48 protein-coding genes and 3 pseudogenes (2 of these 51 cut by a window edge) are annotated in these 57,671 nt (G+C 41.5%); 29 read left to right on the top strand and 22 right to left on the bottom strand.

Annotated features, from left to right (window positions below):
- The 8 genes and pseudogenes from NLP_RS03580 to NLP_RS03545 all read left to right on the top strand — a co-directional run.
- Positions 1–415, top strand: the 3' portion of a protein-coding gene (locus NLP_RS03580) for a DUF72 domain-containing protein (protein ID WP_104905185.1). The gene continues 440 nt to the left of window position 1, outside the view; 415 of the gene's 855 nt are visible here — the last part of the coding sequence; its start codon lies off the left edge, out of view; the stop codon is at positions 413–415.
- A gap of 83 nt (positions 416–498) precedes the next feature.
- The gene (locus NLP_RS03575; protein ID WP_104905184.1) at positions 499–939 is read left to right on the top strand and encodes a hypothetical protein; all 441 of its coding nucleotides are present in this window, start codon (positions 499–501) and stop codon (positions 937–939) included.
- Positions 940–1,011: 72 nt separating this feature from the next.
- A pseudogene (locus NLP_RS03570) lies at positions 1,012–1,186 on the top strand (IS630 family transposase); the annotation flags it as partial.
- 462 nt (positions 1,187–1,648) lie between these two features.
- The gene (locus NLP_RS03565; protein ID WP_158680269.1) at positions 1,649–3,142 is read left to right on the top strand and encodes a sensor histidine kinase; all 1,494 of its coding nucleotides are present in this window, start codon (positions 1,649–1,651) and stop codon (positions 3,140–3,142) included.
- A gap of 15 nt (positions 3,143–3,157) precedes the next feature.
- Positions 3,158–3,586, top strand: coding sequence for a response regulator (locus tag NLP_RS03560; RefSeq protein ID WP_104905183.1), 429 nt, complete (start codon positions 3,158–3,160; stop codon positions 3,584–3,586).
- A gap of 243 nt (positions 3,587–3,829) precedes the next feature.
- A complete protein-coding gene (locus NLP_RS03555; RefSeq protein WP_104905182.1) occupies positions 3,830–4,864 on the top strand; it encodes a sensor histidine kinase in 1,035 nt (344 codons plus the stop codon).
- A gap of 21 nt (positions 4,865–4,885) precedes the next feature.
- Positions 4,886–7,357: a GGDEF domain-containing response regulator gene (locus NLP_RS03550; RefSeq protein ID WP_104905181.1), complete on the top strand. Its 2,472-nt coding sequence runs from the start codon at positions 4,886–4,888 to the stop codon at positions 7,355–7,357.
- Between the two features lie 156 nt (positions 7,358–7,513).
- On the top strand, positions 7,514–8,131 hold the full coding sequence (locus tag NLP_RS03545; RefSeq protein ID WP_104905180.1) for a class I SAM-dependent methyltransferase: 618 nt from the start codon (positions 7,514–7,516) through the stop codon (positions 8,129–8,131).
- Positions 8,132–8,192: 61 nt separating this feature from the next.
- Here the strand turns inward: NLP_RS03545 and NLP_RS03540 are convergent, their stop codons facing one another.
- A complete protein-coding gene (locus tag NLP_RS03540) occupies positions 8,193–8,690 on the bottom strand; it encodes a GNAT family N-acetyltransferase (protein ID WP_104905179.1) in 498 nt (165 codons plus the stop codon).
- A 331-nt stretch (positions 8,691–9,021) separates the two neighbouring features.
- On the opposite strand from NLP_RS03540, the gene NLP_RS03535 reads away from it, so the two are divergent.
- Together NLP_RS03535 and NLP_RS03530 are read left to right on the top strand one after the other, a co-directional pair.
- Positions 9,022–9,222: a hypothetical protein gene (locus tag NLP_RS03535; RefSeq protein ID WP_104905178.1), complete on the top strand. Its 201-nt coding sequence runs from the start codon at positions 9,022–9,024 to the stop codon at positions 9,220–9,222.
- A 370-nt stretch (positions 9,223–9,592) separates the two neighbouring features.
- Positions 9,593–9,769 (top strand): annotated as a pseudogene (locus NLP_RS03530) (sensor histidine kinase); the annotation flags it as partial.
- A 151-nt stretch (positions 9,770–9,920) separates the two neighbouring features.
- Here the strand turns inward: NLP_RS03530 and NLP_RS03525 are convergent.
- From NLP_RS03525 to NLP_RS03505, 4 genes are all read right to left on the bottom strand, one after another.
- On the bottom strand, positions 9,921–10,640 hold the full coding sequence (locus tag NLP_RS03525) for a DUF4079 domain-containing protein (RefSeq protein ID WP_104905176.1): 720 nt from the start codon (positions 10,638–10,640) through the stop codon (positions 9,921–9,923).
- 508 nt (positions 10,641–11,148) lie between these two features.
- Positions 11,149–12,768: a glycosyltransferase family 39 protein gene (locus NLP_RS03520; RefSeq protein ID WP_104905175.1), complete on the bottom strand. Its 1,620-nt coding sequence runs from the start codon at positions 12,766–12,768 to the stop codon at positions 11,149–11,151.
- Between the two features lie 300 nt (positions 12,769–13,068).
- Positions 13,069–14,721 (bottom strand): glycosyltransferase family 39 protein, encoded by a 1,653-nt coding sequence (locus NLP_RS03515; RefSeq protein WP_104905174.1) that lies wholly within the window; start codon positions 14,719–14,721, stop codon positions 13,069–13,071.
- Positions 14,722–15,212: 491 nt separating this feature from the next.
- Positions 15,213–16,040, bottom strand: coding sequence for a GNAT family N-acetyltransferase (locus tag NLP_RS03505; RefSeq protein WP_104905172.1), 828 nt, complete (start codon positions 16,038–16,040; stop codon positions 15,213–15,215).
- A gap of 677 nt (positions 16,041–16,717) precedes the next feature.
- Between NLP_RS03505 and NLP_RS03500 the strand changes: the two genes are divergently transcribed.
- From NLP_RS03500 to NLP_RS03490, 3 genes are all read left to right on the top strand, one after another.
- Positions 16,718–17,788, top strand: coding sequence for an LOG family protein (locus NLP_RS03500; protein ID WP_104905171.1), 1,071 nt, complete (start codon positions 16,718–16,720; stop codon positions 17,786–17,788).
- 580 nt (positions 17,789–18,368) lie between these two features.
- Complete coding sequence (locus tag NLP_RS03495; protein ID WP_104905170.1) at positions 18,369–19,691, top strand: D-alanyl-D-alanine carboxypeptidase; 1,323 nt, start codon at positions 18,369–18,371, stop codon at positions 19,689–19,691.
- Positions 19,692–19,955: 264 nt separating this feature from the next.
- The gene (locus tag NLP_RS03490) at positions 19,956–21,173 is read left to right on the top strand and encodes an HhoA/HhoB/HtrA family serine endopeptidase (RefSeq protein ID WP_104905169.1); all 1,218 of its coding nucleotides are present in this window, start codon (positions 19,956–19,958) and stop codon (positions 21,171–21,173) included.
- A gap of 165 nt (positions 21,174–21,338) precedes the next feature.
- Here NLP_RS03490 and NLP_RS03485 read toward each other — a convergent pair whose 3' ends face one another.
- From NLP_RS03485 to NLP_RS03460, 6 genes are all read right to left on the bottom strand, one after another.
- A complete protein-coding gene (locus NLP_RS03485; protein ID WP_104905168.1) occupies positions 21,339–22,241 on the bottom strand; it encodes an MBL fold metallo-hydrolase in 903 nt (300 codons plus the stop codon).
- 11 nt (positions 22,242–22,252) lie between these two features.
- The gene (gene panD, locus NLP_RS03480; RefSeq protein ID WP_104905167.1) at positions 22,253–22,636 is read right to left on the bottom strand and encodes an aspartate 1-decarboxylase; all 384 of its coding nucleotides are present in this window, start codon (positions 22,634–22,636) and stop codon (positions 22,253–22,255) included.
- A gap of 113 nt (positions 22,637–22,749) precedes the next feature.
- Positions 22,750–23,262 carry an inorganic diphosphatase gene (locus NLP_RS03475; protein WP_104905166.1) on the bottom strand — a complete coding sequence of 171 codons (513 nt, stop codon included), beginning with the start codon at positions 23,260–23,262 and terminating at the stop codon, positions 22,750–22,752.
- A gap of 418 nt (positions 23,263–23,680) precedes the next feature.
- Positions 23,681–23,866, bottom strand: a complete 186-nt coding sequence (locus tag NLP_RS03470) for a hypothetical protein (RefSeq protein WP_104905165.1) — start codon at positions 23,864–23,866, stop codon at positions 23,681–23,683.
- A gap of 1,072 nt (positions 23,867–24,938) precedes the next feature.
- Positions 24,939–25,910 carry a DUF362 domain-containing protein gene (locus NLP_RS03465; RefSeq protein WP_104905164.1) on the bottom strand — a complete coding sequence of 324 codons (972 nt, stop codon included), beginning with the start codon at positions 25,908–25,910 and terminating at the stop codon, positions 24,939–24,941.
- A 107-nt stretch (positions 25,911–26,017) separates the two neighbouring features.
- Positions 26,018–27,439, bottom strand: coding sequence for an aspartate ammonia-lyase (locus NLP_RS03460; RefSeq protein WP_104905163.1), 1,422 nt, complete (start codon positions 27,437–27,439; stop codon positions 26,018–26,020).
- Between the two features lie 130 nt (positions 27,440–27,569).
- Here NLP_RS03460 and pgsA point away from each other — a divergent pair, with 130 nt between their 5' ends.
- Entirely contained in the window at positions 27,570–28,097 is a 528-nt protein-coding gene (pgsA, locus tag NLP_RS03455) for a CDP-diacylglycerol--glycerol-3-phosphate 3-phosphatidyltransferase (RefSeq protein ID WP_104905162.1), read from the top strand.
- A gap of 94 nt (positions 28,098–28,191) precedes the next feature.
- The gene (locus tag NLP_RS03450; protein ID WP_104905161.1) at positions 28,192–28,443 is read left to right on the top strand and encodes a hypothetical protein; all 252 of its coding nucleotides are present in this window, start codon (positions 28,192–28,194) and stop codon (positions 28,441–28,443) included.
- Between the two features lie 78 nt (positions 28,444–28,521).
- Here NLP_RS03450 and NLP_RS03445 read toward each other — a convergent pair whose 3' ends face one another.
- Positions 28,522–29,406, bottom strand: a complete 885-nt coding sequence (locus NLP_RS03445; protein ID WP_104905160.1) for an SMP-30/gluconolactonase/LRE family protein — start codon at positions 29,404–29,406, stop codon at positions 28,522–28,524.
- A gap of 272 nt (positions 29,407–29,678) precedes the next feature.
- Between NLP_RS03445 and NLP_RS03440 the strand changes: the two are divergent.
- Positions 29,679–29,987, top strand: a pseudogene (locus NLP_RS03440) (hypothetical protein); the annotation flags it as partial.
- 54 nt (positions 29,988–30,041) lie between these two features.
- Here the strand turns inward: NLP_RS03440 and NLP_RS03435 are convergent.
- Complete coding sequence (locus NLP_RS03435) at positions 30,042–30,980, bottom strand: NAD-dependent epimerase/dehydratase family protein (RefSeq protein WP_104905159.1); 939 nt, start codon at positions 30,978–30,980, stop codon at positions 30,042–30,044.
- A gap of 294 nt (positions 30,981–31,274) precedes the next feature.
- Here NLP_RS03435 and NLP_RS03430 point away from each other — a divergent pair, with 294 nt between their 5' ends.
- The 6 genes from NLP_RS03430 (at position 31,275) to NLP_RS03405 (ending at position 37,483) form a co-directional block, all read left to right on the top strand.
- Positions 31,275–32,417 (top strand): glycosyltransferase, encoded by a 1,143-nt coding sequence (locus tag NLP_RS03430; RefSeq protein ID WP_104905158.1) that lies wholly within the window; start codon positions 31,275–31,277, stop codon positions 32,415–32,417.
- Positions 32,418–32,528: 111 nt separating this feature from the next.
- Complete coding sequence (locus tag NLP_RS03425; protein ID WP_104905157.1) at positions 32,529–33,284, top strand: sugar transferase; 756 nt, start codon at positions 32,529–32,531, stop codon at positions 33,282–33,284.
- A gap of 486 nt (positions 33,285–33,770) precedes the next feature.
- On the top strand, positions 33,771–34,850 hold the full coding sequence (gmd, locus tag NLP_RS03420) for a GDP-mannose 4,6-dehydratase (RefSeq protein WP_104905156.1): 1,080 nt from the start codon (positions 33,771–33,773) through the stop codon (positions 34,848–34,850).
- 23 nt (positions 34,851–34,873) lie between these two features.
- Positions 34,874–35,818, top strand: a complete 945-nt coding sequence (locus NLP_RS03415) for a GDP-L-fucose synthase family protein (protein ID WP_104905155.1) — start codon at positions 34,874–34,876, stop codon at positions 35,816–35,818.
- Between the two features lie 67 nt (positions 35,819–35,885).
- On the top strand, positions 35,886–36,461 hold the full coding sequence (locus NLP_RS03410; protein ID WP_104905154.1) for a 5-formyltetrahydrofolate cyclo-ligase: 576 nt from the start codon (positions 35,886–35,888) through the stop codon (positions 36,459–36,461).
- Positions 36,462–36,646: 185 nt separating this feature from the next.
- A complete protein-coding gene (locus NLP_RS03405; RefSeq protein WP_104905153.1) occupies positions 36,647–37,483 on the top strand; it encodes a carbohydrate ABC transporter permease in 837 nt (278 codons plus the stop codon).
- Between the two features lie 78 nt (positions 37,484–37,561).
- Here NLP_RS03405 and NLP_RS03400 read toward each other — a convergent pair whose 3' ends face one another.
- Positions 37,562–38,215, bottom strand: coding sequence for a sugar transferase (locus tag NLP_RS03400; protein WP_104905152.1), 654 nt, complete (start codon positions 38,213–38,215; stop codon positions 37,562–37,564).
- 361 nt (positions 38,216–38,576) lie between these two features.
- The gene (locus NLP_RS03395) at positions 38,577–42,677 is read right to left on the bottom strand and encodes a hypothetical protein (protein ID WP_104905151.1); all 4,101 of its coding nucleotides are present in this window, start codon (positions 42,675–42,677) and stop codon (positions 38,577–38,579) included.
- A gap of 630 nt (positions 42,678–43,307) precedes the next feature.
- Here NLP_RS03395 and NLP_RS03385 point away from each other — a divergent pair.
- The 4 genes from NLP_RS03385 (at position 43,308) to NLP_RS03370 (ending at position 46,894) form a co-directional block, all read left to right on the top strand.
- Positions 43,308–44,009: a Crp/Fnr family transcriptional regulator gene (locus NLP_RS03385; RefSeq protein WP_104905149.1), complete on the top strand. Its 702-nt coding sequence runs from the start codon at positions 43,308–43,310 to the stop codon at positions 44,007–44,009.
- A 13-nt stretch (positions 44,010–44,022) separates the two neighbouring features.
- Positions 44,023–44,763, top strand: coding sequence for a DUF2232 domain-containing protein (locus NLP_RS03380; RefSeq protein WP_104905148.1), 741 nt, complete (start codon positions 44,023–44,025; stop codon positions 44,761–44,763).
- A 70-nt stretch (positions 44,764–44,833) separates the two neighbouring features.
- Positions 44,834–46,030: a nicotinate mononucleotide-dependent phosphoribosyltransferase CobT gene (gene cobT / locus NLP_RS03375; RefSeq protein WP_104905147.1), complete on the top strand. Its 1,197-nt coding sequence runs from the start codon at positions 44,834–44,836 to the stop codon at positions 46,028–46,030.
- Positions 46,031–46,291: 261 nt separating this feature from the next.
- Positions 46,292–46,894: a PEP-CTERM sorting domain-containing protein gene (locus NLP_RS03370; protein WP_104905146.1), complete on the top strand. Its 603-nt coding sequence runs from the start codon at positions 46,292–46,294 to the stop codon at positions 46,892–46,894.
- A 223-nt stretch (positions 46,895–47,117) separates the two neighbouring features.
- Here NLP_RS03370 and NLP_RS03365 read toward each other — a convergent pair whose 3' ends face one another.
- Both NLP_RS03365 and NLP_RS03360 read right to left on the bottom strand, forming a co-directional pair.
- Positions 47,118–49,085 carry a di-heme oxidoredictase family protein gene (locus NLP_RS03365; protein ID WP_199784752.1) on the bottom strand — a complete coding sequence of 656 codons (1,968 nt, stop codon included), beginning with the start codon at positions 49,083–49,085 and terminating at the stop codon, positions 47,118–47,120.
- 341 nt (positions 49,086–49,426) lie between these two features.
- Positions 49,427–49,798: a hypothetical protein gene (locus NLP_RS03360; RefSeq protein ID WP_104905144.1), complete on the bottom strand. Its 372-nt coding sequence runs from the start codon at positions 49,796–49,798 to the stop codon at positions 49,427–49,429.
- Between the two features lie 356 nt (positions 49,799–50,154).
- Between NLP_RS03360 and NLP_RS03355 the strand changes: the two genes are divergently transcribed.
- Positions 50,155–51,315, top strand: a complete 1,161-nt coding sequence (locus NLP_RS03355; protein ID WP_104905143.1) for an extracellular solute-binding protein — start codon at positions 50,155–50,157, stop codon at positions 51,313–51,315.
- Between the two features lie 111 nt (positions 51,316–51,426).
- Here the strand turns inward: NLP_RS03355 and NLP_RS03350 are convergent, their stop codons facing one another.
- The 3 genes from NLP_RS03350 to dnaG all read right to left on the bottom strand — a co-directional run bounded on the left by NLP_RS03350 (position 51,427) and on the right by dnaG (position 54,967).
- Complete coding sequence (locus NLP_RS03350) at positions 51,427–51,978, bottom strand: hypothetical protein (protein ID WP_104905142.1); 552 nt, start codon at positions 51,976–51,978, stop codon at positions 51,427–51,429.
- Between the two features lie 61 nt (positions 51,979–52,039).
- Entirely contained in the window at positions 52,040–52,816 is a 777-nt protein-coding gene (locus NLP_RS03345; protein WP_104905141.1) for a class I SAM-dependent methyltransferase, read from the bottom strand.
- Positions 52,817–53,011: 195 nt separating this feature from the next.
- Positions 53,012–54,967, bottom strand: a complete 1,956-nt coding sequence (dnaG, locus tag NLP_RS03340; protein ID WP_104909760.1) for a DNA primase — start codon at positions 54,965–54,967, stop codon at positions 53,012–53,014.
- Positions 54,968–55,187: 220 nt separating this feature from the next.
- On the opposite strand from dnaG, the gene tftA reads away from it, so the two are divergent.
- Positions 55,188–56,540, top strand: coding sequence for a hormogonium tapered terminus morphoprotein TftA (gene tftA / locus NLP_RS03335; RefSeq protein ID WP_104905140.1), 1,353 nt, complete (start codon positions 55,188–55,190; stop codon positions 56,538–56,540).
- Between the two features lie 88 nt (positions 56,541–56,628).
- Positions 56,629–56,871, top strand: coding sequence for an MFS transporter (locus NLP_RS03330; RefSeq protein ID WP_199784751.1), 243 nt, complete (start codon positions 56,629–56,631; stop codon positions 56,869–56,871).
- Here NLP_RS03330 and NLP_RS03325 read toward each other — a convergent pair.
- Together NLP_RS03325 and NLP_RS03320 are read right to left on the bottom strand one after the other, a co-directional pair.
- Entirely contained in the window at positions 56,868–57,164 is a 297-nt protein-coding gene (locus NLP_RS03325; RefSeq protein WP_234017190.1) for an LLM class flavin-dependent oxidoreductase, read from the bottom strand. The genes NLP_RS03330 and NLP_RS03325 overlap by 4 nt on opposite strands.
- Positions 57,165–57,311: 147 nt before the next feature.
- Positions 57,312–57,671, bottom strand: partial view of a tetratricopeptide repeat protein gene (locus NLP_RS03320; RefSeq protein WP_104905139.1) — the final stretch only. Its footprint extends 1,485 nt past the window's final position; 360 of the gene's 1,845 nt are visible here — the last part of the coding sequence; its start codon lies off the right edge, out of view — the gene reads right to left on this strand; the stop codon is at positions 57,312–57,314.

Raw genomic sequence — 57,671 nt, 5'->3', positions numbered from 1 at the left:
GGAACCCCATGCTAGTAATTTGACGGCGCTTTTAGAAAAGTTAGGTGTCGGACGAGTACTGTTAGACTCGCGCCCCATTTACACTGGAGATGATGACCCCCAATTACAATCGGAACGGCGCAAACCAAAGTTACCGTTGCAATTGAGTGTGACAGTACCTTTTACTCTGATTCGGTTTATTTCTCATCCGAATTTATCAGTGAATCAGCCATTTATGGAAGAGTGGGTAAGACAGATTCAGGAATGGTTACAGATGGGAGTGCGAATTTATTTCTTTGTCCATTGTCCAATAGAAGCGCGATCGCCCAATACAGCCCGTCACTTCCAACAGCTATTGGAACAAAGTGGTACACTAATTCCACCCCTACCTTGGAATAACCTTGAGCATCCCCCCAATCAACTCAGTTTATGGTAAGCGTATTTAGTAGATAATTAGTATTGTCATACTTTTCTGTTAAAGCAAATTTTTTCAGAGCAGTTCCACCAAAGGAGGTTGAGATGAGTCGTCTTCTTTATGAAAATTCAGTCTCATACAAAGGATATCTCATCATTCCATTTATTTTTGGGAAAGCGGATAATTACGAGATTTATTCGTATAAATTGTTATCTGAGATTGGACACAAAAGCCAATTTCATAAAGCAGAAAATCCAGCAGGAATCTATGGAAGTGGCATTAGTAACATCATTGATATTGCTAAAGAGCATATCGATCAAAATTCCGAGTTTGTTCATCGCGGAGATAGTTTTAAGTCTCGCTACATTTATCGGAACAATTTGATTATCATCTTCCAAGAAGGAGACAAATACTTTTATGACCATTACCCACCAGAGTTATTGAATAATATTGCAGCTCCAAAGTTATTCAAATCTGAATATGAATGTCTGAATTGGATTAAGCAAGGGTTTGATGGGCGACATCTGCGGCAAAGAGCTATTTGAAGAAGGTAAGAGTATTTGCATTTGTGTATTACAGCTATCGTAATCATATTTGATTTCTGAAAAAGACTATCACAAAATCCAATTGAGGATATTTAGTTACAAGCTAAAACCTGAGTGTGGCGTTTCTGTGCTTTAATTCCTTCGTTCTCTCATCTCAAATGGCTGTTCGAGTGGTTTATCCGACACACAAACGAGTGATTTTACCACTCTTCAAATGTACGGAGATTTTTCAGAAATCAAATATTAGTCCTATATCTAATCTGCTCTGCGTATTGATTGATCAATTTAATATCAAGCTAATATAATTGAAGGTTTTTAAGTGCAATTACTGGTTAAAATAGCATATTAATGTAATTAATGCAAGCGAAAAGCTAGTGAAAATGGCTACGGAAATATACTGAATAATTTAACAAAATTTATTATTTGCCTTCTTATGTCTCAGAAAATATACGCTCACAATCATTAACCAATATAGATATCCTTTATTAGAGCTAATTCGCTCTCAAAGTTAAGAAACTTGGTATCAGTTACTAAAACTATGACGATCCTAGCGGCGCTAACGCAGCGATCGCGGAGCGTCTGTTTGACGTAGCCTCTCGTAGAAAAAAGAAGATAGCCAGTAAAGAGCAACTGTTACCGATCTACAGCGCTGGCTCACCGTTTTTACCACTTTAGTCAGCAGCTACTTTTTCAACTAGGAAGGTAAAAAATGGAATGGGCTATTTATAAAAAGAATACAGGCAGTTTTGTAATAGCAGTCGCAATTATGACTGGTGTTGGCGTAATCTCATATCTTAGTTTGCTTCAGTATAAAGAAAACGCTCAATGGGTAACACATACACGCGAGGTGCTTGAAAAGACGAAAGATGTAATGTCACAGATCAAAGATGCAGAGACTGGACAACGGGGCTATCTTCTTACCGGCAAAGAACGGTATCTGGAACCGTATCGCAGTGCAACTGGCGAGATTGCTCAGAAACTTAATACTCTGCGCCAATTGACTGCGGATAATCCCAATCAACAGCGGCGGCTCGATCGCCTTGAACCATTAATTGCTAAAAAACTGGTTTTGATTGAACAGACGATTAACGCTAGGAGCAAAAATTTAGAATCCGCGCTGCAAATAGTTCAGACAGATCGGGGTCAGCAGATCATGGAGGACATCCGAATGCTGACTACAGCTATGGAGAAAGAAGAAAATGAGTTGTTGAAACAGCGATTGATGAAGGCGAACGCCAGCGCTCATCAAACAACTTTGCTAACTATTTTTGGCAGCATTATCGCTTCTGTTATCGTCGGTTTCGCAGCCACAATCACCAATCAGGAACTCATCAAACGCAAACGGATGGAAAATTCTCTGCAAAAGGCTCGTGATCAGTTAGAGATAGAGGTTAACAAACGGACTGCTGAACTGAGAAACACTAACGAAGAATTGCAAACTGAAATTAATGAGCGCAAAAAGGCGGAGTCAGAGATTCTGCGCCTGAACGTCCAGCTTGAGCAGCGAGTTGCAGAACGCACAGCACAACTCGAAGCCACTAACAAAGAGATGGAAGCATTTAGTTATTCTGTGTCTCACGATCTGCGGGCCCCCTTGCGCAGTATCGACGGCTTTAGTCAAGCACTACTAGAAGATTATGCTGACAAGCTAGACGGGCTAGGTCAAAATTACCTCCAACGAGTGCGTGCAGCCACCCAGCGAATGGCACAACTGATCGACGATTTACTAAATCTGTCACGATTGACGCGTAGTGAGATGCGTTACGAAAAGGTCGATTTTAGCGCATTGGTGGAGGCGATCGCTACAGAGTTGCACAAAACACAACCAGAACGCCAAGTGGAGTTTGTCATTACACCGGGATTGGTTGCTAATGGTGATGCTCATCTGTTAAGGATTGTGCTAGAAAACCTACTGGGTAATGCCTGGAAGTTTACAGGAAAACATCCAAAAGCACGGATAGAATTTGGGCTTTTGCAGCAAGATGACAGCCACGTGTATTTTGTTCGTGATGATGGCACAGGCTTTGATATGGCCTATATTGACAAACTCTTCGGTGCTTTTCAACGCCTTCACGCCATGACTGAGTTTGAAGGTACTGGCATTGGACTAGCTACTGTGCAGCGCATTGTTCACCGTCATGGTGGCCATGTCTGGGCAGAAAGCGTAGTGGAGCAAGGCGCAACATTTTACTTCACCCTTTAAATAGAGGAATACAACATGATTTTACTTGTAGAAGATAATCCTGACGATGAAGCGCTAACCTTGCGCGCACTCAAGAAAAACAATATTCTGAACGAGGTAGTAGTGGCACGCGATGGGGTAGAAGCCCTAGATTATCTCTTTGGTAAAGGTGTGTACGCCGCTCGCGACATGAGCGTTATGCCGAATCTCATCCTTCTAGATTTGAAGTTGCCTAAAATGGATGGTCTGGAAGTTTTACGACACCTGCGAACCGACGACAGGACAAAAATTCTTCCCGTTGTCATTCTCACCTCCTCCAAGGAGGAGCAAGACTTAATCAATGGTTACAGCTCGGGAGCCAACAGCTATGTTCGCAAACCAGTAGACTTTTCCCAATTTAGTGAAGCAGTGCGACAACTAGGATTGTACTGGTTTGTCTTAAACGAATCACCGCCGAGGATATAAACTGCGTCCACGTTGAAAACCGTAGTTCTGTATGAATAGAATAAACCCTCATCCCCCAGCCCCTTCTCCCAATATTGGGAGAAGGGGAGCCGGAAAGAAGTCCCTCTCCCAAGTAGGGAGAGGGATTTAGGGTGAGGGCAAAAACTACGGTTCTCAACATAGATGAGGTTTAGCTTATACCAATCCTCCAAAATCAGGTTATAAACGCAAGGCTGACTTTCTTAATTACGAATTACGAATTACATGGGTATACCACTGCGCGTATTACTTGTTGAGGATTCAGAAGACGACGCTTTGTTGCTGCTGCGTGAACTACAACGCGGTGACTATGAAGTAACCTTTGAACGGATTGATACACCCACAGCCATGAAAGCTGCGATCGCAGAGCAAATATGGGATATCGTTATCTGCGATTATTCTATGCCCACCTTTAGCGCCCCTGCTGCATTGAAGCAGGTTAAGGAAAGTGGACTTGACCTGCCATTCATTATCGTCTCAGGAACTATTGGTGAAGATACCGCAGTCGCCGCCATGAAAGCTGGTGCCCATGACTACATTATCAAAGGCAATTTAGCGCGACTAACCCCTGCTGTTGCCCGCGAGTTGCGCGAGGCACTAGTGAGGCGGGAGCGTAAACAAGCAGAGGAGCAGATTAAAGCATCACTTCAAGAAAAAGAGGTGCTATTGAAAGAAATTCATCACCGGGTAAAAAATAATTTGCAGATTATTTCTAGTCTGCTCAACCTGCAAGCAGAGTATCTCAAGGACAATCAAGCCCTTGAGGTATTCAAAGATAGCCAGAACCGGATTGAATCAATGGCTCTGATCCACGAGAAACTTTATCAGTCTCAAGACTTGGCAAGAATTAATTTTGCCGACTATATTCAAGATTTAGTAACTAATTTATTTTATTCATACAACGTTAATTCCAGCGCTATTACCTTGAAAATGAATGTTGAGGAGGTTTTTCTAGTCATTGATGCAGCTATTCCTTGCGGCTTAATTATCAATGAACTTATTTCAAATTCCCTAAAATATGCCTTTACCCAAACAGAGGGGGGAGAAATTTGTATTGACTTTTACCCAAACAAAGTAAACTTATATACACTTACTATCAGTGATAATGGTGTCGGTTTTGCCCAAGATTTTGACTTTCACAATACAGAATCATTAGGTCTGCGACTAGTAAAAGGTCTAACACATCAGCTAAAAGGCAATATCGATTTTAGCAGCAATAACGGAGTGAAGTATAAAATTATATTTTCGACTAAACTATAAATTTATAATTTCAATAAAAACATGAACCCAGTAAATATATTAGTTGTTGAAGATGAATTCATCGTGGCAATGGATATACAAAATCGGCTAAGGAAATTTGGATACACTGTTCTGGGGCTTGCTGATTCTGGAGAAGAAGCAATTAAGAAAGCAGCAGATAATTCTCTAGATTTAGTTTTAATGGATATTCACCTCAAAGGAAATATGGACGGTGTGGAGGCCGCTCAGATAATTCATAATATTTTTAATATTCCAGTCATATATCTGACTGCTAATGCAGATGAATCAACATTGAATCGAGCAAAGGGAACAGAGCCGTTTGGCTACATTCTCAAGCCCTTCAAAGAAAAAGAATTAAAGTTCACGATTGAAATTACTCTTTCTAAACATCGGATGGAAAAAAAATTAAAACAGAATGAACAATGGCTGACTACTGTACTTAAAAGTATTGGAGATGCTGTGATTACTAGCGACCAATCTGGAACTGTGACTTTTATGAATCCAATTGCGGAGGTACTGACGGGTTGGAATTATTCAGATGCGTTTGGTAAAGAAGCAGCAGAAGTATTCAATATTGCTCATGAAACAACTCGTATAATAATTGAAAGTCCTGTAAAGCAAGTCCTTCAGTCGGGCATTACTGTTGGTTTACCAGAACAGACGATACTTATTGCTAAAAACGGTACAGAAATACCAATTGATGATAGTGTTGCACCGATTAAAGATGACAAAGGTAACATCACAGGTGCAGTTTTGGTCTTTCAGGATATCACCGAGCGCAACCAAATTCTGGAGGCATTAGCGCGTCGCCAGCAAGAATTCAAAGCACTAGTTGAAAATGCACCTGATATTATTTCCAGATTTAACCCTCAATTGCACTACGTTTACGTTAATCCAGCTATTGAAAAAGTTACAGGAATATCAGCCGAAACATTTATCGGCAAAACAAACGCAGAGTTAAACCTGCCGGAAGAATTTTGCCGGATATGCGATCGCAAGCTCCAGCAAGTTTTCCAAACGAAAGAAGAAACGGAGTTTGAATGCAGTTTAGCGATCGCCCAGCAAACAAGACATTACCATACCCGTCTAGTGCCTGAATTAGCTAGCGATGGCGAAGTATATTTTATTTTAAGTATTGCTCGCAACATTACTGCTCTCAAACTTGCAGAGGCGCAATTAATTCATGATGCCTTTCACGATGTACTAACTGGTCTGCCAAACCGCGCCTTATTTATGGAACGGCTAGAGCGTGCGCTCATGCTGACAAAACGACGTACAGACTATATATTCGCTGTTCTCTTTCTAGACCTAGATCGCTTCCAAGTTATCAACGACAGTCTCGGTCATACAATTGGCGATCAACTACTAACTGCCCTTGCTCGGAGATTGGAGAATTGCCTGCGTGCTGGAGACACAGTTGCTCGTCTCGGGGGAGATGAGTTTACAATTTTGCTTGACGATCTCAAAAACATCAATGACGTAACAAGCGTAGCCGAGCGGATACACGAAGCTCTGACATCTGCGTTCCAACTCAGTGGGTACGAGGTATTTACCACCGTCAGCATTGGTATCGCCCTGAGCAGGGGTAGTTACAACCGAGCGGAGGAACTCTTGCGCGACGCTGACATTGCAATGTATCGCGCTAAAGCATTGGGTAAGGCACGCCATGAAATATTTGACTCAACCATGTACACCCAAGTAACGCAGCTATTAGAGTTAGAGATGGATCTACGACGGGCAGTTGAACGCCAGGAGTTTCAGGTTTACTACCAGCCAATTGTTTTATTAGAAACTTACAAAATTATTGGCTTCGAGGCTCTCGTTCGCTGGCAGCACCCGCAATACGGATTAGTATCTCCAGACAACTTTATTCCCCTGGCAGAAGAAACTGGGCTGATTATCCCTATTGGTTATTGGGTACTATGCGAGGCTTGTCGGCAGATGCGTGCTTGGCAAGTACAATTTCCTATTGACCCACCCTTGACAATCAGTGTAAATCTTTCCACTAAGCAGTTTTCACAACCCGGTCTGATTGAGCAAATTAACCAAATTATCCAAGAGACTGGTTTGGAAGGTGGCAGTTTAAAGCTGGAGATTACCGAAAGCGTACTTATGGAGAACATTCAATTAGCAACTTTTATGCTCTTGCAACTACAACAGATGAATATCCAATTACACTTAGATGATTTTGGCATCGGCTATTCATCCTTGAGTTACCTGCACCGCTTTCCCAGTAATGCCTTGAAGATCGATCGTTCCTTTATTGCTAAGATTGGTGCTAATGGAGAAAACTTAGAGATTGTTCAAGCGATCGTCGCTCTAGCACAGAATCTAAACATAGATGTAATAGCAGAGGGCGTAGAAACCCTGGAGCAACTCGCACAACTTAGACTTATGAAATGCAAATATGCACAGGGATATTTTTTCTCCCAACCCCTTGATAGCAAGTCGGTAGAAACATTAATTGTATCTGGCATTGAACCTAGATATTAACCAGTCTTTAGCTTCGTGTAACTAACCCAACAAAAGCCCGATATTACAGACAATTCAGAACCGCTATAGTTTATTTGTGTTGTTAACCAAATTCTTGGAGGCGCAGCTAAACTTACCCTCAAAAAGCATCCAGGTTTGAGGAAACTGCGAAAACTAATGACTGATGACTTTTTTAATCACAAAAAGCTACTTTTTGACCTATGGGCATCAAGTTACGATTGGTTCTTTCCTTCAGTGTTTTATCGAGCCGTTCACCAACGGTTACTGGAGTACGTCGATTTACCAGAGCTAGCAAATGTACTTGATATCGGCTGTGGTACTGGACGCTTGCTTGAGCGCCTTGTTACTCAGTTTCCCGATCTACGAGCTACCGGATTGGATTTATCTGCTAATATGTTGCGGGTAGCAAGACAGAGCAACCGCCACCGTCCACGCTTAATTTATATTGAGGGCAAAGCTGAGTCTCTTCCCTTTGCTGATGGTCAATTTGATGCCGTTTTCAGTACTATCAGCTTCTTGCACTATTTGGAACCTAAACAGGTGGTTAGTGAGATAGCACGGGTACTTTCTCCTGGTGGACGCTTTTATTTGGTTGACATTACTTCCAAAATAGAGACAGAACCTCAATTATTGCCAGTTACTCCCCGTGGAATTAGACTCTACAGCCCTAATCAACGTCAACTTCTTGGCTCCTCTGCTGGGGTATTGTGTTTGAATCACCATTATTTACTAGGGCCTGTCTTACTAACAATTTTTGCTAAACCTCCGATTTGAAAATGGAGGCAATAAAAGGTTGGAAACGTTTTGTATCAAGCCTTGTTCTGCATATCTTAAATTACGAATTAGTCTGACCTTGATATTCCATAAACACCACAGGAACTTTGAGCAGCCTTTTCGCTAACTGCGAGAATCTAAATTTCTCCTTGAGCGTAGATAAGCCTATTGTCTTGGGAAATTGTGGCAAGTCTTCAAAAGATATTGGCACAAAGTCAAAGCGACTGTAAAACTGCACCAGTCGTTGACCTAAGCATTCCAGATAAAGTGCTTGCGTTGCTGTATTAATCAAATGCTGCGTTAGCAAACTACCCAAACCGCGACCTCTCCAAGCTGATGCAACGACCAAGCTACCAAGTTCTTGTGCCCCTGAAAAATTACGCAGTTGTCCACAAGCTATAAGATTCTCATTGTATTCAATTACCCAAAATTGCTGCCAATTTAATTGGGTTGGGTCGAGTTTGGCTGAAAATACCAGCAATCGAATCGACCACTGATCCGCAGAGGTTGCCTTGCGAAGGACACATCCAGATGGTAACGATAGATTGCTCTGGTTCATTAATTACACTTTCATAGCTTGTATCATAATCATCACACCATACTATTCATTCAGATCCAGTCAGATATTTGCGGTTTCGTGTCAACTATCTATAAAGCAATTTTAAAAGCATCTTGGACATAAAGCCCATTCCAAGTTCTCCCTTAACAACAGTAAGGGTTCTAAGGTTAACAAATTCTATATTTATGGATTTTTATCAGCATATATGAGTAGTACTAAACAATACTTACGATAGAGGGACGAATCAGCCATAACTATATTCTAGATAGATACACTCACACCCCTAATTTTTTTAAGATAATCCCAAGAATAAATGATTAGGAATGTAGTCATGGCTGAAGATCCAAAAGAAAAATCTAATAATCAAGAAGCTACGCCTAGCGCTTCTGGTGGCTATCAAACCCCTATTGAAGAAGGTATCCGCAAAACCGGTGATGCCGAAAAGACTGATGGTAAAGCAACTGCTACTCCAGAAGCACCAGAAAATGATTCTGTAGCAGGTAGCCCTAATCAAGGAACTGAGTCACGTTAATTGGTTTGAACTTTCTCAAGTTTTAATCATCTTGTCAGGTTTTTGTAATCACCCTAATAGAGTAAGTATCGAGTGGATATATGGTCTAACAGCTACAATTATCCACTTATTTTTTGTGTGATGAGCTACATTATCTCTACGTGTCTTAAATTGCTTACCGCAGATATCGTAGTCAAAAACCCCGATGCATCTAGCATAAAGCGTTACAAAACAGTAGGATGAATATATGATTGATAAAACAAAGTAGATGCAGCAGTTGATTCAAGACTTGCTAGTGTTATTCTCGTATGGAGACTCGCAGTCAAGAATTTGTGGTCGTTGACTGTAATATAGCACTGAGTCTAGCTCTAAGTAATTTACATATAGCAGCGATCAAACTCATCTATTTCAAACCTTCTATCGCGCCAGTAATGTGGGTGTAATTCAAGGAACAGGACTAGGACTTACCATCGTTAAAAAATGTGTAGAGTTATATGGTGGTCATATTCAATTAGAAAGTGAGCAAGGTGTTGGTACAACAGTAATTGTCACTCTGCCACTACAATGATTAGGCAAATAAATTATAATAATTGGGCATTGGGCAGAACAGTTACGTTAGGGGTAGAGGGACATTTAGCCCGTTCCGAGTTCTGAGTAAATAAATGAGATTCCCCACTCAGCACTCCTGAAGGGTATTGTTATGAGTTATTCTCTCTTGCTTATTTTGGTGCTTGGGGATTTGGCGTTGGACAAGTTTTATTAACAAAATCACACTGATAAATATAGGGTTCTTGCCAACTCAGGGGAATTTCTAACAAGTCTCGTGCTCCTGTCATGCCTTGTCCAATAAATAACAACAAAGCAATGCAGTTTAAAATCGTATGGACGATACGCCAGCGATTGGACTTGTCTTGATAAATATCTTGAACAATTGCTAATGAAAAAATCATTAGCAGTGCTGCGGTAATTCCAATATAATAATGTGACCAATACCACTCATTGGTGAGGCGATAGACTCCATCTTGACAGCCTAGAATTACTAAACCTGCACCAGTTAAAGTTGCAAAAACTGCCCGCCACACCCGTTGTTTTGCCCGATAAAGAAATACTAATGAGGCGATGGTGGCAGCAAATATTAGCAGTATAAAAATCACTTGAAAAGGTGTTTGATTCCACAATTGATTTTTGATAATATTTTTGCCAATAGGGTAGCTTAATCCGATTAAAGTTAATCCAACAACTGCACTTGTGAGCCTTTCACCTAACTGCTTATGTTCTGCACCCACCACTGGAGGAATTTTACTCTTACTCCCTGCTAAAATTTGCAATCTACGTTGGCGTGTTTGCCAAGCAAAATTAACTACTGTACCGATGAGTGGAAACACGAATATAATTGCGATCGCTGGATGTAAAAGACCAAGAAAATCTGTTATTTGCATACAACACCTTTCAATGAATCATTGAATTCATCACAAAGGATAATTTAAAGCATCGTACCATTACTTAAATTAATTTCAGATGAGAATTTGTTTAATATTTATTTTTGTTGTTTTTAGTTGATTTTAATCAAAAAGTATTTGAATATCTTATAAAAAATGATGACTCTAAGAAATATTTCCATATATTAAAAGATAAACCTCATCTATGTTGAGAACCGTAGTTTTTGCCCTCACCCTAAATCCCTCTCCCAAGTAGGGAGAGGGACTTCTTTCCGGCTCCCCTTCTCCCAATATTGGGAGAAGGGGCTGGGGGATGAGGGTTTTTCTATTCATACAGAACTACGGTTTTCAACGTGGACGCAGTTTATATGGAAATATTTTTTAATATAAAGTTACGCAAATAGGTAGTCGAAAAGAATGATTTCCAGGTAGGGGCAATAAAGCCTCTTTTTTAGGAAACGCGAATTCGTCTACATGAATTGTCCATACTTGTAGCGTGTAGTTTTGGCTAAGTCCTAATTTTTTCAAAAAATACATTGCTACGTGGATTTTCTATTTTCCAGAGCAAGTAATTATTGTCACCATACACAACAAATGTTTTATAATTATAATTTGTTTCTATTTGCTTGCGCCAGCTATTTGAAGGATTTAATAAAAAAATCTCAGTGAACCCATCAGGAATATTGGGGATAGAACGATCTTTTACTAATTGAAACTGCACTTTTGGCTGTACAAGATAGCTGAGAGAAAAGACATTACCATAATTAATACCAGAATCATTGCTAATCAAAAGTGGATGAGTAGCCTGATTGAGAATTTTTGCAACTTGTGGATTACCAGAGCTAATAACCTTACTCCACCAAGTTTCAGCCTGAGAACTCACTCCATAAGAAACTAGCCCACAAATAATCACAATTCCCATGATTATTTGCCAGATTCTCCGGCGTGCAAAACTTTTATTGTGTAGCTGCGTAGCTAGTAGGTAAGTAACAGCTAGTTGAATTCCTAAATAAGAAATCAATAAATAACGTTCGGCAAGTGAGCGTATACCCCCAAAAAGTAAATCTGGTAGCATTAAAGGTAATGCAGGAATCATAATCAGTGTGACGATAAACAACCAAATTTTATAGTTAGTTGTTCGACAAATAAAATAAATAGAATATCCAATAAGAACTAAAAAAATAGGCGTAATTACATAACTAAACGGATTTTCAAAGCCAAAGTTTAAATCAAGAAAAATCCGATTTAACTGTAAAAGCCAAGATTTAATTAAAATGTCTAGAGGTAAATGCCTCTTTGTCCATGCTGTTGAACTCTTTACTTGCAATAAGTTAACTATTAAAACCATTATCCAAGGTGTAAAAGCTAAAATCCCTGCTAAAGATGCTAATAGATAAGCTTTTACTGTTTTAGTAAATCTAAATTTTGCAATGGCAATTACATAAATACCATGAGCAACTACGACAAATCCACTGAACAAAAATGTATATAGACTAAGCACCAAAGTGACTGCATACATTCCCCAATTTAATATGCGTAGCACTCGCTCTTTTGATTCTAACCGTAATGCTCGTAGTAATGAAGCGCTGCATAGTAATACAGTCACTATCCAGAGAATATATTCTCGTGCTTCTTGGGCGTATACTAAGTGAATAGGGGAGATTGCCATGAGTGCGATCGCAACCTCCGATACCCATGCCGATGCTTTAAATAATTCTCGACACAGCCAATAAATACTGGGAAAAATCAACAAGCTGATGCATGCTGATAAACTTCTGATTACTGTTACAGAATTACCAAATATTTCCACCCAAAACCGAGCGAGTATATAATACAGTGGTGGATGCTGTGGATCGTCTACTTCCAAAGATATAATTGTGTCATTTAAGCCTTTCTCCATATTGGGACTTTGGAATTTGGCAAAACTTTCCTTATTAATTATGCGACCATTGAATATTTGCTGCCTGACTTGATTTACTGTATAACCAGAAATCCGCAATGAAGTGAAAGTCTCATCGTGCCAATAAACTTTGCGGTCAAGGTTAAAAAAACGAAAAAATATACCCACCATTAACAAAACTACAATAAGAAACCGCAACCTATTTGGAGCAAGTTGGAGATGTCGCATAACTAAATTTCACAATAACTTGTACAACAATTATCTACTTTAACGAAACAACTTTATGACTCTCAAAACTATTGCAATTGTAGATAGTGAGTTAGTCAATTAGCGGAGGTAGCAATTTGCCAGACAAGACTGTATATTTAGCTACAAAATTAACTATTTAGTAAAGTGGGAAAAGTGGGTTTAGTATGATGTTTTTGTAGGAATCCTTGATTATCCTGTTGATAAGCTGTAACTTAGTGTCTAGTACATACCCTCTATAAAATATTTTCTCATTAACAAATAAAAATTGGGATGTACCCGTTAATTATTTCTTAAAAGATGACTAATTTGTATATTACGTCGGCGCAAATTACGAATTTTAGCCAATTTCCAGATTGAATAATAGTTATCATTATAAACAATATCTGTCTTGAATTTATATTTTTTTTCTATTATTTTGCTCCAAGTATCTGAAGGATTGAGTAAAAATATATCAGTAAATCCATCAGGAATTTTAGGAATTTTTTGATTGTTCACCAACAGAAATCGCACTTTTGGTTCCAAAAGATAGCTTAAAGAAAAGATATCACCATAATTATTGCCCAAAGCATCACTAATTAAAAGTGGACGATTACTCTGATTAATGATTTGGGCAACTTGTGGATTACCCGAATTCATACCCTTATTCCACCAAGTGTCTGCCTGGGAACTCACCTTAAAAGAAATCAAACCACAAATAATCACTAATGCCATGATTATTTGCCAAAAGCTCCGGTGTGATACGCTGCCATTGTATAGTTGCGTAGTTAGTAGATAAGCAACAGCTACTTGGATTCCTAAATAAGATGGGATTAAATATCCTTCGATAGACGATCGTATACTCCCAGCAATTAAATCTGGCAGTATTAGGGGTAATGCTGGTATTACAATTAATGTGATGATAAAAGACCAAATTTTATAGTTAGTTGTTCGACAAATAAAATAAATTGAATATCCTACCAAAGTTAAAAAAGCTAGTGCAATTAAATAGCTTAGAGGATTTTCTAAACTAAGGTTTATATCAAAAAAAATCCGGCTTAACTGCATTAACAAAAAAGGAAAGGCAGCTATCAAATCTAACTGACTTGTTGTTTTATCTGCTGAAATTAAAAATTGAAAAAAGTCACCAATCACAATTGTTATCCAAGGCATGAAAGCTAAAAAACTTACTAGTGATGCTAGCAGATAAGTTCTCACAGTTTCAGTAAACTTAAATTTGGCTGTTATCATCACATAAATTCCGTGAGCAACTGCTACAAATGCACTCCAAAAAAATGTATAAAGACTAATGGCTAAAGTGACTGCATAAATGCTCCAGATAGCGAACAAATCTGGTTTTTGTCGTTGTTTTGCTAGCTCATCTTCTAGGCGTATGGCTCGCAGTAGAGACGCACTGGATAGTAAGATGGTGACTAACCAAAGAATATATTCTTGTGCTTCTTGGGCATATACTAGGTGAATTGGAGAGATAGCCATGAGTGCGATCGCAACACCAGAAACCGATAATGGCACATTAAATAATTCTCGGCATAGCCAATAAACACAAGGAAAAACCAACAAGCTAATGCAGGCTGATAAACTTCTAATCGCCGTCACCGAATTACCAAAGATTTCCATCCATAATCTGGCTATTATGTAATATAACGGTGGATGTTGAGAATCTTGTTTTGCTAAAGACATAATTGTGTCATTTAGGCTTTTTTCTGGATTTACACCTTGAAACTGAGCAAAACTTTCTTTGCCAATCACACGATTATTAAAAAGTTGCTGTTTAGCTTCATTAATTGTGTAACCAGAAATTCGCAATGAAGCATAAGTTTCATCGTGCCAAAAAACTTTACCATCAAGATTAGAAAAGCGAAACAATATACCCATCGTCAATAAGAAGATAGTTAAAAATCGCAACCAACTCGGAGCAAATTTGAGATGGCGCATAAGTGCGTTTCCTAAAAAGTTTTTTCAAATCATCTAATTAAGTGGGCTGGATGAGGTCGCCCATCGTAGATATAACCAAGACTTCAAGCAAAGCCTATTTGTTAAACATCGCCAACGGACTTTAATTTGATTGGGAAGATGGCAATCAACACCTCTCCTTTATTAACTACAAAAAGAAATGGGCAAGGTTGTATCAAATCCCGCAAAACTGGATTTAGTTTTGAAACCGCGATATCAATGGAGTGTAAAATACACCAGGTATAGCCGTATCTGTGGTCAGGCGACTCCATAGCTACCGTGCATTGAGCGATCGCTTTGCAGGTTATAGTTCTCAATTTTCTAACGGCGAATAAAGGATTGTTTTTTGCCTCCGGCATAGTACAGGGTATAGTATCAAATGCAGTTATTCAAGCCCTTAAAGCCGATCGCTTTTGCAAGTACACAAGGAGAAATTCATTTGGTCGCTCGCCTTAACGATGATTCATTAGTCATTAATCGTGAAAAATCCTCAGTGGTAAAGGTTTTTTGAGAGGATTTGGATAACGCCATCTAGCAAAGTCTGCAATATTAGATATAGTTAAAAAATCAATAGTTTTAAACTGCCGATCAATAGCAGGAAGGCTGCATATTTTAGCTCCAATATTTAAGTATGCCTGCAAAATTTTCGGAATCTCAACATTAGATGAATCTGGACAATTTTGAGTCAGTTCTAGACAAAATTGTGAATTTGGATAAACCAAAATACTTGGATGCATCAAGTTATTCTGCCGAAAATAATCATAAGCGCAACTAGCTTGCCCAGGACATTGTGTGAGTAATGATGCACAGCCAAAGAAATATTGGTTTTTACTCCAGATGAGATAATTTGCCAGCCCTTCCCAGAGTAATAAAAGTGTCTGACTATTGCGATATTCTTTAGCTATACATACACGCCCAACTTCTACTGATACCTGAAGTACAGAATTGGGAATTCCATTAAGATTAAATATATCGGTAGCATCAAAGCCTAGTCTTTGAGAAGCCATTATATAGGTCTGCATCCGATAAGTTCCAATCGTTTTACCTGTTTGTTTGGAGATTAGGATTAAATGATGGCAAACCGCATCAAACTTATCTATATCCATCTGGGTAAAGTTTGAAGCAGGAAATCCCAAGCCTAGTTCAAGATTAAAAACCTCAAAACGCAACCGAAAAATTGATTCTAATTCTTCTTCAGTTGAAGCTAGCCGTAGGGTATATTTTTCAGTTTGAAGGACGGGAAAATCTTCAACAGCGGGAGGAGGATTCAGTGGGTAATTGATGCGTCCAGAAACTTCCATCTATCTTCCTACTTAGATTTGCGAAAATATTCTACTAGGATTTAGGCACTAACAAATAGCTCACATTATGCATTAATGTGTCGAAGTGTAATTGAGAGGGTTTTCGAGAAAAGATCCTTTAGAGCAATACGCTTTAGTTAAGGATTTTTTGGTACTGATTTTTGAATTGTAAAGACGCGTTAGCGCAACGGGACATTAGCATAGCGGGGCGTTCGCGCAGCGTCTCCAAGAGTTGCCCAGTCCAATTTCGCGTCTCTACCAAGGATTTTAAGTTTAACTGAACGGTATTGTGGTCTAGAGAGTTTTTTTACTTTCCTAGATTAGGGATAGAGTGCTTTTATTATGGGCATTAATTCCCAAAAAATCTGGCAATAAGATACAAAATTTTCCTTTGATATACGCTATAGATGTAAGTCATACCATTTTAGACAAACCCTGATATATATTGTGGCGACAAGTAACGTCAGTGAGGGAGTTCTATCAATTGCTCGACCGAGATAACTTGCTATGGTGTGAAAAAGTTGAATTATCGCAACAAGCCCGATCAAAAAATTTTTAGAATTTCCGGCTTCAAAATCAGTTCTAAATTTGCTAATTGCACATTCGAGGGCTATATCCCGCTTGCTAGAGTGTAAGTAGTTCACGTAAAATATAGTGCCATTGTTGCGGCAGTTCTCATGACCTCATCTGCGTCGTTTGACACATTAGAGTCTTTACAGGCGGATATCGCTGACTTGCTCGTTCGTTTACCGACATTAAAAAATCGGCAATTTATTCTGCAAGCACTTACTACTATTATTCGTCTAGCTGATACCGAAATTGAGCGTCTCGATTGGAAAATATTATCGTCTGCATTAGCAGATATGGAGCGCGGTTTCCAGCTTTTTTATGATTACCGACACGTTCGCAAAGTCACCATCTTTGGTTCTGCTCGTCTAGCTCCAGATAGGCCAGAATACTTAATGGCCCTTGAGTTTGCTCGTGCTATTTCTCAATTAGGATTTATGGTGATGACTGGTGGTGGTGGTGGAATCATGCAAGCGGGTCATGAAGGTGCTGGGCGAGAAAATTCCTTTGGATTAAACATTAAGTTACCCTTTGAACAGCAAGCAAACCCTTTTATAGAGGGCGATCCCAAGCTAATTAACTTCAAATATTTCTTTACCCGCAAGCTGTTTCTCCTCAAAGAAAGTGATGCTGTAGCCTTGTTTCCGGGAGGCTTTGGCACTCAAGATGAAGCTTTTGAATGTATGACATTAAGCCAAACTGGTAAATTTGGGCCAGTACCTTTAGTTTTAATCGATCGCCCTGGTGGTGATTACTGGCGCTCTTGGAGCGAATATATTGATAAGCAATTAGTGCAAAATGGTCTTGTCAATCCTGAAGACCCCAGCCTTTACACGGTGACAGATAACCTGGATGTGGCTTGTGACGCTATCACCCGTTTTTACCAGGTTTATCATTCCTGCCGCTATGTAAGCGATAAGTTGGTCATCCGCCTGAAGACGGATATATCAGACGCTCTTTTAGAACAACTCAATGCTGATTTTAGCGACATTATTATTCAAGGAAGAATTGAAAAAAGTCAGGCATTACCTCAAGAAGCACAAGATGAAACTGTTGGACTACCTCGCCTCATTTTGTACTTCAATCAACGTGACTTAGGGCGCTTGTATCAGATGATTGCCACAATTAACCAGATGGGTACTCCCTCACCAGAGGATGCAGCACATCCAGAAAGAAAGTAGGTAAGCTAAAATACATCCAATTTGCATATTAAAATTTTCTCAATATTTTGTGGGGTGGACATCTTATCTGCCCTAGATTATCCAACTTGAATGCTGATTAGCTTATTAAGGGAAAAAAGGGAGAGAATCTTTAATTACTTTCCCTATCCTTGTTTCAAGGTTATAGAATTACGTCACCGATCGCGCAGCGTAAAGCCTTTTCTTCTCAGGCTGTCTGCGATACGCTGCGCGTAGCTGGCTTCTTGGCAGGAGTAAACGAACGCTTAGAGCGAGTCTTCTCTTGTTGGAGACGCTACCGCATAGCTTGCTTAAGAGTAAGGGTACAAGCGTTAAAGTCTGTCGTTGACATCGCCAACGGCGTAGCATCTGTACAAAGCAAAAATATTTTTATTTTTATGCGGCTATCTTCATGAGCAATGGGTATTTTGGCATTGTCAAAGCAAGCCACGAAAACAATATAATTCACCCTACTTACAGATGAGAAAAACACCAGTTATTATGGCTCAATACTGATTCTCGTAAAAAAACTTGTATATTAGCACAGTAAACAACGTTTCAAATCCTGACAGAGGAATAAAAAATGCTGGAATTATTGGGTTCAGGTTTAGTGTCGCTTTGGCTGGAAATGGCTGGGGTACAAATTAAGCCTCTAGATGCCTTAGATGCACTAACTTGGCAAAGTAGCCCTGGCTTGGTTCTTGCCCCCGATCCAAATCCATCTGGGGCGACTACGGTGCAGGAATATTTGAAAAAGCTGATCACATCAAAAGTGGTGGCGCAAAATCTGGCTGAGAGTCAGGGTATTTGGATGCAGTCGGGGCCGATGCTGATGGCAAATCACCAAGGTACGACTCCTCTGCCGGCTGCTTCTTTAACTAAAATCGCCACTTCACTAGTTGCTTTGAAAACTTGGGGGCCAGATTACCAATTTGATACTTTGGTGAGTGTCACTGGCCCAGTGGTAAATGGAGTTGTGCAGGGCGATTTGGTGATTACAGGCCGTGGCGATCCTTTGTTTGTTTGGGAAGAAGCGATCGCTCTTGGTAATACTCTCAATCAAATGGGCATCAAGCAAGTAAAGGGGAATTTGATTATTACTGGCAGTTTTGCCATGAATTTTCAACGTCAGCCGATGCTAGCAGGTCTGATGCTCAAGCAAACACTAAATCGTGCAACTTGGGGTCGCCCTGCGATTTATACACACTCAATCATGCCCAAGGGAACGCCTAAACCTCAAGTTATAATTGCGGGTGCGGTGAAAGTTGAGGCGCAACCAAACCCTCAACAAACTTTGTTACTGCGTCATCGCTCATTGCCCTTGAAGCAACTTCTCAAGGAAATGAATGTTTATAGTAACAACGATATGGCAGAGATGCTGGCAGACTCAGTGGGGGGAGCAACTGTAGTCCAATCAACTGCTGCTAACCTTGCTAGGGTGCCACAAGTAGAAATTCAGTTAATCAATGGTTCTGGACTGGGCCCGGAAAATCGCATTTCCCCCAGAGCTGTTTGTGCCATGTTTATGGCTATTCAAGCGGAGGCATCTCTACATCAACTGAATTTAGCTGACTTGTTCCCCATGTCTGGATTCGACCACCGGGGGACACTACACACTAGACACATTCCCCTCGCGACTGTGATCAAAACTGGCACTCTCCGGGATGTGAGCGCTTTAGCGGGAGTCATGCCTACACGCGATCGCGGTTTGGTTTGGTTTGCTATTATCAACCGTGGGACAAATGTCTGGGGTTTGCGGACTGGACAAGACCAACTTTTGCAGAGTGTTGTCAAACAATTACAACTACCTGCAACTGTTCCTGTTGCCCTGACTCCACATTCAGCCATCAACTCCTTACCCCAACTAGGTGCAGCTAGTCGGAATGAAATTTTATACAGAAGTTAGTTCATCCATAGTCTAGAGTTAGAACAGAGATCTGACTAATCTTATTGGCAATCCAAAAGTTTTATTGATGGGTAAAAACCGAACTTGTAAAGGGTAAATGTCCATAATAGCTTTTGGGTGAAATTTTCTATTAAGTTGATTACAGGTAGTTCGCAAAATGCCCTAACCCCAGTAGTGGAAACAGGCGAAACCTGAAATAAAAATAACTGTAAATAGATTTGTCACGACTAAGCAACAATTAGGCTTATAAATTAGGTTGTGATTATGCGATTTCCCAAATTATCTCGGTCTTTACGTCAATTCACTACTCATGTTTTAGCGATCGCGCTAGGAGTTGTGCTAGCGGTTAGCACATTGCAGGTGTTACCTTCCCAAGCCGAACCAGCACCCACAATAACTGCTGGAGATACTTCAGAACTGATTGCTCAACGGCAATCACCAGCTAGTGCTGCGATCGGTAGCACTAGCTTTGTCACAGCAGCAGTGAATCGTGTTGGTTCAGCAGTTGTCCGCATTGATACTGAGCGGACAATTACTCGCCGCGTCGATCCATTTATGGAAGACCCCTTTTTCCGTCGGTTTTTTGGTGACGGTTTCTCCCAACAGATGCCTTCTGAGCAGCAGTTACGCGGTTTAGGCTCAGGTTTCATTCTTGACAAGAGCGGGTTAGTTTTGACTAATGCTCATGTGGTCGATAAGGCTGATAAAGTAACAGTCCGACTCAAAGATGGCCGCACCTTTGAAGGGAAGGTTCAGGGTATTGATGAAGTCACAGATTTGGCAGTAGTCAAGATTAACGCTGGTAACGATTTACCAGTCGCCCCCTTGGGTTCTTCCACTAATGTCCAAGTAGGAGACTGGGCGATCGCAGTCGGTAATCCTTTGGGATTTGATAACACCGTTACCTTGGGAATTGTCAGTACCCTCAAACGTTCCAGCGCCCAAGTCGGCATTAGTGACAAACGCTTGGATTTCATTCAGACAGACGCCGCCATTAACCCTGGTAACTCTGGGGGGCCACTATTAAATGGTCAAGGTGAAGTAATTGGTATTAACACAGCCATTCGCCCTGATGCAATGGGTATTGGGTTTGCAATTCCTATTGATAAAGCCAAAGCGATCGCCACGCAACTGCAACGAGATGGCAAAGTTGCTCACCCCTATTTGGGCGTGCAAATGCTAACTTTGACACCCGATCTTGCCAAGGAAAATAACACTGATCCCAACTCTCCTATTCAGATACCAGAAATCAATGGTGTTTTTGTCATGCGAGTTGTTCCCAATTCTCCAGCGGCATCTGCGGGTATCCGGCGCGGGGATGTAATTCTTCAAGTTGATGGTAAAGCTATTACCAGTGCTGAACAATTGCAGAATGTTGTGGAAGACAGTCGCCTTGGTCAAATATTACAGGTGAAATTGCAGCGAGGTAATAAGACAGAGCAGCTTTCAGTACGCACAGCTGAGTTGCAAAATGCTTCTTAAGGGCGATAGCCAATTTTAATTGTGTGCAATAGTAGGGGCACAGCAATGCTGTGCCCAAAGCGCGTGTAGTGATATCACCGGATAGTTAATAAACTTGATCATGCGTTCCGATGTCGAGCAGAACAATAGCTTTAGTATTATTTAAAAGTGCTAAGGAGTCTTAAATCACTTACCAACAGCTAATACTAGACCTTCATGGGCTAGTATGGCGTGAGGAAAAGCAGATTTAATATCGACTTGAACCTGGTCAAGAAAATCATCATGGTCATCTGGGTGATGATGAGAAATAGCTAGCCGTTGAACGCCAGCACTCAGAGCAGCATTCATCGCAGCTTGCCAGAGTAAATCAGCAGAATCATGGTTGTGAGACGTAGGCGGAGTGTAAGTGGCATTGGCAATCAGCAAGTCAACGCCTTGAATGAACTCTAAAATCCGCTCTCGCTCCACTTGATCGGCATTCTGGTGCAAATCTGTGATGTAAGCAACACTATATTCTTGCCAAGTAACTCGGTAGCCAACTGACCGCTGAGTTTGATTAATTAATGCAGTTGTAATGGTGACATCATCTAACTTCACGTCACTTTCTGAAGTCAGATTGTAAAACTGCAATCCTGACTGCATTACCTGTAAAGGGTAAGGAAAGTGTGGCTGGAGCATCTGATCGTACAGACATTGTTTGATTGAGGCTCCATTTGAGGCAGCTGTCCCGTAAATATGGAAGCAATTTTCCCCAATAAATGCGGGAGCAAAAAAGGGAAACCCTTGAATACGATTTGATTGGCAGTTGGTAAAAAATAAATGGGCTTCTAGTGGCTGTTGCAGTTCTTGCCAAGTTTTACCCAGTATACGTAAGCCAGTACCGCCATCAAAAATCAAGCGTTTCCCAGCTACATGCATTTCTACACAAGCAGTATTACCACCATAACGATTGGTGTTTTTACTGGGAGTGGGAATCAAACCTCTGACACCCCAGAATTGCACGATAAATTCACCTGCTGGGCTACTGGGCAGGGTAGATGACTTTTCTGTTATGTAACTCTGGGAATCCGACAACTCAAAATTTGACATTTTCCTTGAAATTAGACCTTACTGAGCAGGTCATCGTAGCGCCGCACTTCCAACAGCCTGTTTTTTTCGTCCACAATGACTACCGTAGGAGAGTAACTTTTTAACTCTTCTGGAGTGAGCTGCCCGTAAGTCATTATAATCAAGCGATCGCCAATAATGCCTAGACGTGCCGCACCCCCATTTAGCTCAATTATTCCTGAATGAGCTGGAGCGGGGATCGCATAGGTAATAAAGCGCTGACCATTGGCATTATTAACTACTTGCACCTGCTCATAAGGTAAGATACCAGCTTTTTCCAAAAGGATTTCATCAATGCTGATACTACCCACGTAGTTGATATTTGCCCCTGTGAGGGTGCAGTTATGAATTTTTGCCAAAAGGAGAGTACGCTGCATTCTAGTTTGGGTTTGGTGGCAGTTTTTACGATCCGTAACAAGCGAAAGTGATTAAAGTGAGGAGTTAGGAATAAAAATTCATAACTCTTAACTCCTAACTCCTAACTCCTCTATTATCCTCTATAAGCTTTGACGGATTTTTCTACTAATGCTGCAACCTTGTCCACATCTTGCCAACCGAGAATTTCAGTCACCTTTTTTTCCAAATTTTTATAACTACGGAAAAATTCAGCAATTTCATCTAAGCGGTGTGGCGCTAGGTCTTTCAGGGATTTTACCTGAGTGTAGCGCGGATCTTTGTCAGGAACACAAAGGATTTTTTCATCGCGATCGCCACCGTCAATCATCTCCAAGAAGCCAATTGGTCGCGCAGCAATAACGCAGCCGGGAAAGGTCGGCTCATCAATTATGACCATACCATCGAGGGGATCGCCATCATCAGCCAAAGTATTGGGTACAAAGCCGTAGTCATAAGGATATTGCACCGAGGAATAAAGTACTCGGTCTAGAGCAAAAGCTTCTAGTTCCTTGTCGTATTCGTATTTATTTTTACTTCCGCCAGCAATTTCAATCAGAACGTTGATTAGACCCGGTTTTGGTTGGGCAGGAATACGAGATAAGTCCACAAAAAACTCCTCTGATAACGGTGAATCATGGGGGCACTCAGTCAGCTTCGCTCCCCGTGTAGAATTTTAGGGCAATATGGATCTCTTCCCAAGGTATTTGTTCTACGACATAGGGGACTGGGAAGAAACTTTCAGCTGTAACCTATTCCCTTGAATTAGCAAAAAAATAGAAAAAGCGTTACGAGCAAACTTCGCAACGCTTTTTCCACGAGGGTATTATGGATATCCTCCGCCCTTAATTGCTGTTAGAGGAATTTTTTGTCTTAACAAAGTTAGGACAACTGAAATCTGGAGTTACACAATCCAGATTTAGCTTCTGCTTAACGAACTACACCGACATCTACAGAGATTGTCTACAAAATCAATGTTCTGCTTTTTTGTGAGTCTCCCCATGAAAAAATGCGACTGGGAAGCTCGATCAATCTTGATTTCTTTGGATGTTTTGGATCAGAGGTTGCTGGTTATTTTGAACATTAGTTGAAGAATAGTGGGCGATGACAAATACAGGTAGGGTAAGAGTCAACAGAGCGATCGCAGTTCCCACAATGTCTGCCAAACGTTGGGAATATGTATCGGCATTGGCAGACTGGCTATTTGAATTCATACAAAATTGAACTTCTTCGTAACACTGTGTAGGTTTACTCTCTGAGTGAGAGTATTAATACTATTTTAGCTATTTTTAAACTGTAAAATGTGTAGCATTCTCCAATTTAAACCAGTTATACAACTGTCATAGTAGCCTTTTTATACATGGACTTTTTAATACAAAGTTACAAGCAAACAAATCATGTTTTATTTTGTAATTAATATTTTCAGATGTTTCTTTGTATGGTGTAACGGGTTGCATACGCAAAGCCAACTTTGACAGCATCATAAGCTACATTTTTTCGCTGATTAAAGATTAATTAGCAAAACAGATTTGTCCGATACTTCATGATTATAACATCCTAAAACGCCTTTGATAAGGTGATTTTACTGGAATTGCTAATTTGTGATACAGAACACAAATTAGCAATTGCACTGATAGATATTCAGTGCTTTTGATTGTTATATGGTAGTTATACACAAAAATATTTGACACCAGAGAAGAAATAGGTAGGAATGATTTTTTTAACCAATGATAACTACCGAATAAATACAGATACATCAACTGTATAAGGCAGAATGGATTCAGTGATATCACTAAACAAATATTTAATAATTTAAATTTTGCAATCTATGTAATATCACAGCAATTTTGTCAATCTATATAAAGGTAGAGTAAAAAAGTTTTAGAAGGTGGCGTAGACGTGTAGTGGGTTCTTACCAAACTTTCCTCATATCTGAACAAAATACCCAATCCCAATTTCCAGATCCTAAATCCGTATAACTTTTTGGATAAATTAAAATCTAAGACGAAAAATTGTATAACAAATTAATTAACTAAAAAAACTGCCACTAAATATAATAGAGCGGTCTGGTTAAGCAATCCGAGGATAATTACAGATTACTCTGCTAATAAATGAAATTGCTGTAACGACGTTTGCACTAAATTGAGGATTGGGGATTAGGCACAAGAGGCAGAGGTGCAAAGGCGCAGATGGGCGGGGTGCAGTTCTTGCTGAGGGGAAAGAAAGAGCTAATTTTTTATTCTCCCCCTTGCCCTCTGCCCCCCTGCTTCTTCATCTCCCCACTTCCTACTCCCTTCCATAAACACTCATTGGTTCCTTGATAAATCGGGTGTAAAGATGCTTAAACGTAGACTTAATTACGCGGGGCATACCAAAATCAATGGGCATTAACTTTTCTGGTAAGCGCCAATCTTCTATTTTTAATAAATCAGGATTTAAATGCGGAAACTCTATGGCAGCAAGTTCTGGACAAACTCCTAGTCTTTGAGAAGCTGCAACTGTGGGCACTTGTTCAGGAGAAACATTGAGGATTTCTACCATTGCCCGATCTAAGGCAAATATATCTGATGCGGCTGCTAAAATGCCCAGTTGGCGAGGTTCCCCGTTGCTGGGGCCATTACCTTCATGACCGATGATACCATCTAATATGGTTAAGTCAGGGTTAATCGCTCTGGCAGTTTCTACTAACATTTCACCAAATCTATTTGCATCTTTTCCCGCTTCTAGGTGCCACCAAGCTTTCATTTTGCCAGGGACACAACCAAACAGGTTTTTTACGCCCAGTGTTAATGTCAACTGGGCGTGTGATTTCACTTTCGGTAGGTTAATCACTACATCTGCTTCCATTGCTTCTTTAGACAGTCGCAGATGGTTAAAATTGTCACTGACGATTTGGTAACGCTGACCGTGAAAATCGATGATGGGAAGATTGAGTTCTTCTAAAATAGGCAGATAGCCATTTGCTATTGCTACGCCCTTGGCACTACCAAAAGCAGGACTATCGCCCAAAAATGGCTTACCGCCAACCTCAATTACCATTTGGGCAACTTCATAAACTAGTTCGGCACGGGTGATACACTCTTTACCAGGACGCGAGCCTGTAAGTAGATTCGGTTTGAGTAAAACGCGATCGCCTTTTTTCACAAACGCTGCTATTCCTCCAAAAGGTTCTAAGAGAGTGACTAAAGATTGCCGTAAAGCCTCTCGTTCGTAGGATGTAGCCCGAATGAGACTAACAGCTGGTTTTTGAGTCTGCATGGATAGATAGGGAATAGGGGAGCAGGGGAGTAGGAGAGGCAGAGGGGAGCAGAGGAGAATAATTAATCCCCAATTTCCAATGCCCAATGCCTAATGCCCCATAACTATTATTCTGTTTTAAGCGGTAAGATACCACTCATTTGTTCTAGATTTAGCACTGTGGCTAAATCTGTTTCACTCATCAATCCGCGTTCTAAAACAATCTGCCGTAGAGATTTACCAGTTTCTAAAGATTCTTTGGCGACAGCTGCGGCATTTAGATAACCGATGTGGGTATTTAGTGCGGTTACTAAAGCTAAACTGCCTTCGGCATAATCTAAACAACGTTCTTGATTAGCAGTAATTCCGCCAATGCAGCGTTCAGTGAGTGCGGCGATGGTATTGCCGAGAATTTCGATACTGTGAATTAGGTTATAGGCAATCAGCGGCATCATCACATTTAGTTCTAATTGTCCGGCTTGTGCGGCTAAAGCGATCGCACTATCGTAACCCATCACCTGAAAACATACCATTGATGTCATCTCTGCCATGACTGGGTTATATTTCCCTGGCATAATTGAGGAACCGGGTTGCACTGGAGGCAGTTGAATTTCTTTTAAGCCTGTTTTTGGCCCTGAATCCATCAACCGTAAATCGTGAGATATTTTAACTAAATCCTGGGCTAAGTTGCGTAAAGCACCGGAAACATTTACAAATGGCGCCATACTCTGCATTGCTGCCATGAGATGGGGTGCAGGTTCTAAAGGAGTATCAATCAATTCTGAAAGAACTTCTACCACGCGGGCGCGATACAGAGGATGAGTATTTAATCCCGTTCCGGCTGCACTACCTCCCAAACCCAGCACCATCAAATCCCCAGAGGCGGTGTAAATCCGGTTTTGATGTTCTGTAAGAATTTGCGCCCAAGCCTGAAAATTTTCACCCAAACGTACAGGTACAGCGTCTTGTAAGTGGGTTCTGCCAGATTTGACAATATCATGAAATTCTACAGCTTTGTCTTCTAAGGATGCGATCGCTCCATCTATTGCTGGCTGTAATGTCTTAGATAATGCCAATAATCCACCAATGCGGATTGCCGTAGGAATCACATCATTGGTAGACTGTCCATAATTAACGTGGTCATTGGGACTAACACGTTTGTAATTGCCCTTTTCTTCACCGAGTATTTCTAAGGCGCGATTTGCGAGAACTTCGTTGAGATTCATGTGGTGGGATGTTCCAGCACCCGCCTGATAAACATCCACAACAAATTGATCGCGGAACTTCCCAACTAAGATTTCATCAGTTGCTTGCACAATCGCCTGACTAATATCTTGGGGAATACAATTCAGTTCTCCATTCACTATCGCTGTAGCTTTTTTAATTATCAATCCGGCATCTACGTAAGTAGCTAAAGGCTTGATGCCGCTAATGGGGAAGTTTTCGATAGCTCGTAGCGTTTGAATACCGTAATAAACGCTACTAGCAATTTGGCGATCGCCCATCGAATCGCGTTCGATGCGGAATTGGGAGTCTGTGTGTTCAGTCATAGTATTGTTTTAGGAGAGCTTTAGAAGACAGATTTTCCCACGCAGTTACACTCAGATACACTAATCTGCATATATTTTGCATATTTGCTTGGCTATTTGTTGCTTTACACTTGTTAATTTTTAATCTTCCATGACTCTACCCAACTGGATTACCTTCTCTCGCCTTCTGGGTGTACCATTTCTGCTTTATGGCTTGTACAATCCCACAACACAAGCTAGATGGATATGTTTAGCGATTTTTATCGTTGCGGCTTTAACTGATTGGTTAGATGGCTATTTAGCGCGGAAACTGAACCAAATTAGTGAGTTGGGTAAGTTTCTTGACCCCTTAGTGGATAAATTTCTAGTACTTGCGCCATTGATGGTTTTTATTGAACTAGGAAAAGTGCCGGCTTGGGGAGTATTTTTGATTTTAGCGCGGGAATTAGCGATCGCTGGTTGGCGAGTGAATCAAACGACAATTACCGGGGCAAATATTTGGGGTAAACTCAAAACTGTTAGTCAAATAATCGCGATCGCACTTCTAATTGCGCCACTACCTGAAGTCTGGCAAATTCCCTGTCTGATTGCCTTTTGGATTTCTGTCGCCTTGACTTTAATCTCTGGGGGTATTTATCTTTTGCCACAAAAAGTCAGCACTAATGAAACGGCAATATAGTATTGTAACTAGGAAAAATAAACCTTTAAGTTCAAAGTGAGATCAAATAAGCTGCATGGTACTAATGTTTTTTTATTTGGAAGTCCTTTAGAACTTGGAAGTTGCACCTCTGAACTCGGAGGTTGAGCCTCTGAACTCGGAGGTTGAGCCTCTGAACTCGAAAGTTGAGCCTCTGAACTCGGAAGTTGCACCTTTGAACTTGGACGTTGAGCCTCTGAACTCGGAAGTTGAGCCTTTGAACTCGGAAGTTGCACCTTTGAACTCGGAAGTTGCACCTTTGAACACGGAAGTTGCACCTTTGAACTTGGAACTTCAAGATCAAAAGTTCAAAACTCAGAATTTTTAGAATTTGCAAACAAGTAAAGAGTCGAGTTGAACGAATGCGAGAGGCAATTTAGCAGATCACCTTAACACAACTACTACTTTATTTCTCAAAATTATAGCTAGGTAATCCAGTAACATCAGTTTGTAGAGCAAACAAATCACCTGAATAGAAACTTTTTTCAATCTCTGCTTGGCTGAGTCCAACTGAAGCCGTGGTGATGTAGAGGGTTTGCAAATCTTCGCCACCAAAGGTACAACTCGTTACGAGTGGAACGGGTAGATTAATCCGCAATATCTCTTCACCCTTGGGGTTGAAACGAATCACACACCACCCATCCCACATGGCTGACCAAATATTTCCTTGACTATCTATTGTTAACCCATCTGGGTAGAAAGATTCATGAGTTAAATCAACAAAAATCCGGCGATTAGTAATGTTACCTGTTACTGAATTAAAGTCGTAAGCGTATATCTTTTTATGGGGAGAATCACTCAAGTAAAATGTTTTTTGATCGGGACTCCAACCCAGACCATTAGAGAGAGTCAATCCCGTTTCCATTACATGCAATGAACCGTCACGATCATAGCGATAAAGGCTAGCCTGGGGTTTTTCTAAAGAACACATTGAGCCGAACCAAAAGCGGCCTTGGGGGTCACATTTGCCATCATTGAGGCGGTTATCTGGGAGATTTCCTTCAATTTCCAAAATTGGGGTAACTTCACCTGTTTGGGTGTTGAGGAATGCTAGGTGATGACGCAGTGCCATAATTAAATTATCTTTACCTGCTATTGCGATCGCGCCGACCACATCTCCCACATCAAAAAATAAGTCTTTCCCCGTATCAGGATTGAACTGATGTACCCGATAGTTGTAGATATCAACCCAGTAAATTAGGTTTTGGGTAGAGTCCCAGATAGGGCCTTCACCTAAACGGGCACGGGCTTCTAGAACATTCTGGAGTGGATATTGCAAAACCTGGCTCATTTTATCAACCAACAACAGTATTTACAGAAACTAGTTTGAGTAGCTTCGAGGTAATTATAAAAAAATCTTGTCTAACTAATGAGAAAATTTTCATTCCTGTTCCAGTAAAAACTAAAAACGCAATTTATCGCGTCTTTCCCAGGTAGAAGAAAATATTTTTGATTTTGACTTTGACCAAATCTTTACCGCAATTCGTTAACTTAAAGTTAGTCGGTCAAGATTCTCCTTATGTACCAAACAGACCCGCCTCTCTCCCCCAAAGAAGTCCTACGATTTTGCGAGTTCCTTACTACATTGTGTTTGATCGCTACACTGACAAACTTCAAGCATTCCAATTAGTTGCAGACCGCTACAATGAATTGGATTTGAGTACTCTACGGGTCTGGATGCCGGGTTTGGAACTGGGCTTAGGACTTTGGCAAGGTTCTTACCAACAAATTGAGCGATTGTGGCTACGTTGGTATGATGCAAGTGGGAATTGGCTTCCCACACCGCTAGAAAAACTAGAACGAGAAAGTCAACGTGCTAACAGATTAGCAGCACAACTGCGAGAGTTAGGCGTTAACCCTGATGAGTTATGAAGATGCGATCGCATCAGTAAGGGCACATAGCGATATGCCCCTAAACATCTTTACTCACAACGCTTTTAAAATTTCCTCATCGACAGAAAAATCAACATCAGCTTTGTCTTTTGCATTAGCCAAATAGTCATTTTCCAAAGAATCTTGTAAACCAGAAATCAAATCATATTCAGGATGCCAGTTTAATTCTGTTTGCGCTTTATTCACCGAAGCAAAGAAATGCTGCACCCGCATCGGAAAAGCTTTGCGTTTGCCAAAATCAAACTTTTTCGGGTCGTAGTGGACGATTTGGACAGCATCAGGTGATTTGCCAGCCGCTACAGCACTAGCACGGGCTAAACCATCAAAAGTGACAAAGCGATCGCCAGAGATATTATAAATCTGTCCTATGGCTTGTTTATTGCCCAAAACCTGAGTCATTGCTAGTGCCAAGTCTTTTACATGACCTAGCTGCGTGATATGCAAGCCATTTCCAGGGATAGGAATGGGGCGATCGCGCACAATTCTGTCAAAAAACCAGCCTTCCAACTCATTATAATTACGAGGCCCGTAAATATAAGTAGGACGAATAGAAGTGAATGGTAATCCCAATTGAGTCAGATAAGCTTCTGTTTCATGTTTACCCTTATGGCGACTTTTGGGATCTACTGCATCGCCTTCTATGTGGGGCAATTGATCGGATTTGAGATACACCCCCGCAGAACTCATATACACAAAATGTTGCACTCGGTCTTGAAAAATTTCTGCTAGTGGTTGAGTATCAGTAAGTTCCCGCCCGTTATTGTCAAAAATGACATCAAAGTTTTCTTGTGATAATTTTGCTTTTAATTGAGTAGTATCAGTGCGATCGCCTATAATTTGTCCTACTCCCTGTAAAGAAGGTGCTGGTCGATTCCCACGATTGAACAACACCACCTCGTGTCCTTGTTCCACTAGTAGTTGAGTTAAATAGACACCAATGAACCGAGTACCACCCATAATCAGAATTCGCATAAATTCACCCTTTCTATATCAGTTGTCATCAAGGGAGTAGGGACTGGGGACTAGAGAAGCAAAAAGGACAAGAAGAATAACCCATGCCCCATACCCAATGCCTCATACCCAATGCCCCATACCCAATGCCCAATCTGAGATTATCAGGTTGCCGCATCCATCTGGAACCTCTGGGGAAAAGATTCCGTCTTATGTGCTAATCTGGGGCGCTTCCCGTTAATTAATCACAAGGGGAAACTTTTCAGTTAACGTCATCAAATTAGCCTTTGTATTTTCCACTTATTCAAGTTAGCTGTGCCCTTGAAATATGCTCTAGTTCATGAGTGGCTAACACCCAAAGCCACAGGTGGTTCAGAACTCGTTGTCCGAGAAATTTTGAATCACATTGATGCTGATTTGTATGCTCTCATAGATTTTGAATCCAGCAATAGAGAAAGTTATTTATATAAGCGTCAAATTGGCAAGACGTTTCTCCAGAACTTTCCCTATGCCCGCAACGGTATACAAAAATACTTGCCTTTGTGGCCCTTGGCAATTGAACAACTTGATTTGCGGCATTATGATGTCATTCTGTCTTCATCCCATGCTGTTGCCAAAGGAATCCTTACCACTCCCGAACAGATGCATATTTGCTACTGTCACAGCCCTATGCGCTATGCCTGGGACTTGACCTTTGATTATCTGCGCCACAGCAAACTGGGTAGTGGTTTACCTGGATGGGTGACGCGATATTTATTACATCGCTTGCGTCAGTGGGATGTATTGAGTGCCAATCGCGTTGATTATTTCATTGCCAACTCGCAACATACAGCTCGGCGGATTTGGCGTTGCTATCGGCGAGAAGCAACAGTTATTTACCCACCAGTGAATATTGCGGAATTTCCGTTTCTGTCTGAGAAAGAGGACTTTTACCTGACAGTTTCCCGGTTAGTGAGTTACAAGCAAATATCGTTGATTGTCAAGGCTTTTAATCAACTCAAACGACCATTAGTAGTCATTGGTACAGGAGATGAAATGAACAAGATTCGCGAGATGGCAAACTCAAATATCCAAATACTCGGATGGCAACCCGATAATGTGGTAAAAAAATATATGTCTATGGCTAAGGCGTTTGTGTATGCAGCTTGTGAAGATTTTGGTATTGCCCTAGTGGAAGCACAAGCCTGTGGCACGCCAATAATTGCTTATGGTGCAGGGGGTGCTCTAGAAACAGTGCGAGATATTAGCTCTTGTGCGGATACAGGGACAGGTATATTTTTCAGGACGCAAACAGAGGCGGCTTTATTGGAGGCAGTAGAAAAGTTTGAAATGTATGAGGGTTCGTTCAATTCCGAGTATATGCGATCGCACGCCGCGCAGTTTTCACCGCAAATCTTTGCAGATCGTTATTTAGATTTTGTAAACAAGTGCAACGAAAAAAGACCATTTTTGCAATGATGGTCTTAGTTAACGTCTTATTTTTTTAGGCTTTTGGCAATTTCCCCCAGAAGCACCTCATTTTGGCTTTAATATTGGGACTATGTGTGGTGTGGATTATTAAGGAGTATGATGACTGCCCAGAGCTCACTCCTCTCCGGCAAGCGAGGCGTACGACAAGACACTAGAGCGTCTACGCGTTTCTTAAAACGCGGTCAAAAAACAAAGACGCCAAAACTTAAGCCCAAAGGTTTATCTTTTCAGGGTTTAAACGGAGAGTTTGCCAAACGACTGTTCGATATAGTGTTTTCGCTGTCGGTATTAATTTTGTTCTTCCCCGTCTACTTAATTTTGACCTTGCTGATTGCCTTTAGCTCAGAAGGCCCAATTTTTTATGTCCAGGAACGGGTTGGGAAAAATTACAAAGCGTTTAATTGTATTAAATTCCGAACAATGGTAAGCAATGCGGATGAAATCCTCATGCAAATGATGGAAACCTCGCCCGAATTACGACAAGAATTTGAGAGCAGTTTTAAGCTGAAACAAGACCCGCGGATTACCAAAATTGGTCGATTTTTGCGAATTACTAGCTTAGACGAATTTCCCCAGTTCTGGAACGTTTTAAAAGGGGACATGAGTGTAGTCGGTCCCCGACCCTTGGTAGCAGAAGAACTGCCAAAATACGGTTATCACATTGACGACATTTTAACAATCCGTCCAGGAATTACTGGGTTGTGGCAGGTATCTGGGCGTAATGACATTCCCTATCCTCGAAGAGTCCAAATAGACCTGCATTATGTCAAATTTAGGAATTTCTGGCTTGATTTATGGATCATCTTGAAAACTGTTGATGTGGTCATTCTGCCCAAAAATAACGGGGCATATTGAGTAACTACTTAAGGTGGATTCTGTGGGGCAGTTAATGCCCCTAAGTACCAATTCTCCCCTAAAGCTAAAGTATTGCTCATCTTTGTTTCTATAATTTGTGCTTTTCTACTTAATTCAGACTTCTGTGAGTGTGGTTCTTTGGCGCTTTTGCCCTGATTTGCATTTTGCCAGAAGTCTAATTTAAAATCCCTATTTTATTAAGTCTTCACAAAACTAAAGATATATGAAGTTTTGACAAAAAAACAACATACATAAAAATAATCTTGATCTATCTGGTGAAAAAATATACATAATTAAATAATCTTGAGCTATCTAATATTGGACTTACGTGCTAAATTGCTTTTGATTAAGTATATTTATTGACGGTAAAATTCTTATAACTACAAGAACTCGTAGGTTTCCCATTAGGCAATTCAGCAATTAGCTGCTAGGTTGTATCAGATTGGTTGTAAATTTTTAATCAAAGACAACAAGGGATAATTGAGCATGACGCAACAGAAGCGAGCGTTGATTACTGGTATTACTGGACAAGATGGTTCATATCTAAGTGAGTTTTTGTTGGAACAAGGTTATGAGGTTCATGGCATCATTCGCCGGACTTCTACCTTCAACACAGACCGCATCGATCACATTTACGAAGACCCCCACAAAGAGGGAGTGCGCTTGTTTCTTCACTACGGTGACTTGACAGATGGTACAACGTTGCGGCGTATTTTAGAAGAAGTAAAGCCAGTAGAGATTTACAACCTCGGCGCTCAATCCCATGTCAGAGTCAGCTTTGATTCACCAGAATACACAGTAGATGCTGTAGGAATGGGGACACTGCGTCTGTTAGAAGCAATTCGGGACTACCAACAGCGTACCGGAATTCAAGTGCGATTTTACCAGGCGGGTTCTTCTGAAATGTACGGTTTAGTACAAGCAGTACCTCAAATTGAGACAACGCCCTTTTATCCCCGCAGTCCGTATGCCTGTGCGAAAGTTTACGCTCACTGGCAAACTGTAAATTATCGTGAATCTTATAATTTATTTGCTTGTAACGGCATACTTTTTAACCACGAGTCACCACGGCGGGGTGAAACCTTTGTAACCCGCAAAATTACTAGAGCAGTGGCTGGTATCGTTGCTGGGAAGCAGAAAAAAATTTACATGGGTAATCTAGATGCCAAGCGAGATTGGGGCTATGCAAAGGATTACGTCAAAGCAATGTGGTTGATGGTGCAGAAAGACCAGCCAGACGATTACGTAATTGCTACTGGTGAAACCCACTCGGTGCGGGAGTTTTTAGAACTTGCATTTAATTATGTAAATCTCAATTGGCAAGATTATGTAGAGTTTGATGAGCGTTACCTGCGTCCATCTGAGGTAGAGTTATTGATTGGCGATTCTACCAAAGCACGGCAGAAGTTGGGCTGGACACCATCAGTAACCTTTGAAGAATTAGTTTCCTTAATGGTGGAAGCAGATTTACAAGCATTGGGTCACACTTCACCCAATGGAAATGGTTCGCAATTTCAACATGATATTGCTACTGTTCGTCAAGAATTGGGCGCTTTGCACTTCTGATTTGCACCACAGAGGATAAAAATATGACCGCCTTAGTATTAAAAAATAAACGGATTCTCGTCACTGGTGGGTCGGGGTTTCTAGGTCGTCAGGTGATAGATCAACTGTGTAAAGCAGGGGCTGATCGTGAGAAGATTACAATAGTGCGATCGCGCGATAATGATCTGCGTGTCTGGGAAAATAGCCAACGTGCAGTTGACCAACAAGACATAATTATTCACCTAGCAGCTCATGTCGGTGGCATCGGTTTGAACCGCGAAAAACCCGCAGAGTTATTCTACGATAACTTGATCATGGGAACCCAGCTAATTCATGCTGCCTATCAAGCTGGAGTAGAAAAATTTGTTTGTGTTGGCACAATCTGCGCCTATCCCAAATTCACTCCAGTGCCATTCAAAGAAGACGATCTTTGGAATGGCTACCCAGAGGAAACCAACGCCCCTTACGGAATTGCAAAAAAAGCGCTTTTAGTCCAATTGCAATCTTACCGTCAGCAGTACGGTTTTAATGGGATTTACCTACTGCCAGTAAATTTATATGGCCCAGAAGATAACTTTGACCCCGGAAGTTCCCACGTCATTCCAGCATTAGTTCGCAAAGTTCACGAAGCCCAAATTCAAGCAGCAAAGCAACTTGCAGTTTGGGGTGATGGTAGTCCGACCCGTGAGTTTCTGTATTCAGAAGATGCAGCGCGGGGGATTGTTATGGGAACTCAATTGTATAACGAATCGGAACCAGTTAACTTGGGAACTGGTTATGAAATCTCCATCCTTGATTTAGTAACTCTAATCTGCGAATTGATGGAGTTTAAGGGTGAAATTGTGTGGCAAACTGATCAGCCTAATGGTCAACCCCGCCGCTGTTTAGATACTGAACGAGCAAAGCAAGCCTTTAACTTCACGGCTCAGGTGAGCTTTGAAGAAGGGCTAAAGAATACCATTGAGTGGTATCGTCAACACGCAGCATAACAATGTTCTGGTGAATGTAGAGTGATGCAAGCTGGGCGATGCCCAGCTTATTTTTTTGACTATTTTTATGGGCAAACTTAATCATCAACTAAATAAAGTAGAACTGCGCCGCACTCTACTCAAAACACGTCAATCAATGTTCATTGGAGAATGGAGAGAAAAAAGCGATCGCTTATGCTCTCATTTACAAAACTTTACTTTGTTCACCCAAGCAAAAACAATCCTCGCTTATTTCAGCTTTCGCCAAGAACCTGACCTCAGTCCACTATTTACCAACACCAAATACCGTTGGGGATTTCCTCGCTGCGTTGATAAATCCTTATGTTGGCATATTTGGACACCTAACGATTCTATGCAAAGCGGCGTTTATGGGATTAGTGAACCACACCCCGACGCTCCAATCTTAGATGCTGCTGAAGTAGATTTGATTCTTGTCCCCAGTGTCGCTTGCGACTATCAAGGATATCGTTTGGGTTATGGCGGGGGATATTACGATCGCTTACTCAGTTTACCGCACTGGCAGACAAAGCCGACTATCGGAATTGTTTTTGATTTTGCCTATTTGTCCCAAATACCTATTGAACTTTGGGATAAACCACTACAAGCTATTTGTACGGAAACCGGATTGACTCGAAAAGGTTGAAGGATTCAGGATAATGAAGACATCTCATTAAATGTCTATAGAATCAAATTAATCAAATTCTCAAGTAAAGCTATGTCTGACTCAATTCAGTATGTCACCCTGCTGAAACTTTAACAGTTAATACTTTTTAATTTGAGCATATCATTATTTAATTTTCAAAAAAGATAATTTCCTATATTAATCAAATGCTAAACCGAAAAAAATCACGATCGCAAATTCTGTTAATGTATGCGCTGTTGGGAGCGATCGCACTGTTGATGCTCTTTCCTTTACTATGGCTAATTAGTACAGCCCTGAAATCGCCGACGGAAAATATTTTTCAGTCGCCGCCACAGTTGCTACCTAGTCAACCGACACTAAATAATTTCTCTAGTGTGTGGAACTCTCTACCTTTTGGACAATACCTGTATAACAGTACCTTGGTATCAGTACTGACTGTGGGCTTAAACCTACTGTTTTGCGCTTTAGCTGCCTATCCGTTGGCAAGATTGTCGTTTGTGGGGCGAGACTGGATTTTTGTAGCGATCGTCTCCACGATTATGATTCCCTTCCAAATCGTGATGATTCCCCTCTATATTTTGACAGTCCAGTTAGGTTTGACAAATAGTTATTTAGGGATGATTTTTCCGAGTTTAGCTTCTGCCTTTGGCATTTTTCTGTTGCGCCAAGCTTTTATGAGTGTCCCCAAAGAAATAGAAGAAGCCGCCCGGATGGATGGTAGCTCAGAGTTAGGATTATGGTGGCACATTATGTTACCAGCAGTTCGCCCAGCACTGGTAACTTTAGCTATTTTCGTATTTATCGGTGCTTGGAGTGACTTTTTGTGGCCTTTAATTGTCATAAAAGACGAAAATTTATACACCCTTCCCTTGGGAGTTAACAAGCTAGCAGGGACATTTTCCCTTGACTGGCGATTGGTAGCTGCTGGCTCAGTGATTGCGATCGCCCCAGTATTATTACTATTTCTGTTCTTACAACGTTATATTGTACCTACAGAAACAGGTAGCGGCGTCAAGGGGTGAAGAAGAATTCAGAAGTCAGAATAAGAAAGTGGTAGATGAGGAAGATGAGGGAGAAATAATTAATGCCCAATGCCCAATTCAATAAGCACCAGTCTTTTTAAATACCACCCAGATAGTTTTAACAATCAGACTCAAGTCATAAGTTACAGACCACTTGTGTTGATAATCCATATCCATTTTGACAATGGTTTCAAAGTCTGTAATACTAGAACGCCCATTAGCTTGCCATTCTCCAGTAATTCCTGGTTTTACTCGCAATCTATCCCAGTGGTGTGGATCGTAATTATTGACTTCATCAGGAGTAGGTGGACGTGTACCAACTAAACTCATGTCCCCTAACAAAACATTCCAAAATTGAGGGAATTCATCCAAGCTAGTACGCCGTAAAAATTTACCAACAGGAGTAATGCGAGGATCGTCAATGGATTTAAAGATGTGACCTTTAGCTTGGTTCTCAACCAAATGCTTGAGTTTATCAGCATCGACTATCATGGAGCGAAATTTCCAGATGCGGAAAGTTTTTCCGTTTAAACCACAACGAATTTGAGAATAAAATATTGGACTTGGCTCATGAATAAAGGTAGCAATTGCTACGGGAATTGCTATCATAAATGTAACAATCAGCCCCACAATGGCTCCAATAATGTCAATTAATCGTTTTCTCACGCTTAACGTTGACGGATGTGAAGACTGTTGCAAACAATTAACTGAATAAAGATAAAGATTATTCACAAGGGCTAACTTATTTTATAATAGGAATTTTTACATTAGTAGTGTAGACATAGAGATGATTTTTAGGCGATTTTTACTACTATTGTCGCTCCTACTGAGTGTTAACATACACAAATTTTAACCAATATAAAAACCAAAAACCTAAAATTTACAGAATCTTTCAATTAGAGTGATAGATTGTAAATTTACGGTATTTTCGCCATCTAATAAAAAGATACTACTATCGTACACATCCAAAAAATTACTGTCTTGAAGTATTAGTAGTACTTTGAAAAATTCCAAATGCTTACGTTATGAGCATTTGGAATTTTGAGTATTATTCTTATTTCTAGCGCGATGTACTAGTCTCAACGATCGACCTCTAAACCTCTAAGGCGAAATTCACCGTATATGGTTCCTCCAGTGATTGCTGATTGCTAGCCTTGATTGCATCTAGATAGCGACGCAAAGACAACAGTTGTTGAGAATTGGGACGATAAGTCAGACTCCCTTGTTTTTCAAAAAGTGGTGCTGTGGCGATCGCCTGATAGTCAGGATTTTCTTGCGAACTCTGGGTAAGCCAGGTTGATTCTGTGACTGACGGTATCAAACCGGAAGGCAGTTCACCTTCCAAAAAAGCCAGCAGCCGTTGCTGACAAATGCGAGTATTAATCCCACGACCCTCAAATAACTGGATAACTTCACCGAAAGATAAGGGGCGGTCTGGTAGCAATCGCAACAATTCTGTAAACAAGAAATAATCAGTGTATTGTTGCCTGGGTATATCTAAAATCTGGGGATGCAGAGGCAGCATCGCCAAACCATAAGCAACCCGGCTGCAATTGGGAGCGCCGTTTTCGCCGAGATATAAATCTTGAATAATCTTAGTGCTGGGAAGTTTTTGGCGTAACCAGCGGTTCACCGTCCCAACACAAGCCACTCCACCAGTCAGGATAGCTTGATTAATGGCTTCTGTGGGAATGCCACGAGCTACCAATAACTTGTTGAGTTCTCGGTTCAGGCGGCGCACAAAGGGGATAAATACCTGGCTTTCTAAGTCTCGTCGCTGCAAAATCCACCGCTGATCGGCTAATTCTAGGGTAAAAGAGTCTTGGTGTTGCAAAATCAGTTTTAGGGCTAATGCTGCATCTAATACCGCCTGTCCCAGTAGAGAACTTTCTAGACGCTGCTGAAGGCGAATTCGAGCGGTGATATCTGGTTCTCCAACTCTGGGTAGTTCTAATTCTTCCAACCCTAAAGTCTGCCAACGCATTTGGTCTAAACCGGGAATTGACGGTTGCCATTGCCAAGGATTACTCGTGGTAGTTTTGCGTAGGCGTAGCCCGCCGTAGGCATCGCTTGGTGTTTCTAGGCGTGATTGCCGAGATTTCGGTGGCAATAGCAGCTGGCAGATTATATCTTGTTCAATACCCTTGCCAGCATAAGCAAAACTGTGGAGCATGAAATCATTGTATGTCAACTGCTGCAAGGTTTCTGGTAGATTCACCAGCAACATTTCTGTGGCAGTTGTCCCAATGTTAATCACAAGGGTGTTGCCAACAATGGGATGTTCGCTGGTTTTTGCTGGATGAGAACCTTGAGCATCGCTTAGTTTTACTTGCTCACCATTAACAGCATCGAGTTCTGGGAGTAGACTAGCGATCGCTTCTTCGACAAAAAAGACTTGCTGCGGATGTTGAATGAGTTTGCTAGTGAGTAAAGCTTCCCGCACGTTAAAGCGGTATTGTTCCGACCAGCTAGATGGACAGGTGCAAATTACACCCGCAATATTATTGATAATCTGGGGAAAATTTTGTTCGCTGATCCCAACAGCAGCAGCCATTAAACTAGGGGTGGTACTTGTTTTTTCGGATTTGAGGGTTAATAGTAATTTAGAGAGCGATCGCACAACCCAAATCAAAGGCCCTGCCGAAAATTCATTTAATTGCAAAACAGGTTCCCATTTCTGTCGTTCGCTCTTGTAGGGAATGGCTACTTGTAGATAAGGCTTCAACTGTGCCGAGTAGAGATTGTTTTTCGTCGGATCTGCTGTCGATTTCGGTGTTGCAGGAGTGGTAGCCGAGCGATCGGGCACTTTATCTTGGGCAACAGCCGCCGGTGCTGTCTGCTCATGTGCTTCGATAGTTTCGTTCTCACCGTGGGGTACAGAAGCTATAGGCAGATAAACCTCTGTTGGTAAACGAAACGATTGCTGAAAGGAACTTATTTCCGGCGGATTTTCTGCTGACCAGTAGATAGGATGTACAACAAAAGTCGAGCGATTTAATAATGCGGCGGAAATTCCTGTTGTACCTAAATCAATTCCTAAATACCAGACTGATTCTAGAATATTGGGCGAAACTTCTGGATTATTTATGGAGTTGGCAATTGGAGGTAAAGAACTTTCTGGAACAGGAGTTGTGACTTCCTTTTTTTTTTCAGTTTCTACCTGGGGAACTGCCAAACTTGAGAAAGCATTAGTTGATGTATTCTCTGCTATTTGGGGATCTTCAGGGGAAGTTGTGGGGATTGTGTCTTGAATGTTATCAAATAGTTCCGAGAAAACATCCAAGTTATTAGCTGGCTGCGATTCAGAATTTAGCTGCCGATCAAAATTAGCCAAATCCCGATCTAATTGCTGCAACTGTTCTTCATCTAAAGAAATATCTGGTACGGCTGGAGACTGATTTGACTCAATAGAAAGTAAGTTTTCCTGGGGTGAAGCAGCAATGTAGTTATCTGAAGACAGCTCGGAGCGATCGTTGTTAATTAATACTTCCGATGTGGTGATATCTTCAGTAGGCTCTACCAACGAAATTTCTGCTACTTTTGGAGTCACTGCTGCTGTAGTTGTGGCATTGTCCACAGAAGATGAGATTTCCAACAGTTGCACTTCACTATCGGCATTAGGCAATAAATCAGTTGCTGTAGTTGTGGCATTATCCACAGAAGATGAGACTTCCAGCAGTTGCACTTCACTATCGGCATCAGGCAATAGGTCAGTTAGGGTATTAATTGTATCAACACTAGCTGGCTGAGTGTCGATTTGTGGCAAACTATCTATTTGTGGAGTAGAAAAACTAAGAGGTGAGTTTAGGTCAGTATCCTCTCCAAAAAATAGTTCTTCCTGTGGCTCTGAGGAATCTGTGGTTTCTCCTAAAGTCTCTTGGGTTGAAAGACCCGTATCTGCTGTCACAACCGCAGAATCCACCGTTGGAGAGAGAGGTGGGGCCTGGGCGATGTTCAACGGTGACGGAGAAGCTGTGGAAGCAGATAAGTCATTTGTGGGAACATCAAGGCTGGGATTATTAACATCACCAGCATCAAACAAACTGGCATAAAGTTGATCTACTTCATCACCAATTGCCGCAGAAATATCTTGCGGTAATTCGGTCGGGGTTTGAGAATATTCAGATGAGTCTACACCAAGCTGCAATAGCACTGCATCTAGATCCTCTGTGAGGCTAGTCTCCTGTAGCTCAGAATTAATTGTGAGTGGAGATGAAGTTTCTGGCTGTATAAGCTCCAAGAGTTGGGGTGCAACTCCAGTAGCGATCTCGACTGGTTCAGTCAATGATGGTAGTGTTTCAGATTCTCCTGCTAGCAAAGATGACCGCAAACTAGGGGATTGCTGCAAATGCTCGGTCAAATTGTTGACAAAGCTGGCCATCAGCTGTTCGCCTTGCATCCCCTTGCTATGCATTCTTGCCAGTGCTTGCGACAGGGATTCGTAATAAGTATTAATGTTGCGCTGTAGTGCTTCAAACACTACATTCACCGTCCCATCTAGTGATAATAGGCGTTGATCCAACTCCCTGGCTAGCTGGGTTAACCGCTCTACACCTTCAGGGGATTCTAACAAAGATTGATTTGCAGAGGTTGCGTAATTAATTCCTCCTGAAGAACTGGCAGAATTTTCTCCCGTCTGTCCGATCAGTGGTGTTAAAGTTGGCACAAGGCGACTCATGAGTACCTGTAAAAACTCGGTAATCATTTGCTCCTGGTTTGTCAACTGCTGCGCTAAGGAGTAGTTTTGCAATCGCTTTTGCTCTAGCTGCCGAATTTCCTGTATGAGGGTGGCTCGCTCTTGCAAAAGCAATTCTAATTCCGATCGCAACGGCTGAATCAATCTCGAAAATTCATTATTTAATTCTCCGGCGCCAATAGTACTCGGTTCCTGACTAGGTTTGAGCTGCGGTAGTGGATATTGGTTGTAATCGCGATCGATAAATTTTGTTAACAAAGGCGATGGCTCCGCCAACGCCAAGGGCGAACGCGGTTCTTCAGAAGACTCTTTTGAGATGCTGCTCTCTAATGCTTCTTTTTCTTGTAACCTCACCAAGAAGTCGCGAATTCGCTCTAAAACTTCTTTAGGCTCTTGCGCCTGACCAGACAGAAATTTAGACAGGCGCTTGCCACCGCTGGCAAGTAAGTTGTCAATGTCTGCGATCAGCTTTTGAATTTCATCTGTACTAAAAGTCACTTTTCTACCTTATGTATAAATCTATGTCAACTAATGTGACAATTACTTTACAATCACTGCATCCCTATGGGGATCTTGCTGTGCGCAGGGTCGACCATAGGAGAAGTTTTGAGTGGCAAAAGCCGCTGCTTGGACTTGTGACTGTCATTATGTTATGGATTACTGGGAGTCGTGGCAATCTTCAATCATCCAAGAAAACAAGGAAAAAAGTTTCTCTTTGTCCCCCATCTCCTTGTCTCCCCCTCTCCTTGTCCTCTTCAGACAGCCTTTGCTCGAAAAGCTTAATTTTGCAGGTCATTGGTTGCCTATTTTTGAAAATCGCTAAAATACCTGAGCAATAATTTACTCCCTTTAGTATCATTAATGTTGTTTGCCTATATTCATAACTAATCAAGTTTGCAGTGCAGCTAGCCCTAAGCAATATAACCGCCGGCTATCAACTACTTTTTGCAAAACTTTTACTCCGTTTAAACTTATAGGTAAAGATTATTTAGAAAAACTTCTTGTCGCTTTCTTGTGTAGCATAGTTTAGTTTTTTCTTTGAAAGGGAGCTGTGCAATGATAGCTTAGGCTACAAATGGCGCTCCTGTTTTTTGTGTGTACATAGCAGCTTGAATTAAAGATGTCGTAATGGAAGATCGATATAGCTTGCAAGCACAGGCTAATTCCTGGATGATCACCTCCGCTCCCTTTTTTCAAGGGTTGCCAGAAACTGCTGTGGAATCAGCCCTCACCCATCTCGTTACCCGCACTCACCCAGCCAATCAGGTGATTCTACTGGAAAATGACTGGGGTGGTTCTGTGTATTTTATTATGGACGGATGGGTAAAAATTCGCACCTACAATCTGGAAGGAAAAGAGGTAACGCTGAATATTATTGGCAAAGGTGAATTGTTTGGTGAAATGGCGGCGCTAGATGAAGCACCTCGATCCACGGATGTGATTACCTTAGCCCCAACGGTAATTGGTAGTATGCCTGCTCAGGATTTTGTCAAATTACTTCAGATAGAACCCTTGGCGGGAGTTCGATTGGCGCAACTAATGGCACGACGTTTGCGGCAAGTAAATCGCCGATTGCGGTTGCGGGAATCTGATAGCCAGTCAAGGGTGGCAGATACGTTGTTATTTTTGGCAGAAGGACAGGGAAAAAAAGGGCAAACCGGAACCGAAATCCCCAATTTACCTCATCGGGAATTGAGTAGTTTGAGCGGACTGGCGCGGGAAACGGTGACACGAGTATTGACAAGGCTAGAAAAAAAAGGCTTGATTAAACGGGATCAAGACACTATTTGTATTCCCGATTTGTCAGCTTTAGAAAGAATGATCGTTTAAAAACTTGTCAGATATGAGTATTTTAGATTCTCTCCCAGATGAACCGGAGGAAGATCCATCTTCTGAATCTCCAACTCCTCAGAATCATTGGTTAGATAAAGAACAGCAGTTAATGCCCCCTCAAATCAAAGCTGATGCGCCCTTGAGGATGGTGGAAACGGCATTTTTAGCCAGTACTGCTAGCTTAATTTGGTTTATTAATTTTTACTTTCCTTTGGGCCCAGTTTTGCGGATATTTTTTCCAGTGCCGATCGCTCTAGTTTATCTGCGTTGGGGCAAACGTGCGGCATGGATGGCAGCACTCACCTCTGGGTTACTGCTGACGGTATTGATGGGGCCAGCCCGCAGTTTACTGTTTGTCATGCCCTACGGGTTTATGGGCGTGCTTTTGGGCGCTACGTGGTGTCGTCGTCGTGTTCCCTGGATTGTTTCTATCACATTGGGTACGCTATTAGGTACTTTAGGAGTCTTTTTTCGCCTGTGGTTGCTGTCTGTTTTGTCAGGTGAAGACTTGTGGATTTATGTGATTACCCAGGTAACTGAGTTCATTGAGTGGGTATTTTTTAACTTGAGTTTGTTGGCGAGTCCCAGTGTATTTTTGATTCAAGTGGGAGCGATCGCCTTAATTATACTCAACAACTTTATCTACCTTTTTGTGGTACACCTGGCAGCATGGTTGCTTTTTGACCGCCTGGGCAACCCCATTCCCCGCCCACCACACTGGGTACAAGTTCTCATGGATTATGAAGGATAATTATTAGTCATTTGTCATTTGTTATTTGTCATTGGTTAAATGATGAGTCCTAACTAATAACCAATGCCCTATGCCTAATTCCCAAATTAGTATTTATACCCAAAAAGAACAGGGTGAACAATGGCTGCGAAGGTATCGTGGTTGTCTACCCGTATTTGCTTGTGTTTTAGGATTTACTGAAACTGGTTTAATTCCAGGGATTTCAGCAGCTGGTCGCACTCCAGAGGATCGAAAATATACTGCTTGTGCCGATGCTGAGTTTTTGTATTACGGCCCAGAACATAAAGCCCAATATCCCTTACCACCATTAGCGGCTGGGGCTTCACCTGTGCTGATTTCTCGCGCTGTTTTTGAGTCATTAAAGATACCAGTTCATTTATTTAATGCTGGTTTACCACAGCCTCCTGCTGTGCCAGTAATTGATTTGGGTGGCGCTCCTGCTAAGTGTTTAAGTGGAGGTGCTGCGATGGAAATTACAACAGTACATCACTTGTTTGAACAAGGGCTACTTTGGGGAGAACACCTAGCTGCCAATATCCAACAGGGGTATCTGATTGTCGGTGAGTGCGTCGTCGGAGGTACTACAACTGCCCTGGCAATCTTAACTGGTTTAGGTATAGATGCTGCCGGAAAAGTTAACAGTAGCCACCCTGTTTGTAACCACGCACAAAAGTGGGCACTAGTGCAAACGGGGCTGGAGAAGATGAAGGGGAGCAGGGGGCAGGGAGCAGGGGGCAGGGAGCAGGATGAGATATTCCAATCTCAAATCCCAAATTTTGTAGATCCCCTAGAACTCGTAGCTGCTGTGGGCGATCCGATGCAAGTGGTGGTAGCTGGAATGGCGATCGCTGCTAGCCGTAGTTGTGGTGTGATGATGGCTGGAGGGACGCAAATGTTGGCTGTTTATGCGTTGATGAGTGCGATCGCTCAAGCTTACGCCTTATCATGGCAACCAAAAGCAGTAGTTGTAGGCACAACCCGCTGGGTGGCTGAAGATCCTACTGGCGCTACAGTTGACTTAGCCCTTAACTTAGGAAAAAACAGCTTAACTCCGAGTGGAGAAACCCCTTCTCTATTAGCAACTCATCTAAGCTTTGCTGATTCTCATTATCCCCAACTGAGAGCCTATGAGCAGGGCTTTGTCAAAGAAGGTATGGGTGCTGGAGCCGCTTGCATAGCCGCCCATCTTAGCCAAGATTGGCAGCAATACCAACTTTTGGCAGCCATTGAAGCCCAACTTGAACAGCTAAGTATTGCCTTGAATTAAAGATTAAAATCTGTCTTTCTGCAAGTCGGAGAGGGGCAATTTTACGTAGTGAAACCAGGGAGAGGTCTTTTCTGCGTGTCTGTACGTAAGATCGTCTTTATAGCAATTTGAACTATAGTAATCCGTGCAGGAGTTATGAACAAAAAGAACCTCAACTTCTTGAAGAAGTTAGGGGTTCTGAGCCTTTAAGTGGAGAGCAAATCAAATAGGATTGCTATATACAACTTTCTTTACCTTCTAGTTTTTCAGGAGAATTATCTGATGGAATTAGTCATAAATCTTGGTATTGCTACCGTCAGTGCTGTTATAGGTATCACTTATGTCGGTGCATCTTCTCCAGTCCAAGCTGTACAACTATTTGATTTTCAGTACTCTTTTCCCAGTTATCAACCAAATGGTACAGCGATTTCTGCTAGCGGCACCCTTACAACCACCGATCTAGATCCGATAAAAAACAATTACACAATCACAGGAATAACGGGAACAAGGACAGCCCAAGGAATTACTGAGACAATCATCGGGCTACTTTCACCAGGTATATACGGAATCAATGATAATTTTTTAAATACAAGTACGCCGCTGCTAACCAAGAACGGTTTTTCTTACCTGGTTTCTGGAAGCGGGGAAGACGGAAATGGCAACGTTAACGTATTTTACAGTAGTTTGGATGAAGGTTATTCAGAGCTTTCAAGCAACGTAGATTATGGCAGCTTTAGTGTTGTCACTCCACGTCCTGTTCCCGAACCCTACACAGTAAGTGGCTCATTGGTTGCTCTTGGTTTTGGCTGGTGGACAAAGCGAAAGCAAGCACTAGCTTCCCAGAAGCAGCCTCATAAAGGTATAAAACTCCTGTCTGATTTCTGAACAAGATTTCAAATGAAACCCTGATAAAACGCGCTTTTCAGTCTCAGTATATTTTCAAAAATCAAATCGGAGTCCTATATCTATCTGTAAGGTTTACAGTGCATTTCCGATCTAGATTGCGTTATGCCTGCCATCTTCCTCTTACTTAAAGTAATACCAAGTCGCCTTCATGATGTATCACTAGACAACTTGGTATTAGGATATGATATCAACCGTAGCTTGATTAAAAACTTCCAGGATTGTCATCAAGTGCCAGCAAGAAATTAATCAGGTCTGCTTGCTGGTTGGAATTAAACCCAGACTGTCTATCTACGTAGAAGTAATGACCTGTGCCATCAAGGTTACTACGCACTAAAGCAGGGTTAGCTTTGTTAGCTTTCACAACTAAGGCACGAAGATCGCGATCGACCAAGGCACGTAAGCTGCTAGCAGGATCGGCAGGTATACCTTGACTGAGAGTCCCAGATAGCCCTAAGCCACTCTTGTTAACAACGGTGAAACTACCATTTGAGTCAAATTTCAGGCTTCCTGCCCGTACTGCTGCACCACCATCGTGCAAATATGGGGCGCTTACATAAAGACCACGTAATGTAGTAGTTTTGTAACCGCCTTTTGGCAATATACCTTTGGGTAGAGTTGTGGGAGTATCGGAGATATCCTGCGTTGGTACATCCAGCACTTCAGCCTTAGCAGGTATGGGAACGGGAGTGTTAAAAGTGTATAGCTTAGGTGGTACTAACAATTTATTCAGCGCTAAGTGAGACTCAGCACGGGCTGGGTTAGTACGAATTTCATCAAGTGGATGAATTTTGTTGTCAGTGAAGAAGGGTGGAATATGGCAAGTTGCACAATTAGCTTTCTCAAAAACTTTTGCGCCACGCTTAACAGAATTGCTGTTCAACGCTTGCCAGTTTTCCGAAGTTTGGTTAGCAGGTGGTACTAAGCTATTTTGAAAAGCAGACATGGCGTTGCTAGCAAATAAAAAGGAGCCGCTGGCAATATCACCAGGCTTTCCAGTATTTGGGCTGAAAACCAAACCGTTTAAAGTAAACAAACTGGGTCGTAGGTTTGGGTAAGTTCCTGTGTCAGGGGCAGGAATTTGGTCTTCTAATTCTGCTTGTGTAGGATTCGGTGCAATTATCCCTCGCAGCCATTCTGAGGGTTTTACTATCATTCCTTCTGGTAAACGTAGGCTCTTAACGGCAGCGTTTTGAAGAAATGTACCAATATAAACCTCTGGGTCAATACCAAGAGTATCTGCACTGAGTTGAGCAGCTGCCAACAGATTAATTTCTGAAGAGTGAACACCATTATTAAGAGCGCTCAGTCCAGCAAATGGGCCAGCGGCTCCTTCTCCTGATGCTGCATAAGGATGATTTTTAAACGTGAAGAGACTGGGGATTTGAGTACTATCTCTAATGCCATCTGGTGAACTTTCGAAATGACCGAAAGGTACATCTAGCACAGCATCGTCAAAGGCTTTTTCTAACTTGTCAGGATCGGGTAATTCTACCTTATGACCTTTACTGTCAATAATAGTCTTACCATTGCCTTTATATTGTGGATCTAGGGGATTGAAGTTTAACCGCGCAAACCCTGCGGCTGTATTTGATGATAAGGCAATGAACAAAGGGATGGCTAGTTCTCCATTCGCTACTCCTGAAAGAGTTTTGCCATCACTAGAAAGAGTTGCATGACAAAGCGCACAGGTAATATTACCACCATTAGGTGTGGTTCCTAGTGCAACACTCTGTCCCTTTGGAATTTTTAAACCTGTAGGAATAACAGTCCCTCTGGGGAAAGTTCGACTACCAATGGTTAAATCCTTCTGAAGGGTAATTTTTAGGTTTGTCGTTGATTGCCCGTGCAAATTAGCGATCGCTGCACCTATTTCATTTGATAGAACATTAAAGCCTTGCCCTAAACCAAATACCCCTTGTAAACCAAATGTATCACCAATCTTCCGGTTTAAGAATATATCTTCACCTTGGGCGATTAATCCCTTAGTAATTTTAACTGCCCCTACCCGTTGATAGGAAATGGGATTATTGGGATTGAGTCCCTTATTTGCAACTAGTTGTGATGCTTCTTGAGGACTCAGCAGTTTGCCGAAATAGTCGTAATAGCCTAACGGTTGAGTGGGAGCAGGTTGTAAAAGGTCAATTTTTGCGAAAGCTGTCTGGCTTGTCATCAACCAATTTGATAACAAGATCCCAAAAACGCTAATGAGAAAAACGCAGATTAATAAAAAAATCTTGGTTTTTGAAACATACAATACCCTAACGACACCAGTCTTCGGGTTGTTTTTTTTTGTTTCATAGTGAGGTATTTACTAAAAACCTATGGGTAGATATATCACACTATTACGTAAAGATATGTAATAGTGTGTTTAACTTTTTTATCAATTTGATGGCTGGATTACTTACTTGTATCTAAGTATATACTCATAAAACCATCACCCGATATTGAACCTAAAGGCTTGTCTTACCTACCTCAATCTATTTTTTGAATTCGTTGAACTTCAGGTTAAATTTAGTGAATTCTCTCTCTAAGTAATTGTTCTTCTAAAGCAGCAATGCGATTGTACGCTGCTGTTAATTGGGCTGTCAGGCGTTGTATTTGAATTTCTGGTGTTATATTATCTCCACTTTGACGATGCATATCTAGATAAATGCCATCTGTCAACACATCCTTGTGTTCCATTTCTGGATTTAAATTGTTACGTCCTTTAAACTGGTAGCCTCCAGCCGCGCCATTTTGTTGGCTATTATCCTTTGCTTGTGTATTCGCTAAAGAACACTCTGAGAAAGTTTGAGTGACTTTACCATCAAGCTGCTCAATTACTTGGCACACGGCATCTAACTTTTGGCTTAAAGTCAGGATCTGCTGCTGTAATAGCTCCATTTAATACCTTTATTCGTAGATTTTCTTTATGTTATTCAATTTACTTCCAACCTTAACGATACTTATGGATTATTTAAGTATTGATAATTTTTGGTGGAAATGTGACATTTAAATCATTACTTCTAAATACAAGTAAGGTTTCATCATAAGTACCACCAAGTAAATTTATGGATAAAAATTAATCTTTAGGTAGAAATTTGCCAAAAAATCGCTAACTTGAGTCAAATATTCAAAATTAACCGTATTATCAAGAAAAAATACCGATAATTTTCCAGATCCACTTTTTCAGTTAGTCAGCCACTGCTGAATCTCTGCTTAATATTAGGTATAATCAAAAATCTCAAAATCCAAAATCAATGGATCGACGGTCTTTTTTGCTAGGTACAAGCACACTGGCACTTTCACAACTGCTTTTTGGCTGTGGTGGAAACAACCAGACGCAACTAAAAGTACAGTTATTAAAAGGTTCTATACCTGGTCAGGTAGTTAATCAGTTCCACAAAGGTTTGCAGCAACAGGTGCAGTTAAAGTTTGCTCCAGTTGAGCAGATACAAGGTTTATTTCAGCAATTACAAAATTGGCAGCAGAAACCAAAAGCCACTGATGAGCAGGGATGGAAACGCTTTATACCCTTTATGCAAGGTCAAAAAACAGCTGATGCAGACCTAGTGACATTGGGAGATTACTGGCTAAAAGCAGCTATTGAGCAGAAACTGATTCAACCACTCCAAGAGGTACAAGGAAACCAATTAAAGCAGTGGTCTGCTTTAGATCAAAGGTGGAAACAACTGGTAACGCGCAACGACCAAGGTAACTTGGATACTCAAGGGAAGGTGTGGGGTGCGCCTTATCGGTGGGGTAGTACAGTGATTGTTTATAACCGTGACAAGTTGCGAAAATTGGGATGGACCCCCAAAGATTGGAGTGATTTGTGGCGAGATGGAGTGCAGCAGCAGATTTCCCTACTTAATCAACCACGAGAAGTTATTGGTTTAGTCTTAAAGAAGCTAGGAAAATCTTATAATACAGAGAATCTTGACCAAGTACCAGACTTGGAAAAGGAATTACAGACATTAAACCAACAGGTGAAGTTCTACAGTTCCAATAACTACTTAGAACCTTTAATTATGGGAGACACTTGGCTAGCGGTTGGTTGGTCAAGCGATGTATTGCCAGTTCTAGGACGTTATCCGCAACTTGGCGCAGTTATTCCCCAGTCAGGAACAGCAATCTGGGCAGATTTATGGGTACGTCCCGCAGGTATTACTACTAAGAGTACTTTATCAGATCAATGGATTGACTTTTGTTGGCAACCAAGCACAGCTAAACAAATTTCGGTGCTGACCAAAAGTAATTCGCCAATTTCTACAAATATTGCCGCTTCCGATATCCAAGAACCATTATGGAGCATTTTACAGAGCGATCGCAAAGTTTTCGATAAAAGTGAATTTTTACTCCCCTTACCTCCATCAGCAATAAAACAATACGAGTCTTTATTCGCCAAAATTAAGGTTTAATTGGGAATTGGGCAATTCAATTTTAGATTTTGGATTGATAATTTTAGATTGAAATTTAATCCAAAATCTAAAATCTAAAATCTAAAATCTAAAATTCTTACTCCCTTTTTTCTACAAAGAACGCTGTAACCCTATCTTGTTCTTAATAGTGGTTTGGATACTGCATAAAGCTGGACTTGTACTAAAGTTGCAAGTGTAGGTTGCCAAGGGTTCTTTTTGATAATTAAATACCCGGACGTTGTAACCAAAGTTCCGTGCAGCGCTACCCAAGCGATTTACAAAGTTATAGCGCTCTATATTGTCTAGTAAGCTCCAAATTTGCTGATTCACGATCAAGTCTACTCGTGCAGGTTCTTTGTTAGAAGCTGGATATGCTATCCAATTATCCAATAGCTTTTTTTCAGAGTTTTGTTGTGCCCACCATAAACTGGGAATGGTTAATCGTTCTGGATGAATGGTGGTAGCTGTGATTATATAGTCTTTTGGCTTGGTCAATAAGTCTAGTTCTAAAGGCGCACTAGAAGGCGACGGGATTGAGGGGGTTTGTGCTAATGAAGGCGGGACTAGTAAAGTGGTGAGGCTAATAGTTAGTAGTAATGAAAATAATGTCTGGCGATGGCTGCGCCAAGGCCAAGGGCGATCGCACAATTTAGGTATATGCATAACTGATACTAATTCGTAATTCGTAATTCGTAATTAAGGCACTAGTAAAAAATCGTACATTTTATAGTTTAATGGCAACGATGCGAATTCTTCGATAATCTGCTGTCCAAGTTCCTTGTTGATATAGTGTTGGCTTCAGATATTCCTCAACGACGGAAATTATTTGTATTTGTTGCTCAGGTGAAAGTCCTGCTAAAAAAGGGCTGGCGAACATTTTAATCCAGTTTGCGATGCCAGCTTCTCCCTCTGCTAGGGGAGTTGGGCGAGGAAACAGGATAGCATAAATGACATCAAAGCCTTGCTGTTCTAACAGGCTGCTGTATTCGCCAATACTGGGGTAATACCAAGGATTCTCTACTTGTGCCTGAGGGATACCAATGGACTCTAAAGCACTGTATAAAGCTGTGGTGATCGCCTTTACATTCCCCCTACCGCCAAACTCTGCCACAAAACGTCCTCCGGGTTTTAGAGCTTGATGTATGGAGCCGATCGCGCTATCTGCTTGTTTCACCCAATGTAATACAGCGTTGGAAAACACAGCATCAAAAGGCTGTTTAACTTGAAAATTTGTCGCATCCGCAACATCAAAGCGGATATGGGGATAGTTTTCTTTTGCCTTTTCAATCATCGCAGGTGCGCTATCAACTCCCATTACTTCAGCACCAGCTTGGGCAATTTTTTCTGTGAGTTGTCCAGTACCGCAACCAAGATCCAAAATCGATTCTCTTGGCTGAGGGTTGAGTAATTTCAATAAGTCTTCGCCATACTGCCAGACGAAGGCGTGTTTATCTTCGTAAAGGGAAGTGTCCCAATTATTGCTTGTCGAAATATTATTCATAACGTAGGATTTTATGGTGTGTAGAGACGTTACATCGCCGGACCAGTTGTAACTCAGCAGAACGGCTGGCAACAGTCAATTCCCTCCTGGGTATGGCGTGCGATCGCAGTTGATAGATTAGATGCAGCAATTGAGTGTTGATGAAGGTTCAATCGGGATTAGCAAAGAGTAAAGACTGAAAGTATTGCTATTGTGTCAAATTAGCTCTGTGATGGAAAATAAACGTTGTCGGTCTATTTGTTGAAGCTTGATTTTTTCAGCGTAGAAAGCCTGATAATAATATTGATACCGCTCTGGTTCAGCTTCTGGATCGGTTTGTTGCCATAGTTCCAAAAAGTGACGATAGCGTTTTTCAAGCATCACTAAATCCATACAAGCGATCGCAGCTTGAACTACTTGCGGAGTCCGCAGTATTTCTTTCTGGTTTTTTTCATCCACATGAAATAAATGAGAAATTAACCCGATCTCGCTGTCAAATTCTAAGAACCGATCTTGGAGGCGGGAAATTAAATTTGGTAGAGACGCAAAGTTTTTCGTCTCTCCATCACCGGATGAAATTTCTAAAATCTGTTGCCATAAAAATCGGTGGTGGGAAAGGCTAAATTGCAAATCTCGCTCCTCTAGTTCGTCAACAATCATTTGACGCTGTTCGGGACAATGCAAGTAAATTCGCAATAATAAAGCCTCTGCGTGTTCTAAAAGGCTGCGTTCTGTGGGCAGTGAGGAGTCGGAAATGGGGAGTAGAGATTTACCACCTCCCCATGCTTTCTTCGCTGACACGGGCTTAGAGTATGTAGCCGCAGCCGGAGCAATTTGAGTTAGCAGATTTTCGACTCTTAGGGGTATGAGTCTGGTATCTCCCAAGCTGAGTATTTCAGCACAATAAGAAACATAATAATTTCGTGTATCGCTGTTAGCTATATTTTTAAGTAATTTGACTATTTGCTGAGTTACTTGCTGAAAATCAGTAGCCTGTTTTAAGTCTCGGTCTTGAATAATTTGCTGAATCTGCCAGTCTAGCCAAAGTGGCGCATTTTTTAGCAGTTCTCCATAATCTTCTGAAGTTCGCTGGTGCAAATATTCATCAGCATCTTTGCCATCGGGTAAATTGAGAATCTTTAGCTGAACTTCGCCCTTGTATGCCAGTTCGGCAATTTCACCGATCGCCCGTTCGGTTGCATTGGTTCCAGCTTTATCAGCATCAAAATTTAGTACTAATTGTTTCGATTCGGTGTAGCGTAATATTAACCGGACTTGTTCTAAACTTAATGCTGTACCGAGAGAGGCGACGGCGTTATTAATACCAGCAGCGTGGAGAGCGATCGCATCAAAATATCCCTCCACCACCACCGCTTGATCGAGTTGAGAAATCCCATCTTTGGCTCGATCGAGGGCAAATAATGTTTTACCTTTACTAAAAAGTTCGGTTTCTGGTGAATTGAGATATTTAGGCTGTTCATCAGTTAGAGTTCTCCCACCAAAGGCAATGACGCGCCCTTGGACATCACGAATGGGAATCATCAAGCGATCGCGGAATACATCATAATAACCGCCTCCTTCCTTACGTGGCTTAATCAATCCCGCTTTTTCCAGTATCTGCACTGGGTAATGTTTATCTTCCATTAGATAACGATAGAGAGTTTCCCAACCTGCGGGGGCAAAACCTAAACCAAATTGCTGTATAATTTCTTCTTTGAGTTGGCGGTTAGATTGCAAATATTGAAGTGCGTTTTGCCCTTGGGATTGTCTGAGGGCGTGTTGATAAAACTGTGCGGACGTTGCTAGAACTTCATATAACTGCTCGCGCAAAGATAGCTGACGCTGTAATTCTTGGCGTTGTTCGGGTTCGAGAGTTTGTACAGGTACTTGGTAACGCCGTGCTAAATCCAGCACCACGTCAGCAAAAGAACGCTTTCCCAACTCCATGACAAACTTAATCGCATTTCCCCCAGCTTGACAGCCGAAGCAATAGTACATTTGCTTGGTTTGACTAACGGTGAAACTGGGAGATTTCTCATCATGGAAGGGACACAAACCGACGAAATCCTTTCCTCGTTTGCGTAAAACTACGTATTCAGACACGACATCTACAATATCAGCCCGTAGTTTAACTTCCTCAATTGTGTCTGGGTGCAAGCGGGGGATTTGCATAGCTTTGTCATTAGTCATTAGTCATTGGTGAGCCAGTGCGGTCTTGGGGGTTTCCCCCATGAGCAACTGGTGAACCCGAAGGGTCATTGGTCATGAACTTTGGAGAAATACCAAAGGACAAATGACTTTAGACTTCTGATCGCTATTATATTCTTGTTGCTAGACCAAGAATGATGTACAGAATTGCTTAAACTTAATTTTATCAGAGGAAATACTGAAAATGGGGCGTATTTTTATATCAGCAGCTCATGGAGGCCAAGAAGCGGGAGGAATAGATCGAGGTGCGATCGCAGGTGGTACAAGTGAAGCAAAAGAAATGATTCTGCTGCGGGATTTGATTGTCACGGAACTGAGAGCGCGGAGTTTGGAAATTTTGGCGGTTCCTGATGACTTGAGCGCCACCCAAACTATCACGTGGATCAATTCTCGCGGCCGTCGGGGTGATATCGCTCTAGAAATTGCAGCTAATGCAGCTAACAGCCCTTCTGTGCGTGGGGCTAGCGTTTTCTACATTGTTAATAATAGCGATCGCAAGAGTAATGCTGAACAGTTACTAGTAGGATTGTTGCGCCGCGTACCCCAATTACCGAATCGGGGAGTCAAGCCAGATACAGATAGTGGATTGGGTAGTTTAGCATTCTGTCGCCAGACAACGCTGCCAGCTTTGGTGATGCAAGTGGGGTTTCTTAGCAATCCAGAGGATCGGGCTTTACTGCAAACTCGTCGCCGCGATTTTGCTTTGGGAATTGTCGATGGATTGGTGACTTGGAGCCGTGTAATTGACCCCACTCCTGGAACTCCAACAGAAGCAAATTATCCGCCAATTAATATTAATATTAATGGACAAAGTTACACCGAGCAAGGTGTTTTAGTTAATGGTAATGCTTACATCCCCATTGATTTAGTAGACCTTCTACGAATTGACCTTTCAAAAGCAGGTAATGTCAATCGGATTACCTATCACAAAATAGTTTATGTCAAAGCCATCGAACTGCGAGATTTTAATGTTGCAGTCACTTGGGATGCTGCAACGCGTACTGTCAGCTTGCGCTCGAATTTAGTAGTTTGCCCCGGTCAATTTTCGCGGGTAATGTCAAACGGTAATACTTCCGAAATACAGTTACAATTATTCCTCAGAAACAATAATGAAAATGCTTTAGCAAAGTTTCCTGATATCCCAAAACTTTATCGAGAAGAAGCAGGTATAGAGGGAGTGAACTATGATATTTCCTTTTGCCAAATGTGTGTAGAAACTGGATTTTTACGGTTTGGTGGTGATATTAGACCTGAGCAAAATAACTTTGCAGGCTTAGGTGCGATCGGTGGTGGTTCGGAGGCTGCGTCTTTTCCAAGTGCCAGAATTGGAGTCAGGGCACACGTCCAACATTTGAAAGCTTACGCTAGTTTAGAACCTTTGGTACAAGAAGTAGTAGATCCAAGGTTTCGCTTTGTCACACGCGGGATTGCACCATTAATCGATCAGCTATCAGGGCGGTGGTCAGCAGATTTGGATTATGGTACGAAGATTTCAGCAATGCTCAAACGATTATATGAATCAGCAGGACTTCTTTGAGTGAGAAGTCTCAAAATTAGTAAGGTTTTACACAACGTGATCGCAAACATGGTCTGGTCGTCAGAAAACCTCATTCCACTACTTTGAAGTGCGCGTAGGCGTAGCCCGCCGCAGGCATTGCATAGTTGCCGAGGATAAGTGCGGACGGGTGATGAGTTTTTATGCTCTAGCAATGGTAGGTATGATGCCCTTTGGGAATCTGTTGACTGGAACTTTGGCACATAATTTTGGTGCGACTAATGCCTTGATTGCCTGTGGCAGTCTGAGTATTTTAGGTGCGCTATCGTTCTATGCACAACTGCCAGCAGTGAGCCGTTGGATCGGTCGCTAAACGCCGACTCTCACTGTTTGCCGTTCTCTTCGCGCGACTTCTGCACGTACTAAAGGAATGACATCACGCCCATAAGCGATCGCATCCTCTAAAGGATCAAAGCCCCGAATCAACAAGGTAGTCACTCCTGCATCGTAATAATCAATTAAGGCTTCTGCTACTTGTTCTGGTGTACCCACTAGGGCTGTGGTGTTGCCTGCCGCACCAGTAGCTGCTGCGATCGGTGTCCATAGACGCTTATCGTAAATCTCATTTTTGGCTGCAAAATCCTGCTGAAGTAGCGAAACTAGCAACAGTCAAACCATCAGGGCTACTAGAACTCACGATCAGAAATTGTCCCTCAGTTGAAAGTTGAGCGATGTCTACGACGGGCTACGCCTACGCATTTGTTGCTTTTCTTCTCAAACTTGAAAACAATTAAGTCTGAATCCTTATCTTTCTTAGATATCTTGCTGATATTCTTCTAACAATTGCGGAATGTGATCGTACCCATCTACACCGATAATCGCAATAATTTTCGGGCGATGTTGCTGTAAGAACTTTTGGAAAGCTTCTGCCCCAATTTGCCCTTGTAAAATTGTCAGTAACCCTGCTGGTTGTCGCCACTCATTAGAAGCAATTTGCTCTAAAAGATACATTCCCAAGCAGCCAGTGTAAATGGTTTTTTCAGAATTTTGTAGATGATAATAAGCTTCTGCCAAATAAGCTAAATTCCGCCCTTGGAGATACAAATCGCCGGAAACTTGCGCTGTTTTAAAACCATCTTCAAGATATTTAATTGCCGTTTGGTGTTCTCCGAT

The organism is Nostoc sp. 'Lobaria pulmonaria (5183) cyanobiont' (assembly GCF_002949795.1).
Taxonomy (GTDB): Bacteria; Cyanobacteriota; Cyanobacteriia; order Cyanobacteriales; family Nostocaceae; genus Nostoc.
Note: the sequence above shows the minus strand (reverse complement) of the source record. Positions and strands in the feature narration are given on the sequence as shown.

Coding starts and splice junctions, on each gene's coding strand:
- NLP_RS03575 (WP_104905184.1), top strand. CDS start 499: ATGAGTCGTCTTCTTTATGAAAATTCAGTCTCATACAAAGGATATCTC.
- NLP_RS03565 (WP_158680269.1), top strand. CDS start 1,649: ATGGAATGGGCTATTTATAAAAAGAATACAGGCAGTTTTGTAATAGCA.
- NLP_RS03560 (WP_104905183.1), top strand. CDS start 3,158: ATGATTTTACTTGTAGAAGATAATCCTGACGATGAAGCGCTAACCTTG.
- NLP_RS03555 (WP_104905182.1), top strand. CDS start 3,830: ATGGGTATACCACTGCGCGTATTACTTGTTGAGGATTCAGAAGACGAC.
- NLP_RS03550 (WP_104905181.1), top strand. CDS start 4,886: ATGAACCCAGTAAATATATTAGTTGTTGAAGATGAATTCATCGTGGCA.
- NLP_RS03545 (WP_104905180.1), top strand. CDS start 7,514: ATGACTGATGACTTTTTTAATCACAAAAAGCTACTTTTTGACCTATGG.
- NLP_RS03540 (WP_104905179.1), bottom strand. CDS start 8,690: ATGAACCAGAGCAATCTATCGTTACCATCTGGATGTGTCCTTCGCAAG.
- NLP_RS03535 (WP_104905178.1), top strand. CDS start 9,022: ATGGCTGAAGATCCAAAAGAAAAATCTAATAATCAAGAAGCTACGCCT.
- NLP_RS03525 (WP_104905176.1), bottom strand. CDS start 10,640: ATGCAAATAACAGATTTTCTTGGTCTTTTACATCCAGCGATCGCAATT.
- NLP_RS03520 (WP_104905175.1), bottom strand. CDS start 12,768: ATGCGACATCTCCAACTTGCTCCAAATAGGTTGCGGTTTCTTATTGTA.
- NLP_RS03515 (WP_104905174.1), bottom strand. CDS start 14,721: ATGCGCCATCTCAAATTTGCTCCGAGTTGGTTGCGATTTTTAACTATC.
- NLP_RS03505 (WP_104905172.1), bottom strand. CDS start 16,040: ATGGAAGTTTCTGGACGCATCAATTACCCACTGAATCCTCCTCCCGCT.
- NLP_RS03500 (WP_104905171.1), top strand. CDS start 16,718: ATGACCTCATCTGCGTCGTTTGACACATTAGAGTCTTTACAGGCGGAT.
- NLP_RS03495 (WP_104905170.1), top strand. CDS start 18,369: ATGCTGGAATTATTGGGTTCAGGTTTAGTGTCGCTTTGGCTGGAAATG.
- NLP_RS03490 (WP_104905169.1), top strand. CDS start 19,956: ATGCGATTTCCCAAATTATCTCGGTCTTTACGTCAATTCACTACTCAT.
- NLP_RS03485 (WP_104905168.1), bottom strand. CDS start 22,241: ATGTCAAATTTTGAGTTGTCGGATTCCCAGAGTTACATAACAGAAAAG.
- panD (WP_104905167.1), bottom strand. CDS start 22,636: ATGCAGCGTACTCTCCTTTTGGCAAAAATTCATAACTGCACCCTCACA.
- NLP_RS03470 (WP_104905165.1), bottom strand. CDS start 23,866: ATGAATTCAAATAGCCAGTCTGCCAATGCCGATACATATTCCCAACGT.
- NLP_RS03465 (WP_104905164.1), bottom strand. CDS start 25,910: ATGCAGACTCAAAAACCAGCTGTTAGTCTCATTCGGGCTACATCCTAC.
- NLP_RS03460 (WP_104905163.1), bottom strand. CDS start 27,439: ATGACTGAACACACAGACTCCCAATTCCGCATCGAACGCGATTCGATG.
- pgsA (WP_104905162.1), top strand. CDS start 27,570: ATGACTCTACCCAACTGGATTACCTTCTCTCGCCTTCTGGGTGTACCA.
- NLP_RS03445 (WP_104905160.1), bottom strand. CDS start 29,406: ATGAGCCAGGTTTTGCAATATCCACTCCAGAATGTTCTAGAAGCCCGT.
- NLP_RS03435 (WP_104905159.1), bottom strand. CDS start 30,980: ATGCGAATTCTGATTATGGGTGGTACTCGGTTCATTGGTGTCTATTTA.
- NLP_RS03425 (WP_104905157.1), top strand. CDS start 32,529: ATGACTGCCCAGAGCTCACTCCTCTCCGGCAAGCGAGGCGTACGACAA.
- gmd (WP_104905156.1), top strand. CDS start 33,771: ATGACGCAACAGAAGCGAGCGTTGATTACTGGTATTACTGGACAAGAT.
- NLP_RS03415 (WP_104905155.1), top strand. CDS start 34,874: ATGACCGCCTTAGTATTAAAAAATAAACGGATTCTCGTCACTGGTGGG.
- NLP_RS03410 (WP_104905154.1), top strand. CDS start 35,886: ATGGGCAAACTTAATCATCAACTAAATAAAGTAGAACTGCGCCGCACT.
- NLP_RS03405 (WP_104905153.1), top strand. CDS start 36,647: ATGCTAAACCGAAAAAAATCACGATCGCAAATTCTGTTAATGTATGCG.
- NLP_RS03385 (WP_104905149.1), top strand. CDS start 43,308: ATGGAAGATCGATATAGCTTGCAAGCACAGGCTAATTCCTGGATGATC.
- NLP_RS03380 (WP_104905148.1), top strand. CDS start 44,023: ATGAGTATTTTAGATTCTCTCCCAGATGAACCGGAGGAAGATCCATCT.
- cobT (WP_104905147.1), top strand. CDS start 44,834: ATGCCTAATTCCCAAATTAGTATTTATACCCAAAAAGAACAGGGTGAA.
- NLP_RS03370 (WP_104905146.1), top strand. CDS start 46,292: ATGGAATTAGTCATAAATCTTGGTATTGCTACCGTCAGTGCTGTTATA.
- NLP_RS03365 (WP_199784752.1), bottom strand. CDS start 49,085: ATGACAAGCCAGACAGCTTTCGCAAAAATTGACCTTTTACAACCTGCT.
- NLP_RS03360 (WP_104905144.1), bottom strand. CDS start 49,798: ATGGAGCTATTACAGCAGCAGATCCTGACTTTAAGCCAAAAGTTAGAT.
- NLP_RS03355 (WP_104905143.1), top strand. CDS start 50,155: ATGGATCGACGGTCTTTTTTGCTAGGTACAAGCACACTGGCACTTTCA.
- NLP_RS03350 (WP_104905142.1), bottom strand. CDS start 51,978: ATGCATATACCTAAATTGTGCGATCGCCCTTGGCCTTGGCGCAGCCAT.
- NLP_RS03345 (WP_104905141.1), bottom strand. CDS start 52,816: ATGAATAATATTTCGACAAGCAATAATTGGGACACTTCCCTTTACGAA.
- dnaG (WP_104909760.1), bottom strand. CDS start 54,967: ATGCAAATCCCCCGCTTGCACCCAGACACAATTGAGGAAGTTAAACTA.
- tftA (WP_104905140.1), top strand. CDS start 55,188: ATGGGGCGTATTTTTATATCAGCAGCTCATGGAGGCCAAGAAGCGGGA.